This is a genomic window from Microcoleus sp. BR0-C5 (genome assembly GCF_036705045.1).
In the GTDB taxonomy this organism is placed as follows: Bacteria; Cyanobacteriota; Cyanobacteriia; order Cyanobacteriales; family Microcoleaceae; genus Microcoleus.
Genome location: NZ_JAUBTR010000037.1, coordinates 1 through 57,671 on the forward strand (window position 1 = coordinate 1; position 57,671 = coordinate 57,671).

Below are 57,671 nucleotides of genomic sequence, written 5' to 3' on the forward strand. Positions count from 1 at the left end.
AGTAATCTCTTCAGGCTTGAATTTTTAAATTTTATAACCATCAATTCTATTTAAAGACCTGCGGAATGTGGGTTAAAAACTGTGGGCTATCCCGGATGTTTGGGGTAAAAACCAGTGGCTGATATATTTTTTCGGAACAGGCTTTCCGGCCTGTTCCACAAAGAAGAGACCTCTGGGTTTGGGGCGGCTTGTCACCTCTCCAGATGTGGAACATCTTATTATCAAACACGCGCAAAAAAGAAAAACCCGGTTTCTTTAAGAAGCCGAGTTTTTACGTATTCTATTGTTAATTTAAACTACTTAACTTCAGCCGATCGCCGACTGTTAGGTGATTCGTAGTAAACTCCAGAACCTGTATCGGAGACAAAATGACAATCCCAGTAAGAGCGAATAAAGCTCTTCCAAATTGGATCTGTTGACTTGCGATAATAATCGCCCAACACTGGTTTAATTGCTTCCGTTGCTTCCTTCAAGTGATAGTGCGGCATTGTCGAGAAAATGTGGTGGGCTACGTGGGTGCCGATGTCGTGATGGATGGAATTGATGATTCCGTAGTCGCGATCGATCGTAGACAATGCACCTTTCAAGAAAGACCAATCTTTACCGCGATACCAAGGAATATCGGCTTCTGTGTGGTGCAGGAATGTTACCAAATCCAGCCACATCACGAACACTACATAGGGAACCAAGTAGAACTTGAGTAAAAACAGCCAACCAAACTGATAGGTTAGCGCGCCTAAAAAGCCTACCATCAGTACCAAGGATGCGGAACTTGTCAACACATCCCATTTTTCGGACGGACGGAAAATCGGGCTACCGGGCATGAAGTGAGAACCAGTTCGATCGGGCGATCGGCGAAATAGATAAATTGGATAGGCAAATAACATCAAATAAAAGCGTCCCAGCTTTTCGTACCAAGGCATTTGATTGTATTTGCTTTCCGATACCGGATACCAGCTTTCATCGTTATCTAAGCTGCCTGTATTTGCGTGGTGGGTTCTGTGACTAATCCGCCAACCGTGGAAGGGCACAAGAATTGGAGCGTGGGAGAGGTGTCCGATCAGGTTGTTGAGCCATTTGCTCTTAGAAAAGGAACCGTGTCCGCAGTCGTGGCCCACTACAAACAATGCCCAAAACATGGTTCCCTGCATCAACCAAAAGATTGGGTAAAAAAGCCAGGAATCGACGGTGTAGGCGATCGCATACAAACCTGCGATGATGCCAATATCTAAAAAGAAATAAGCCAGAGATTTCCAGGCCGAGGGTTCAAAACAGTGGGCTGGAATGGCTGCCTTGATATCAGCAAGAGTAAAAGGTAACTCTGCTGTACGAGAGGATGAGCCTTGATCGATCGGGTGATTGAGAACAGTATTTGATTGCACGAAGTTTCCGATTTAAGCTGACTTGAGAAACCGCATTCCGCCTTCTTTCAACAGTCAATCGATTTTAGATTTTAGACTTTAGATTTTAGATTCACTCCACAGATGAATCTGGGGGATTAAACTAAGATCTAAATTTTTTGGCTCTCCCGGACAGGAGTCGGGGGGTTGTATCCCTATCCCTATGCAGGTGAGGTAAAATTTAACCTGCAAGGAGCCATATTTTTACTCTGCAAGGGTTCCTAAATTTCTTTAGTTCGCATGAACAGCCCGTCCGCGATTCTCAAGCAAGTTGGCTTGTGGAATACTTGTGTGGGAAAAATTAGTGCGATCGACCCTGTTATCTGAAAAAATCTCATGTGCCCGTTGTTGGTGCGAAATGCGACTTCAATCTGAGAGTGGACATCTGGAGGAACTACCTCCAGTCTGCAGGTAGCATACAGCGTTTCGAGCAGGAATTGTGAACGAGAGTGTAGGGAAAAACCATCGATTTTAGATTGGCGATTTTAGATTCAAGCACAAATCTCCAATCTCCAATCTGCAATTAGACGGTTGGGTTTCACGCAAGTTCTACCCAACCGACTGTTCACTACAGTTCACAAATTCTGCAATTCTTGCTACAGCCAAGTTAATGTAACATTTCTACACACATTCTGGCAATGACTTACCAGAAAAAATAGAAAACCCATAAATTGCGAAAAATGACGGGCGATCGCTTTCTCGCATTTGGATTTTCTAGGCTCCAGCCTTTTCTAATATGAGCTTAGACCGTTTTACCATTTCTGGAACGTCGATCGGATAATCGCCGGTGAAACAGGCCGAACAAAAACTCATCGGGTCTTCGTTAGTCGCCTTCAGCATTCCATCCCAACTCAAGAAAGCCAAAGAATCAACCCCAATTTGGGTGCCGATTTCTGCGACTGACTTAGTAGCAGCAATCAACTGATCTTGATTGTCGGTGTCGATCCCGTAAAAACAAGGATGTGTCACCGGCGGCGAAGAAATTCTCATGTGAACTGCCGTTGCGCCCGCATCCCGCAAGGCTTTGACGATTTTGCGACTTGTAGTACCGCGCACGATCGAATCATCGATAATAATTACCCGCTTTCCTTCCAAGACATCTTTGAGAGGGTTGAGTTTCATGCGGATTCCTGACTCCCGCATTGTCTGAGTCGGTTGAATAAAAGTGCGCCCCACGTAGCGGTTTTTAATCAATCCTTCGGCGTAAGGAATGCCGGAAGCTTGAGAAAAGCCGATCGCCGCCGGGATTCCCGAATCAGGAACGCCGATAACTATATCAGCATCAGCCGGAGATTCTGCTGCCAACAAACGCCCAATCCGCAGCCGATAGCTGTATAAACTTTCACCTTCCATCTGGCTATCGGGCCGAGCAAAATAGATCATTTCAAAGATGCAAAGTTTGCGCTTTTGTTGCTGACTCCAGTGGAAGGAAGCCATACCTTCCTCTGTAATCCAAACTAATTCCCCCGGTTCTACGTCCCGCAAAAATTCAGCACCGATAATATCCAAGCCACAAGTTTCCGATGCTAAAACGTATCGTACCGGAGTTGTGGGGAGGATACCAATTACCAGCGGGCGGACACCGTGGGGGTCGCGGACTCCCATCACGCCTTTGGGGGTGGCGATGGTCAAACTAAAGGCTCCTTGGCACATCGCAAAGGCGCTGATCGCTGCTTCCAGCCAGTCTTTGCCCTTGTCTACCTCGGAACCGATCGCCACTGCGATCGCCTCTGAATCCGTCGTGCTGACAAATTCGCACTTCCGAGACAGCAATTCTTCTCGCAATTGTTTTGTATTGACAAGATTCCCGTTATGTGCTAAAGCCAGACTTCCCAAACGAGTTTCGACAACCACAGGCTGAGCGTTGACCACGCGCGACGAGCCCGTAGTAGAGTAGCGAGTGTGGCCTACGGCTAAGTTACCGGGCAAGTGACCTAAACTCGATTCGTTGAAGACTTGGGAAACCAGTCCCATATCTTTGTGCAGGTGGACTTTTTCACCGTCAAAGGTGGCAATCCCTGCTGATTCCTGACCCCGGTGCTGCAAGGCATACAAACCGAAGTAGGTCAACTTGGCGACATCTTCACCCGGTGCGTAGATACCGAAAACGCCACAAGCTTCCTCGGGCTTGTCGGGTTTGCTAGAATGCTCGTCAGCCGCGAAGGAATGGTTGGGAATCATAGATGGGTGGGTTCCTAATGGGGAAGGTGGGTTAGGGGGAAAGTTTCAGCGGGAAATCTTGTTTGCGAAGGCGTCGCATAACTTAACATTCCCTTAATCTTGCCACGGATCTGTCCTAATTTCCAAATTGTGTAGCATTTCAGACCGAAGCGATGCGACGTTCAATCGCATTGTAGTATCGATCGCCGCCAAATCCTATATTAACCTTGATTAACGGCGGGCGAGGGATTCGGCGATTGAAAAATACTGTTGGCTAATTCGCCGATGGAGTTACCCCTCACATCTGGAATGCAGCATTTGGGTTCGCTATTGGTAGTTAATAGCTATATGGTTAATTAAATATTTAGTCCAGAGCCACTATTTTTACGGGTGAGGGGTGAAACCACTTTTAAATTCGCCCGCAGTCTCTTGAAATCGCTTAAGAGTCAAACTCTCGTCCCAGCAGAGGGGAACGAATAGATAGGCGATCGTGCAATGGCAAATAAATTATAAAATTGCTTCACGGGCTTTTTGAAATATTAGAATTTAAGGGCGATCGATCTTGACTTTTCTGTGAGATTGACATACTATATTATCATGGGAATCTGTGCGGCCATGTAAAGTCAATTTTGGGCGCGATCGAGTATTAAGTAATGTCGTATTGTGTAGGTGCGTCGCTATGAGATTGGCCTCTTACTTGGAGATTGTTTCGGGCGACGCACCCTACAGCTTCAACCCACGCACCATCAGGTTTTCGTTGGTGTAGACGTGGTTTCCACCGCCGATTCCAATTCTTGAAAAATTTTGTAACTACCGCAAACTACTTCGATACAAATATCCCCTTCCAGTCGAAAGTAGAAAAGAGCCGAAGAACCTGTCTCAACCAAACCGGCTTGATTTTGAAAAGGATAGGACAAAGTAGATAAAATTTGACTCTTATCTTCTGTCAATTGTCTTAATTCTGCGTTACCCACCCAGAAGCAAGACTCTTGGGAGTCGGAGTGGACTGGTTGAGAGATTACCTGATGAACGAGTTGATAGAATTCGATGGAAGTGTCATAAATCCCGGTTCCGAATGTAAAGTCTAAGCGCAAGGTTAAAGGTTGGGGGATTAGAGTAATGCCTGCAAGGTCGGCACTTTTCAAGTCTTCTATGCAAAAATGTTTTAAAGGGCGATCGGCTGTAAGAGTCATATAATTATATTTTCTCCGGTACTGTGGGTGTTTGAACCTGGCATGAATTGAATCTGATTGCCAAACTGGTCGTATCGGCGGCGGTAACTTTTACCGCGATCGTTTTTAATTTTAGGCCCGGTTCGGACAATTTCACCAGCGGGTCTAATATGAATTAAACTACCATCAGGATGCTCGAATGTTTCATATCCACCCTCTGTTTTAGTTTTGAATACAAAGCCGCTATCTGCTATAATCACTAGGGCTTCTGACTTGGTTTGGGCCGTTAAATTAGGCAACTGCTGAGATGCTACATTCATCGCTGCTGTGGGTCAAGTTTCTGCACCAACTGAGCGCGTTTTTGCTCCCACCAATCATCAGTAATCTCTATAGAATTGCCACTATCCAAACCAGCCAACAATAACGACTCAACCCGCGCGGGTCTTGCTTGTTCTTGGCGAATTAGGTGCAAGATGTATTCCGCTGCATTACTGTAGCCTCCGATTGCCACTTGTTCGTTAATAAAATTTTGAATTGAATCGGGAAGAGGAAGATTGAGGGTCATATTTTTTATCCTTCCTAATGTGTGACCTTGGCATATTTTAACTATTGTAGGACTTATGCACGGGTGGTCAGAAACCGGGTTTTTTTGCCCAGAAGACGCGCTACAGACCGCACAAACCGCAAAAAACCCGGTTATGAAGGTTTTGATGCGTCAAGGACTATATTTATCAACCAGGTTGAAACCGCCGAGTCTTAAAAGAAAAGTCCTCGCGGGAGACTACAGCAAAGAAGCGAAAACCTGAGACTACGCGGAAACCAAAGCCACGCGAAAACCGATGTCCGAGTAATGATCGCCCGCCAAATTGCTAAGACGATACGCACTGCGACAATTCACAGCAGTGTCCTTCCAGGAACCGCCACACCGCACCCGGCGATCGCTTCGATCGTTGTCGAGATGACACCATTCCCAAACATTTCCGTGCATATCATAAAGTCCAAAAGCATTGGGTGAAAAATTCCCGACATTAGTTGTTTGTTTGCGGTAAACTCCCTTCGATGCCCCAGCGTAGGGATTATTGCCATTATAATTAACTAAATCCGGGGTAATTGTTTCACCAAAATAGAAAGGTGTTTTAGTTCCAGCGCGACAAGCATATTCCCATTCCCCTTGTGAAGGTAAGCGATAAGTCTTGCCGGTTTTTTTAGAAAGCCGCTTGCAGAATTCCACAGCGTCATTCCAGCTTACTTTTTCGACAGGAAGTTTCGCACCTTTGAACTCAGAAGGGTTATTTCCCATCACCGCTTGGTATTGTTCTTGAGTGATCTCATATTTACCCATAAAAAAAGCAGGGATATTCACGGTACGCTGCGGCCCTTCATAGCTACTTCGTCCGGCTTCCGTATCGGGGGAACCCATCACGAAACTGCCGCCAGGAATTGCTACCATGTCTAGAGTAATACCATTCCCAATATTTTCTATAAAAGCCTGTGCTTTTCCTTGACGGCGGTTGGCGATTTGCCCCGTTGAGTTGACTGTCACTGTTTCAAAAGTAAAGCTTTTTAAAGCATTGGAAGATGGCGTAGGTTTTGGAGTTTCTGGTGCGGGTTTTGGAGATGGTTTTGGCGATGGACTTTCTGCTACAGATTGTGGAGATGGTTTTGGCGATGAACTTTTGGCTGTAGTTTTTGGAGATGATTTTTGAGCTGATGATTTAGGAGATGGGGCCGCCTTGTTGGATGAAGGTGGAAGATTTGGTGAAGATGAAGAAGATTTGTTGTTCAACAAACTTTGACCCAGCACAGCTAATGCAAATCCTCCCCCAGCAAAACACGCTAATTGCAAGAAACCTCGCCTTGTTATGTTAGTTGGTAAGGGCAAAGAGTGTTGTGGAATCACAGGAATTGTGGGAATTGGTGTCGGTGCGGGAGTTTGTGTTGACTGACGTTGAAAATCTCTTAAAACTTCCTCTGCTGATTGATAGCGCTGCTGGATATCTTTTGCCAACAACTTAGATAAAATCAATTCCAATCCCTTGTCTATGGGACTTTTCAAATGTTGCTGCCAATTTCCAGTCCAGCTATAACCGTGTTCCGTCCACAAACCATAAGGATGTACCCCCGTCAGTAGATGAAAAGCCGTTGCCCCCAAGCTAAACAAATCGCTTGCTGCATAAGCTTCACCGCCTTGCATTTGTTCAAGCGGTGCATAACCATGCGAACCAATTTGCGTTCCCTGTCTCGAAATCACTGTTCCAGACAACTGTTTGGAAACTCCGAAATCAATCAGCATTAACACACCGTCGCTGCGACGGCGCATAATATTCTCAGGCTTGATATCTCGGTGAACAATTTTTTGTTCGTGAATAAACTTGAGAACAGGTAGAAGTTCGAGTAATAGTTGCTTAATTTGGTTTTCTTGCCAAATTCCCTGATTTTGGAAAAGCGTCAACAAATTATCCCCATCCACAAACTGTTGTACGAGATACAAATATTTGTTGTCTTCAAAATAGGCATCTAGTGATGGAATTTGGGGATGTTGTCCTAGCTGTTGCAGTTGTCTAGCTTCTAGCTGAAATAATTCTACCGCTTTGTTAATCGCCCAAGTTCCCTGGACATCGGGTGCTAATTGTTTAACCACACAGGGTTGATTTAGTCGATCGATATCTTCTGCTAAATAGGTTCTGCCGAAGCCACCTTGACCGAGGAGTTTGATCATGCGGAAACGATTTCGCAGGATGGGTACGAGTTCCACGCCACAACTGATGCAATATGTTTGCCCGTCGGGGTTGTGAGGATTGGGGCAGTCGGGATTGATACAGCAAATCATTTGTTTTAGGAATGATATTGTTTATATTGTATAGATTGACTGGGCGATTGAATCGACGATTGATAGGGCGATTGAAAAAATTAGCCTAATTTGTAGGGTGCGTCGCTGTGAAATTTTCTAGGCAATTTGCAGATTTTTAATGCGACGCACCTTACTATTGTGTGGTGCGTCGCTGTGAAATTGTCGATCTTCCTTACAGATTTTTGATGCGACGCACCCTACCACTACTACGCGGAAACTAGGACGAGGAAGAAACCGAAGCTACCGCCACACGAAAACCGAGGTGCCTGCTGCGATGGATCGCCCAATTCCTGGCACGATAGGCACTACGGCAATAGACCGTATTGCAGTTCCAGGCACCAGCACGCTGCACTCGGTTATTATCTGTTCCAGTTTCCCAAGAACTTCCATCAGTCGGTGCGCCGTTATAATTACCATGCCATTTATCGCTGCACCATTCCCAAACATTCCCGTGCATATCATACAAACCAAACGGATTCGGCGGAAAACTCCCCACATCCGTTGTTTGTTTGCGGTAAAATCCCTTCGGCGCAGCACCGTAGGGATAATTGCCATCATAATTAACTAAATCCGGGGTAATTGTTTCGCCAAAATAGAAAGGCGTTGTAGTTCCGGCGCGAGAAGCATATTCCCATTCGGCTTCCGAAGGTAAGCGATAAATCTTGCCGGTTTTTTGAGAAATTTTCTGACAGAACTCCAGAGCATTATTCCAGCTTACTTGTTCTACAGGACGTTTCAAACCTTTGATCTCAGAAGGGTTATTCCCCATCACTACTTCCCACTGTTCTTGAGTAATGGGATATTTACCCATAAAAAAAGGAGAGATATTAACAGTACGCTGCGGCCCTTCATTGTTACTTCGCCCTGCTTCCGTATTGGGAGAACCCATCACGAAACGACCACCAGGAATTGCTACCATGTCTAAGGTTGCACCGCCACCTAAATTTTCACTAAAAAATTGTGCTTCACGGCGTTGACGGCTACTTATATTACCCCGCACATCAACTGTCACCGTGTCACAGTCAAACCTTTTTAAAGTCTGTATAAAATTTGGTGTTGACTGACCTTGAAAATCTCTTAAAACTTGCTCTGCTGATTGATAGCGCTGCTGGATATCTTTGGCCAACAACTTAGATAAAATCAATTCCAATCCCTTGTCTATGGGACTTTTCAAATGTTGCTGCCAATTTCCAGTCCAGCTATAACCGTGTTCCGTCCACAAACCATCAGGATGTACTCCTGTCAGTAGATGAAAAGCCGTCGCCCCCAAGCTAAACAAATCGCTGGCTGGATAAGCTTCACCTCCTTGCATTTGTTCAAGCGGTACATAACCAGGCGTACCAATTTTTGTTCCCTGTCTCGACATCACTGTTCCCGACAACTGTTTAGAAACTCCGAAGTCAATAAGGACTAACAAACCGTCGCTGCGACGGCGCATAATATTCTCAGGCTTGATATCTCGATGAATGATTTTTGGTTCGTGAATAAACTTGAGAACAGGTAAAAGTTCGAGTAATAGTTGCTTAACTTGGCTTTCTTGCCAAATTCCCTGATTTTGCAAAAGCTTTAACAAATTATCTCCATCGACAAACTGCTGTACGAGATACAAATAGTTTTCTTCTTCAAAACAGGCATCTAGGGAGGGAATTTGGGGATGTTGTCCTAGCTGTTGCAGTTGTCTGGCTTCTTGCTGAAATAATTCTCTCGCTTTGCTACTCTCCCAAGTCCCCTGGAAATTTGGTGCTAATTGTTTAACGACACAGCGTTGATTTAGTCTATCAATATCTTCTGCTAAATAAGTTCTGCCGAAGCCACCTTGACCGAGGAGTTTGATCGTGCGGTAACGCCATCGCAGGATGGGGACGAGTTTAACGCCACAACTGATGCAATATGTTTGTCCGTCGGGGTTGTCAGGCTTTTCGCAGTTGGGATTGATACAGCAAATCATTTATTTTAGGAATGATATTGTTTATATTGTATAGATTGACTGGGCGATTGAATCGACGATTGATAGGGCGATTGAAAAAATTAGCCTAATTTGTAGGGTGCGTCGCTGTGAAATTTTCTAGGCAATTTGCAGATTTTTAATGCGACGCACCTTACTATTGTGTGGTGCGTCGCTGTGAAATTGTCGCTTTTATTTGCAGATTGTCGATGCGACGCACCCTACGGCTAATTAGACAGATGCAATCCGACGCTCGATCGCATTATAGAACCGATCGCCCATCTCACCCATCGCCACCTCAATTAACACTTGATTATCAGCACTCACAACCCGCAAAGGTGATTCAGCAGCGCCAACTAAACCAATTTTCTGCCACATTTTAGTCAAATGTTCTTGCAGGTAAGACTCCCAAATTCCTTGATTTTTCGGTGCGACTGAAACTACAATGCAGTTGCCCATTTCACCAAACAAAATTTCATCCCAGCGGCCGACATTTGCCGAATTGAAACTAAGATGGATTTCTGCACCCATTTTAGCAGAAATACAGGATTCCGCGAGGGCGATCGCAATTCCACCTTCCGCACAATCATGGGCCGAACATACCCAACCTTGCCGAATTCCATCGCGACAAACCGATTGCACTTTTCTTTCTAACTCAAAATCTATCCTTGGCGGTTTCCCAGCTACAATCCCGTGAATTGCCGCTAAATATTCCGAACCTCCGAGAGTAGGAGAAGTTTCGATTTTTGAGCTTTCAGATGAAACTTCTGAGTTTTGGGATGATTCACCAATTCCCAGCACATAAATTAAATCACCTTTCTTTAGCCAAGCTTGGCCAGCAAGCTTGCTCAAATCGGGAATTAACCCCACCATTCCGATTACCGGAGTCGGATAAATTGGTTGAGGATTTCCCTCAGCATCAACCGTTTCATTGTAAAGAGAAACATTGCCGCCAGTCACAGGCGTTCCCAACTCCCGACAAGCATCAGCAATCCCGCGACAAGCTGACGCTAACTGCCAATATCCGATCGGCTTTTCGGGACTGCCAAAATTCAAATTATCAGTAACTGCCAGAGGTTCAGCACCCACACAACTTAAATTTCTCGCTGCTTCCGCTACGACTGCTTTTGCACCTTCATAAGGATCGAGATAAACATAACGAGAATTGCAATCAACCGTTGCAGCAACTCCAGGAATCATCCCCAGGGGCGCTTCCTTCTTGCTAAGGGGGGGAGAAATTTTTGGAGTTTCCCTACCTTGTGCCTTTGTAAATAGAGGAATTACTTCTTCTTCCTGTTTGCTTTCGGAAGCTAGAGAAACAGCATTTTCTCTCAGTAGATCCCCCTTAGCAAGGGGGTGTACTTCTACCCCTTCAGCAAGGGAAGATTGGCAAGGTTCTAGCGGACGCAATCTGACAACCGCAGCATCAGCGCCTCCCGGTAAAACAACAGTATTGTTTTGCACTTGATGGTCGTATTGGCGATAAACCCAGCGTTTAGAAGCGATGGTGGGAGTATCTAAAAGCGTCAGCAAAATCTGATTCCAAGTTTGGAAATTGCCGTTAATTTCGATACCTGTAACTGTGGATTGTGGCAGCGAATCCGCCGTCCATTCCCATGCTTTTTTAGCATATTCTGGCGGTTCTGTCAATAGTTCTCGGTGATAAATTGGCGTGTTATCTGCCAAAGCAGTCGCGGTAATTTCGGCAGCGATTTCGCCTTTAAATAGAATTCGGACGATCGGCTCTTCAATCACTGTCCCCGCTACTACTGCGTGCAATCCCCATCTGTGGAAAATATCGATTAATTCCTGTTCCCGTCCTTTTTGGGCAACAAACAACATCCGTTCTTGGGATTCCGAAAGGAGGTATTCGTAGGGAATCATGCCGCTTTCTCGAACGGGAACTTTGTCTAAATCGAATTCAATGCCGACGCCGCCTTTGGCTGCCATTTCTGATGTCGAACAGGTGATTCCGGCCGCACCCATATCTTGGGCGGCGACGACTGCGCCGGTTTTGAATGCTTCTAAACAAGCTTCAATTAATGATTTTTCTAAAAATGGATCTCCTACTTGGACTGCGGGGCGATCGTCCATTGATTTGTCTGTCAATTCTGCACTGGCAAAACTTGCTCCTCCCATGCCATCTCGCCCGGTAGTTGAACCGACATAAAGCACGGGATTTCCGATGCCGGATGCCCCGGATTTTACGATTTCTTGAGTTTCCATTAAACCCAAGGCCATGACGTTAACTAAGGGGTTGCCGGAATAAGCAGGATCGAAGTAAACTTCGCCGCCAACTGTGGGCACGCCGATGCAATTTCCATAATGGGAAATTCCCGATACTACGCCTTTGAACAATCTCTGAGTTTTAGCATCGTCTAAGTTGCCAAAACGCAGGGAATTCAAAAGTGCGATCGGGCGTGCACCCATTGTGAAGATATCGCGGAGAATCCCGCCGACACCGGTTGCTGCACCTTGGAAAGGTTCGACTGCTGACGGGTGGTTGTGGGATTCAATTTTGAAGGCGAGTTGCAAGCCGTATCCCAAGTCTACGACGCCGGCATTTTCTCCGGGCCCGACGAGAATTCGATCGCCCTCTGTGGGAAACTGTTTTAATAGTGGCCGCGAATTTTTGTAACAGCAGTGTTCGCTCCACATGACGCCGAACATTCCCAATTCAGCTTTATTAGGATGGCGGCCAAGACGCTGAACGATTTCTTCATATTCTTCAGGTGTGAGTCTTTCACCGGCAATTTGTTCGGGGGAAAATGGGGATTCGGAGATGGGAGACATGGAAACTCGTTATAAACCACAGGCTTTATTTTAAATGCCCTGCGGTTGCTTAATCTAAAATCTATAATCTAAAATCTAAAATCCCAGGCATTTGCTTGGTTAATCTAAAATCTAAAATCTAAAATCTAAAATCGAATGACTTTACCTCGAAATCTCAATTTTGCTAACCAAAACTTGCGGAACCGTTCTTTTAAAGGGCTTGACTTGTCAGGGGCGAATTTCAGCGGTTGCGACATTCGAGGCTGCAATTTCACCGGGGCGATTTTGAGGGGGGCAAATTTTCAGGGTGTCAGAACCGGACAAAGCCGCAGGCGGGTGAGAAATTTGATTGCTAGGGCTGGGGTGACAGCGGTGACAGTGACGACGGCTGGGGCTTTGACTGGACTGATTGCCGGGGCGGATGCGGGGGCTGTGGCTGTGGCTGGAACCGCTGCGACGGCGATTGCTGCGACTCGGTGCGAGGCTGGGATTGTGGCGGGGGCTGTGGCTGGGGCTGCTGCTGCGATCGGCGCTAGCGGTATTGTGACATTTTTGGGCGGAGATACTCTTAGGGGAATTGTCTTATTTTTGGTTTCTGGGGTAATTCTGGGGTTAACTGCGATCGGCTTTTTTATCGCTGTTGAAGAAATAGAAAAATTATCGATAACGTCGTTTAGAAAAGCTGATTTAACTGATGCTGTATTCGATCCGGGGGCAGTTCTAGATGCCGATTTTTCCGATGCGCGAGGAGTGCCGTGGTAGACAACCTGCTTCTAAAATCTAAAATCTAAAATCTAAAATCCGATGACTAAGTTTCCCCACGATCAGTTTGCAAAAGAATACCTGCAAGAGTTATTGTCGCCTCTTGGAGAAGTAGAAACGAGCAAAAATGTCACTGCTGAAGTTAGAGAAATTGATGTTTGGTTTCAACCCACTTCTTTTGAGGGCGAATATGTCCAAAGTTTAGGTTTGTTAGGTAAGCTGTTACGCATTTAAATTTAAAATTCGGGACAGGCTAGAAGCCCGTCCCACAAGAGTTTTATGGATTTTTGACACACAGTTTAAATGTAAAACAGCTTAAAATGGCTGCAACGGCGGCGATAATTGAACCGTTTCGCAATCCTGTGACTGCTGAGGGAATTTTTAGCTGTGTCGTTAAGTTATTAAATAGTAGGGCAGAACTGGGGCGGCGCGCTAATCGACAAGATCAACGTTTTGAGGAAAGACAATTACCGATGTTGTGGATTCTCACTCCTACTGCTTCGGAAGCTTTATTAAGCAGTTTTGGTTTTCGGACTCCTGAAGAGTCGGAGGGCTGGGGGAGAGGAGTGTATTTTTTATCGGAGGTTTGGAGAGTTGGCTTAATCGCTATTCACCAGCTAGCGAGGACTCCAGAGACTATGTGGTTGCGGATGCTGGGTAGGGGCCGGGTGCAGCAAGGGGCGATCGCGGAATTAACTGCATTTCCCATTGATGCTTCAATTCGAGCTAATGCGCTACAATTACTTTACATCTTGCAGGAAAATTTGCAAGCGAATACACCAACTAATCCCACAATGGATGATGAAGATCAGGAGTTAGTTATGGCGATCGTACCCCTTTTTCAACAAAAGTTACAAGAAGCACGAGAACAAGGTCTTGTACAAGGTATTGTACAAGGTATTGAGCAAGGAAGAGAACAAGGAATTGAACAAGGAAGAGAACAAGGACAGCGGTTGATTTTAGAGAGTTTCTTGCAGGTCAGATTTGGGGAATTAGACCCGCTAACTGTCACCTTTTTGCGCCCGGTATCGGCTCTCCCTACTGCCGAGTTTACGAGGTTGTTAGTGCAATTGTCTATGCTGCCGATCGCCCAAACCGATCGCCAACCAGTCCAAAATGTACTAGCAGCAAGTGTTTTAAACAACCGCTTCAGCGCTTCAGCACCATCAGCAGAACTCCCGGTTACTCTCATCCCCAATTTGCTCGGATTATCCCCAGAAAACTTATCATTACTGTTGTCAGAATTGCCTCAATTATCCCTGGAAAATCTGATGGCTAGATTGTCAGATCGATCTACTTAAAAACTAACAATGTAGCGATAACTTCTGCTTTTGAAACAAGTCCGGGTTCTGGGTGTATAATCAGAGACTGTGGTAATTTGTCATTTGCCGATGAAATTGCGATCGTTCTTTTCTTTCCTCATTGCTGGCGTCTTGGCACTCTTAGGCTTGAGTGCCGGTGGTTTTTACTGGCTGACAACTCAAACTCCCCTGAATTTGCTCGCTGGCGGGCCGACAACTACTCCTGCTGCGGCTGTGTTTGTCTCGAAACAAGCACCTTTGTTAGCTTCAATGCTGGTAAATCCCGATCGCCTCGAAGCATTGCGACAAGTTTTTGCCACTCCCGAAGAAAGAAGTCGATCGCACGCTGAATTTGAGCAAATAAAAAAAAGCCTCCTCGCCAATACAGGCCTCGATTACAGTCGAGATATCCAACCTTGGATAGGTGACGAAATTACCCTCGCCGTCACAACGCCCGATTTCGATGGCGACAGCAGCAACGGCCAACAAGCCGGGTTTTTGCTGGCCGTTTCTTCCCAAAAGGTCGATCGCAGCCAAAAATTTATCGACTCCTACTGGCGCCAACAATCTCGTGGCGATAAAACAGTGCAGTCGGAAATATATAAAGGCGTGAAAATTAATTATAAACAAGCACCAATATCCCAGAAAAAATCTGCTTCGCTTTCGCCTTTTAACCCGTTTTCTCTGCCGACTTCCAAGTTGCAATCCAGCTTCGCAACAGCAGCCATCGGCGGTAATTTTAATTCTGGGGAGAACCAAAATTTTGTTTTATTTTCCAATAGCCCGATTGTGATTCGAGATGCAATTAATAACGTTGAATCAGCCACTCTAAATCTCAACAATACCCCGGAATATCAAAAAGCTTTGCAGCAGCTAACTCAAGGCAGAATCGCTTTAGCATTTGTCAATCTCCCGCAATCAGCAACCGAGCAAAATCCCCAAGTTTCTCTTAATTCCCTCGCAGTTGCTGTCGGAGTCAACCGACGGGGATTGCTCGCTCAAACTGCTTTAGTGACATCGCGAGAAAACACAGCTTCTCCAACGCTTTCCGAACCAGTGCAAGCCTTGCAATACATTCCCTCAGCGAGTCCTTTCGCGGTCGCCAGCACCGATTTAAGGAATTTTTGGACTGATTTGTCATCTGCGGTTTCTACTAATCCAGAAGTCTCAAAATTAGTCGATCGCACCCTGGGAGATATTCAGCAACTTTGGGGCGTCAACCTGCCGCAGGATATATTTGACTGGGTACAAGGAGAATACGCTTTAGCAGTGCTTCCGAATTCGTCAAATGGTGCCGACTGGATTTTTGCCGCCGAAAACTCTGCCGATTCCCAAAAGGCGATCGACAAACTCGATGAAATTGCCCGCAGCAAAGAATACAGCATCGGCAGCTTCACTCTCAGAAACCAGAAAATTACCGCTTGGACGCAGTTGACAACGAACCCCAATTATGGGAGAGAAAATAATAGAAAAAGTGCGATCGAAACCGAGGCAAAAGGAATCCGAGCCACCGTCGGCAAATACGAAATTTTCACCACTTCAGTAGAAGCAATGGACGCAGCACTAGAAGCAGCAGAAACAGGCTCTTTAGTTGCCAATCAAGACTTTCAAACCAGCATTGAACCGCTACCGCCATCTAACGACGGCTATTTTTATTTAGACTGGCCCTCCAGCAGGGCAATTTGGGAAAAACAAATCCCGCTGTTGAGGTTAATTGAACTTTCGGCAAGACCTTTGTTCGACCACTTGCGATCGCTCACTGTCACAAGTACGGGAGAAATAACAGGAATTCGCAAAGCTACAATATTTATGCGGCTCAATTAGTTAGAAGTCATTAAGTAGGTAGGTGTAAAAAAACCAAAGTATGTTAAGATAAGTAAAAAATCGAATTAAATTTACAAAACCAACAAATATGGGCGCTCGTTTAAGAGTATTTCTCAACCAAGAAGAAGACAGAACACTATTTGAATTGAGAACAGCAACAACAGTCTCTCAGAAAGTAAAAGATCGAGCGCAAATTCTTAGACTAAACTCCCAGGGGTGGTAGATAGAGGAGATTGCAGCTCATTTTAATTGTAGCGAGCCAACAATTAGAGAAGTAATTCATCGGTGGCTAAAAATGGGTTTGGTAGGATTATGGTCAACCAGAGGCAGAGGGGTAAAACAAACATGGAAAGAATCAGATATTGTTCATCTAGAAGAATGTCTCATCAATGAACCACGCAGATACAGCAGATTCCATGTATGTGTGGTACACTAAATTCAGTATATCAGCATAAAAAATGAAAGCTTATTCGATCGAGTTTCGTGAAAAAATAGTTAAAACCTATGAACAAGGTGATACATCAGTCAGGAAAGTAGCCCAACGTTTTGATGTGAGTAAAGCGTTTGTGCAAAAAATTAAAAAAAAAAAAATAACTGGCCACGTTCAACCAAAAAAAACGGGGGGAAGCCTGAAAAGTGTTTTGCACTCGTTCACAACTAAATTGAGCGAGATGGTGGAAAAACATCCTGATAGTACCTTATCAGAATATTGTGAATATTGGCTAGATAGCTATCAGCAATCAGTCAGTTAAGCGTAGGATGTGTCGCGAATTAAAAAAACACAATATGACGCGAAAAAAAAGACTATACGTAGCAGTCAAGCTGCCACCGAGCGAGTGCAAATTTTGAGGTGTGAGTATTGGGAGAAAGTGAAAAATATCGACCCAAACAACCTGGTTTTTTTGGATGAAATGGGCGTTTTATTGGGGTTGACACGAACCCACGCACGTTCAAGACGTGGTAGTAGAGTGTATGATTTAAAACCATTTTATCGGGGTGCAAAAGTAACAGTTATTGGAGCAATTAGTTTAAAAAAAGTAGTAGGATTAATGACGCTGAATGGGTCGATGGATAGTCAGGCATTTAAAGTTTTTATAGAACAGTGCTTAGTGCCAAACTTATGGGAAGGTGCAGTCCTTATCATGGATAATCTACCAGCCCATAAGTTGTCGGTGATTGAACCATTGATTCAAGCGGCTGGTGCCAGTATTCTGAATTTATCACCCTATTCTCCTGACTTTAATCCGATCGAATTATGGTGGTCACAACTCAAATCTTTTTTACGTAAGTTTTCGCCCACTACTACCAAGATGGTTGACATTTTACTAGCTACTGCGCTTGACGCGGGTTAATCCACAGCACTTTAAAAACTGGTTTACAAACTGCTGCTACTGTACTGCATAAACCTGGAATCCGCTGTATAATAGTCGTCAACTTGCCCCAAAATTAGAACAAGAACGCGGGGTCAAATTAAGCCCGGACAGATTAAGACGAATTCTCAAAAAAAAAAGATTATTTGGAAACGAGCGCGAGCCAGTCATAAACAGAAGCAAGACCCATTACGACGCTCGCTCAAGCAGGCAGATCAAGATATGTTGGAATTGGCAGCATCGGCGGGAGAAATCGATCTGAAATACCTGGATGAATCAGGTTTTTGTTTGTGGAGTTCCAATGGATATACATATTACCCAATTGGAGCGCAAAAACGGTTAGAGCAAACAAAACGAAGGGGGCGAAGATTGAGTATTTTAGGATTGCTACAGCCGTGTATCAGTTTCTCGTATGGCTTGGTTATTGTCCGTTTCAGTAGCGAATCATATATCAAAATCATGGAAAATGAAGCTCAACAAGCTGAATTAGAAATGAAATCAACTGGACGGATAAGAGTGATAATTCAAGATAACGGCCCCATACACAAATCCCTAGATGTCCAACAAAAATGGCCCCAGTGGGAAAGCCAGGGCTTGTATATTTTCTTTTTACCAGAATACTGCTCAGAAATGAACAAAATTGAACGGGAATGGCAACAACTTAAAAATCATGAACTGGTAGGAAAAATGTTTGAAGACGAACTAGATCTTGCCTACGCAGTAATTGATGGAATTGAAGCTAGAGGAGAACGAGGAGATTATACAACTAATCGCTTTAAATTTAGTTCCCGTTCCCGCTCTTAACATTTCTTTACTTACTTTTGTTTTTTTATGCCGACATACTTAGTCATTAGTCAGTAGTCATTAGTCAGAATGAAAAACAAGAAACTATGCCCAATTCCCAATTCCCAATTCCCAATTCCCAATTCCCAATAACTAAGGACTACTGACTACTGACTAAGGACTAAGGACTAATAACTACTGACTGCTTCACCTTTTTCTGTTGCCCAAAATAAGCTTGAAACACCTCTTTCGCGATCGGGGCCGCGGCAACAGAACCATAACCGCCATTTTCCACAATCACGGCGATCGCAATTTCCGGCTTGTCAGCGGGCCCGAAGGCGACATACAAAGAGTGATCCTCCTGTCCAATGACCTCCGAAGTCCCTGTTTTGCCCGCCGTCAGCGGAATCGTACCGTCATTCATCCCCTGTCCCGTACCCTGGGCAACCACCGCGATCAGTCCTTCCTTAACCACCTGAATTGTTGAAGGTTTCATCCCCGTATGTACCCGTTGAGTCTCCGCTGTATCGGTCATAGAAGTCAACAGATGAGGCTTCACCCGATAACCCCCATTAGCGATCGAACTCACCATCACCGCCGCCTCCAAAGGAGTCACCAACACCAACCCCTGACCGATCGACATCGTTACCGTATCACCCGCATACCAAGGTTCTTTATAAAGTTTCTCCTTCTCCTCCGGCGTCGGGATTTGACCGTGATCGCCGCCGCCTAGCCCCAAAAGATTCAAATCCGTATCCTTGCCAATTCCCAGGCGGTGTCCCCACTTAGAAATTTGCTCAGGCCCGGTACTAATCCCCACTTGATAAAAAAATGTATTGCTGCTGAAAGCCAAAGCATCCCGAAAGCCGATGTCGCCGTAACCGCCGCTGTGTTCGTTAAAATCAATTCCCCCCACAGTAATGTAAGACGAAGTACCGAGAATTGAGTCCGGCGAAAATTTGCCCGACTCCAGGCCCGCGACGGAAGTCACAATTTTAAAGGTGCTGCCGGGGGGATAGCCTTGCATGGCCCGATTCAAAAATGGATTTTGCGGATCTTGAAGAGTTTTCCACTCATCCTTAGTGATTTTTCGCGTAAACAGATTGGGGTCAAAAGTCGGGTGGCTGGCCATAACTAATACCGCCCCGGTTTTGACATCCAGCGCCACTACTGCTCCCCGGCGCTGCCCCAGGGCTTTTTCGGCTGCTTTTTGCATGGACAAGTCTATGGTTAGCTGCACCGCCTCACCGGGTTTGGGCGGTGTCTCTCCCATCAGCCGCAATTCTTGATTTTGGGCATTTACCTCGATCAGTCGATCGCCCCAAACTCCGGCAATCTTCTGGTTAGAACTCGCTTCTATGCCCATCTGACCGACAATCATCCCCATCGGGTATTCCGGATGAGCTTCCAAGTCTGCTGCCGTAGCTTCGCCAATATATCCGATCACGTGAGCCGCCAAACTGCCTTCGGGATAGTAGCGGTTCGCTTCTGGCCGCACTTCCACTCCCCGCATTTGTCCCACCTCTTCTGCTAGTGGCACAAACACCTCTGGCGGCATTGCTTGCTTGAGCCGCACCGGTCTATAGGATTGAGGATCGACCTCTTTTATTTTTTTTAAAATTTCTTCGACCGGGATTTTAACCAGCGGACTCAACTTTTCTGCTGTCGCTTTCCACTGTTCCGGCGTTTGTTCTTTCGGCCACAAATATACCGATCGAGCTAAATTGTTTGCCGCTAGCAACTTGCCTTGGCGATCGACAATATGTCCGCGATTCGCCGGCATGGGCACTAGGCGAACGCGATTGTTTTCGGCTCTTTCCCGGTTTTGCTTCCCTTGTATCAGTTGCAATTCCACCAGCCGACTAGCGTGCAGGCCTAGCAAACCTGTTGCCACCAGCATTAACACGATCGCCCGATGTATCGGACGATCCTGTTTTTTAGGAGTTTCCCCCAGGCTTTTGTCAGAAGAGTGAAATCCTGAGATCGAATAAACTTGTCGTTGCATCATTCTATAGGTAGATGTCAAATCCTAGATTTTAGATTCTTGAATTGTCAATTGTGAAGTATACATCATCAAACCGGGGCCGATCGGGCCTTGACCCTTGGGGGAAGCGGAATGGATAATTAACTTTTGACTAATCATTAATAACTCATCACTCATGAATGCTGAGTGTTGGCTGCTCACTAATCCCCCAAGCACCAAGAAATAGCCAGAAAAATCAAGGTCAGGCTCAGCCAATTAGGGAGGTGGAGCCAGCCAGATAGACCTATAGGTAACAATACCAAGGCCTGTGTCAATAGGGAACTGATCGCCAACAGCAAGGCTAGGAGTATCAAATTTATCATCTTGACACCGTACAATTTCGGATATGAGTCGATCGCCTGTGGCAGAAATCCGAGTGGCACAAGCGAGCGCGATCGTACAGGGATTGTCCTGATAGACATAAGGAAGAGAAGCCAGGAGGTTTTGAACTAATTTAAAAAAAATTATTCTTCCTCCACAGTTTGGATGCTAGGGGCTGCGATGGGTAAATTCTGAATTGTGATGTTAAGTTGTGACGCCTGGAGTATTGCCATGTTGTTTAATCAGGGAGCCAATTTCAAAAACGGTGCGCTCTTGGGTGTGATCGCGGCGATCGCAGCCCTACCAGTTTTAGCAGAAACAGCCAATTTCGGCACTTTAACTTTATCGCGAGGTTTTGCAGCCCCAACAGCAGTTTTGAGAGGTTCCACAGGCGGATCGTACTCTCTATCTGCCATAGCCAACGCCGATCGCCACAAAAACAAATGTTTGGGTTTTGCCACCCCAACTCCCGACCACATCATAGTTTTGCAGCAAAACTTTTCAAAACTCACACTCCAAATCAACAGCGGAGGAAAGGACACAACCTTACTCGTACAAGGCCCCGGTAATGCGGTGCGCTGCGGAGACGATATAGGTCAGAATAAAGATGCTGGCATACTTGATTCAGACTGGCAAGCAGGATCTTACAGGATTTGGGTAGGTACTCTCGAACCTGGAGTCAAGTCTAACTATACAATCTCAGTACAGGAATAGAACGCAGCGGCGCTGTTGGATGGTGACAATAAAATGTCGTCAAATTCTACCCCCTCTCTCCCCCCTCCCGATCGACCGCTCACTTCCGCCATCCAGTAAAATGTAAAATCGAAAGTGGCGTGTTTAACAAAAATAGGTAACTCCGAAAGTGCTAAAGACTCTTAGAGCTGACTTCAGTATAATTTTCGATCGCGACCCTGCCGCTCGCAACTGGCTGGAAGTTTTGTTTTGCTACCCCGGTCTTCAGGCCCTAGTGCTGCACCGCCTCGCACACTGGCTTTATGTGTTGGGACTTCCCTTCATCCCCCGCTTGATTTCCCACATTGCTCGCTTTTTGACCGGAATTGAAATCCACCCAGGGGCAACCATCGGCAAAAGCGTCTTCATCGACCACGGTATGGGGGTTGTGATCGGCGAAACAGCGATTATCGGCGATTTTGCCCTCATTTACCAAGGTGTCACCCTTGGCGGTACTGGCAAACAAAGCGGGAAGCGTCACCCTACCGTCGGCGAAAATGTAGTTGTAGGTGCCGGCGCCAAGGTACTCGGCAATCTGCAAATTGGCAATAACGTCCGCATCGGCGCCGGTTCCGTCGTGCTCCGCGACGTACCATCTGACTGCACAGTGGTAGGGATTCCCGGCCGCATCGTCTATCGATCGGGAGTGCGCGTCAATCCCCTAGAACACGGCAGTTTGCCGGATTCGGAAGCTGTAGTAATTCGCTCTTTGCTCGATCGTATCGAGTCCCTCGAACAGCAAGTAAAAAGTTTGGTTCCTCAAGCATCTGTCTCCTTAACTTCTGTTGCCAATTCCCACAATTTCCACTCAGTATCAGAAGCTTTAAACCAAGCCAGCAATGTAGCCGTAGCCGAAAAAACACAGCTACTTACAACCCCTAGCTGCAAGTTAAAAGATAAAGCAATTCAAGAATTTTTCGACGGCAGCGGCATCTAAAATTTGAATTGGGCATAGGCCATAGGGCATAGGGCATAGGGAATTGGGCATAAGGCATTGGTGAATGTTAACTGTTAACTAATGACTACTGACTAATGACTACTGACTTCTTTTTCAAGGATTGACCTCGCGCACCGACCAATTTCCCTCCCCGTCGCGCCGATAAAGCGATCGGTTTTGCGGTTCCCCCCGCAACTCCAACAAATCCACCGTTTCCGGTTCCAACAACAGCAAGCAAAAATTAGGCAGCGGCTCGATCGCATTTGGGGAAGCAGAATCAAAAGCACTAGCCTCGGCTTTGTCATCCCCCGGATGCGGCCAAGCGAACTGCGATCTAGCCGCCTCAGAAAGCTCCTGCCAAGTTGTGCACCGCGATAAGCACAACTGGGCTTCTGGATAATCTTCCCCTACCAAAACTAGCTTTCCAGCAATCCGAAATTGTTCGCGAGTTTTCGGGAAATACCAGCAAATTTCCCCCCAAGGATAGAGATTAATCTCCTCTGCCTTTTGACTGCGAATATCTGTAATAAACTTTAACTGATTAGTATCTGCTAAAAAGCCACGAAACACCACAGTGCGGTTAGCCGGTCGCCCGGTAGCCCGAACCGTTGCTAGTTGCAAGTAGCGGGCAAAAGCAAGACTGCGGTTGCGGTGGAGCGCGCGAGCTAAGGGCGATCGCCAAAGTGCTAAAGACATAATTAATAACCTATCATATTAGTCATTAGTCATGAGGCATGGGCCAAACAGGCCAAACAGGGCATGGGCCAAACAGGGCATTGTTAACCGTTGACTGTTGACTGTTGACTGTTAACCGTTAACTAATGACTACTGACTAATGACTACTGACTAATGACTCTTCTTTCTGCTATTGGTAATTCTATGTCAAATTCACTCTCAAAACTCAAAACTATTGAAACTCCCCACAGCGGATACCACTGGGACGGCAGTTCCCGGCGCTTTTTTGAAGGCTGGTACTACCGAATAACATTACCGATTCACGGACAATCCTTTGCATTCATGTATTCCATCGAAGACCCCAGAGGCGGTCAACCTTACAGTGGCGGTGCAGCTCAAATTCTCGGCCCGGAAGATAGCTATTTGTGCCGCACCTTGCCCGATGTAAATAAGTTTTGGGCGCACCGAGAAGGCTTGGCTTTCGGACATTGGGGGCGAACAGATTTACAAATTAAACCCCAATATTTAGAACCGCAAGTATTCGACAGCCGCGTCGAAGAAGGCTATCAAGCTACTGCTACTTGGAATCAAGGTTATCTGCACGATCCGGGAAGTGGCAGCAACTGTTTTTGGCAGTACGAAATTAAACCTATTTATGGCTGGGGAAACTCTGAGGAAATCCAGAAATCCACGGCGGGAATTGTATCTTTTCTACCCATATTTGAGCCTGGATGGCAAATTTTAATGGCTCACGGTTTAGCCACGGGCTGGATCGATTGGAATGACAAACGCTACGAATTTAAAGATGCTCCTGCTTACAGCGAAAAAAACTGGGGCGGTGCTTTTCCGCAAAAGTGGTTTTGGGTTAATTGCAATTGTTTTCAAGGCGAAAGCGATTTAGCTTTAACTGCTGGCGGCGGCAACCGGGGCGTGCTGTGGTGGATGGAATCTGTAGCAATGATTTGTCTGCATTACCGAGGCAAATTTTACGAATTTGTGCCTTGGAATTCACAAGTTAGTTGGACTATTGAACCTTGGGGAAGCTGGAAAATGCAGGCGAGAAACAGTCAGTTTGAAGTTGAGTTAATTGCCACTACAAACAGTCCTGGTACTTATCTGCGAGCTCCTACAGAAAAAGGTCTGGCTTTTTGCTGCCGGGATACGACACACGGCGAATTGCACTTGCAACTGCGAGAGTTGTTGGGGGGAAATGTGGAAAAAAATGGCAAGCAGCGTTCTAGAATTATCTTAGAGGCTCAAAGTTCTTTATCGGGTTTGGAAGTTGGGGGCGGGCCTTGGGATGAAGTTTGGCGATCGAATTAAGTCAGTAGTCAGTAGTCATTAGTCATTAGTCAGTAGTCAGTAAGCTAATACGCATTTAAATTGCATGGTAAAATAATTTTTCCTTCTTGTGGGGAGTAGGGGTTGGGCCGGAAAGCCCGCCCTCAACATAAAACTTAAATGCACAACAGCTTAGTCAGTAGTCAGTCGTTATTAGTCAGTCGTCAGTTAATAGTTAACAGTAGTCAGAACAGCCATGATCTATTTACTCGGTTGGCAATTAGGCAAATTCTACGGCTGCCAGCGGTTACAACACGCTCTAAAAGTTATTTTGGGACTAATTTTATGTTTGAGCATAATCTTGATGCCGGCGGCAATTGCTAGTGCTGCCGGTGATTTGTCTCGCCAACCTGTCACCGAAATTACTGTTAGTTTGGGTAACGAAGCTGGGGAACTTAAATTCTTGCCCAATTTGCTAGAATTTGAATCGGGAAAGCGCTATAAATTAGTGCTAAAGAATCCCAGTTCGCAGAAACATTATTTTACTGCTAAAAACTTTGCTGATGCGAGTTGGACTCAAAAAGTTGAAGCTGGGAAAGTGGAAATTAAAGGAGCGATTCACGAATTGGAACTTAAACCGGGCGCTATGGCAGAATGGGTGTTTGTACCGATGAAATCGGGAACCTACAACCTGCGCTGTACGGTAGCCGGACATACAGAGGCGGGGATGATTGGCAAAATTACGATCGCCTCTTAACTCCCAGTTAAAGCATTAATAGATTGACTAATTTTTGTGTAATCGGAAAACCAGTCTGACGCTCAAAATGTCTGAACATCGGACTAGGATTGGCTTCTAAAAATACATACTCACCGGTTGGCTTGAGACGCCAATCAATAGCAGTCCAATCGAGCATAAATGCCTTTAATATTGCTAAACATTGTTCGTGAACTGCTTCGGGCAAATCTATCGGAATTAGCTCGGACTCTAAATCTTCCCGAAAGTCCAAAGCTTGACTGCGAATTTCCGCCGAATAAACTGATTCACCAATCACATAACTGCGAATGTTTGTCCCAGGAATATACTCTTGTATTGTGATTGGTGAAATACTCAAAGCCAAGCCCAGCCGATTAGGTTCTAAATGCGCCTCTGTCATCAACTTGGTATGAGCGCCACCATAAACTGGCTTAAAAATTACTTTTTTCTGAGATTGAAAAAATTCCCTAACTTGCTCTGGATTGTTACTGATTAAAGTTGCAGGAATTGTCACTCCTATTTGCTTAGCTTTGCTCAGTTGTAGGGGCTTTTCTTTATGAAATTGGTAGGCCTGCCATGAATTAATCCAGCGAGCCGGACAAGCTTGCATTAGCGATCGCACTGTACTCATGGAATCGTTTAATGCAACTTGCTGTTGATTTGCATCTTTTAAAGGTGCAACGCCAACACCGGAAAAATTGCGCCAAAATACACTGTGAATATCTTGAAAATTCAACTGGCGACCTCCGGGTAGCGTCAAACACCCTACCAGGGTATCAGGTTGCCAAGACAGACGTAACTGTCGGGGAAACAGATAGGTATCTAAATAATCTACTTCTGCACCGGCTTGGGTGAGAGCATCTTTTATATGAGCAGCATGAGCATCTGAATCATTACCCAGAATTAAAATGTTCATGGGAAATTGGAAAATTAAAAATGTGCTAAAATCAACTACAAATATTAAAAGTCGCATCACTTTTTTTGAGAGTGTTGCAACTTTTTATATATTGAGAAAAAAGCCTCGAAGGAGGCTGAATCTTTGAAAGTCTTAAGCTGTGTTGCATCTAGATTGCCTATGGTATTAGAGAGGGAGAGGGGGAGAAGAGGAGAGGGGGAGAGGATTTGACGATTTTTGATGGGGACTCGAAATATACAATTTAAATGCACAACAGCTTATTACAGAAAAAATCGGAATAGTTCAGGAATTAGGCAGAATCTCTATCATTGTCGGCACGAATGAGATTACCAATCAAGAGGGCCTCCACCGCCTTCAAACCAAGCTTTTGTGTAATATCCTCCACCCTCTTCACCTAGAGCCAGAGTGGTCATCGGAGGGTCAATGGGAATAGGCTGGGGAGGAAATGCTCCTCCTCCTCCTTCACTTCCCGGACAGGGAGCGGAGATACACTGTATCCCACCACCACCTTCTTCACCTATGGCTAGAGTGGTAGCCATTAATCCACCTCCGATGCGGGTGGCCTGTTCATCAGTTAGCGTCTCTTCAAAATCCAAATCAATTGCTTCGAGATCAGCAATATCTAGATCAAAAGGATGATTCATAAAATTGTCCTACTTGAGTAACAGATTAGGTGTAAGCTGTTAGTCATTTAAATTTATTGCCTCCACCCCTTGCAGTATGGGGTCTGGCCCACAAATATTGCAGTTTGAATGTCGAACAGCTTATTGACACATAATCTAAATCAAGAGGATGAAGTGATGTTGCCATTTTGGCAAGTTTCAAAGTAAGTATTGTAACTGATTATAACTGGCAGTTAAAAAATGTTAAGCTGACTCTAGCGGAGCCATTGTCAGTCCTGCACGGCTTAATTGCATATGATAAAGTTCTGCTTGCTCTTGCGGGCCAACCCAGACGGTGGCCTGGCCTTCGTGGTGGATTTGGTTGGCGAGTTTCCAAGCTTGATCGCTCGTCATCCCTGGAATGTATTTCGTCAAACATTCCACAACGTGCTGAAATGTGTTGAAATCGTCGTTGAGGACTATTACCCGATAGTTGGGATAAGGTTTCCGGGTAACTTGACTCGATCGAACGGGTGCTATGGTTGGTGAAGAGGTCATCGCGCGAACAGCCACTAAAACTACAAAATTCGTAAAATAGTTACCTCTCAAATTATAACACAATTTCAGATTTTTTTAACCCCTACTTGGTATTTTGATCCGCTTCGGGGTTTATTTTCACCACCGGGCTCTGCGTTAAACTTCTCCAGAAACTGTGGGGATTAGGGGTTAGGTACCCTGCTCCCCATTGACAGGCTTTTCTGGAGAAATCTATTGCACCGCGCCGATTACACTAAAGTTAACACTCGATTGAGTTCAGAAGTGTCACCGTCAGAATAGGCTTGCAGCAGAAGTTGCTTTAAATCTTCAATCAGCGGATAGCGGGGGTTCGCTCCGGTACACTGATCGTCAAAAGCGCGATCGGCCATTTCCTCAACGCGAGCAAAAAAGAAATCATCGCTCATTCCCTGACTGGCGATCGCCTCCTGAATCGTGCTAGGAATATCTACCTCACGCTTGAGATTTTCTACCGCTGCGATCAACTTCTCCACTTTTTCCTCTTCTGTATCGCCACCCAAATTCAGATAGTCCGCAATTCGAGCATAACGCCACTTGCTGTTAGGATACTTGTTTTGAGAAAAAATCGCTTGTTTGAACGGAACATCAGTTGCATTGTAGCGAATAACGTGGGAAATCATCAGCGCATTCGCTAAACCGTGAGGGACGTGGCAAGTTGCACCTAATTGGTGAGCCATTGAGTGACAAACCCCCAGAAAAGAGTTGGCAAATGCCATCCCGGCGATCGTAGCAGCATAATGTACTTTCTCCCGCGCTTTCGGATCGTTAGCACCATTTTTGTAAGCGCTGGGCAAGTATTTAAACAGCAAACGAATTGCTTCTAAAGCCAAACCATTTGTATACTCAGAAGCCAACACAGAAACATAAGCTTCTAAAGCGTGGGTTAGCGCATCAATGCCGCCGTAAGCAGTCAGTTTCCGGGGCATATTCAGCGTAAGTTCTGGATCGACGATCGCCATACTCGGAGTCAGAGCATAATCTGCAAGCGGATACTTAATCCCCGATCGTTCATCCGTAACAACCGCAAAAGGCGTGACTTCCGAACCCGTTCCCGAAGTAGTTGGAATTGCCACCATAATTGCCTTTGAACCCAAAGGCGGCAGTTCGTATACCCGCTTGCGAATATCCATAAACCGCATCGCCAATCCTTCAAACTCAATTTCTGGATGCTCGTACATCAGCCACATTACTTTAGCAGCATCCATCGGCGAGCCACCACCAAAGGCAATAATCGCATCTGGATGGAAACTATTGCAGATTTCTAAACCTTTGCGAACAGTAGCAAGCGAAGGATCGGGTTCCACATCGTAAAATGTGTAGTGATCGATGCCGATTTCTTCCAAACTATCTGTGACTTCCTTAATCAATCCCAATTCAAACAAAGGTTTATCCGTCACTATCAAAGCACGTTTCTTACCTGCAAGATCCCTCAAAGCTACAGGAAGACAACCCGACTTAAAGTAAATCTTGGGAGGAATGCGGAACCACAGCATATTCTCGCGCCGTTCTGCTACAGTTTTGATATTGAGCAGGTGATGGGGTGTCACGTTGACAGAAATGGAATTATCCCCCCAGCTACCGCAACCGAGGGTAAGGGAGGGATCGAGGCGGAAATTGTACAAATCGCCGATCGCACCTTGAGAAGAAGGCGTATTAATCAGCACCCGCGAAGTCTCTAGTTTGCTTTCAAAATAACGAATGTGCTTCTGATTGTGCGGAGCGGTGTAGAGTACAGAAGTATGGCCGTGTCCGCCAAAAATTATCAGCGCTTCAGCTTTGTCTACTGCTTCAGTAAAGTCCTTGGCGCGGTACATGGCGAGAATCGGCGAAAGTTTTTCACAAGCAAAGGGTTCTTCTTTACCTATCGTATCCACTTCTCCAATCAAAACCCTGATGTTTGACGGCACTACAAAACCCGCAATCTGCGCCACCTTTTGCACCGATTGTCCGACTATTTCGGCATTCAATCGACCATCAATTAAGATTACCTGCCGCACTTTTTCCCGTTCTTCCGCATTCAGGAAATAAGCACCGCGCTTGATAAATTCCAGTTGCACGGCATCGTACACCTCATCCACAACAACCACCGATTGTTCGGAAGCACAAATCGTGCCGTTGTCGAAAGTTTTGCTGAGCAAAATTGAGCTGACAGCCATTTGGATGTGGGCGGTTTCATCAATGATGGCGGGAGTATTTCCCGCGCCGACACCGAGGGAGGGATGTCCTGAAGAGTAGGCAGCTTTTACCATTCCCGGCCCGCCAGTTGCCAAAATTAGTTTGATATCGTGGTGCTGCATCAAAGCCTGGGAAAGTGGCACAGTTGGCTCATCAATCCACCCAATAATATCCGGTGGTGCTCCTGCTGCTACAGCAGCATCGAGGATGATTTTTGCCGCCGCAGCCGTGCAGGATTTGGCGCGGGGATGGGGCGAAAATATAATGCCATTTCTCGTCTTGAGCACGATTAAAGACTTAAAGATAGTGGTGGAAGTTGGGTTAGTTACAGGAACGATTCCCGCCAGCAGTCCCACGGGTTCGGCAATGCGTTCGTAGCCAAAATGCCGATCGGACTCGATGATACCGCAAGTCTTGTCGTTTTTGTATTTGTTGTAAATCATTTCCGAGGCAAAATGATTTTTGATTGCCTTATCTTCGATGACTCCCATTCCCGATTCTTTGACTGCTGCCTTGGCTAAGGGAATGCGCGCGGCGTTAGCGGCTAAAGCTACTTGCTTGAATATGCGATCGACTTGTTCTTGAGTGTAGGTGGCAAATTCAGCTTGGGCTGCTTTCACTTTTTGAATTAGGACTTCTAATTCCTCTAAATTGGTAACTTTCATGTTATTGTTCCTGATGTTTATTTCTGGGAAATGATTGCCTTAATCTTTGATTGGTAGGGAACCTGCAGATCAACGCCGATAATTTCCAGATTGTTTGTGACTTTTGAACGCGGTCTTTTAATTATTATATACCGCTAGCTCCGATCGCATTTACCCCGCGACTGCGAAAAATATCAACAGTTTGTTGGACGAGTTCCGGTGAAGCTGGAGGTGTATCCTTGAGCTCGTAATCCAGTTTTAATTGTTCCCATTTGTATTCTCCCATTTTATGAAATGGTAATACTTCGACTTTTTCCACATTGTTCAGATTGGCAATAAACTCTGCTAGTTTTTCTACATTTTCGATGTGATCTGTGAGGTGAGGAACTAGAACGAAGCGAATCCACGTCGGTTTGCCAATTTCGCTGAGATATTTGGCCATTGCTAAAGTAGGCTCGATGGAAACGTTGGTGACTTTGTAATACAGTTCGGGAATGTAGGATTTGATATCCAATAAAACCAGATCGGTCATTTCCAGAACCGGTTTAGCAACTTCTAAAACACAGAACCCTGATGTGTCTAGGGCTGTATGCAAGCCCATTTGATGGCAGCGGGCAAAGATTTCTCTGACAAAATCCGGCTGCATCAACGGTTCGCCGCCGCTGACGGTAACGCCTCCTTTCCGCAGGTAGGATTTACATTTTGTAATTTGTTCGATTAAATAATCGACGGTTACTTCTTTACCATCGTGGGAATCGCGACAGTCGGGATTGTGACAGTAAAGACAGCGTAACGGACAGCCTTGGGTGAAGACGATAAACCGGATTCCGGGGCCGTCTACGGTACCAAAGGTTTCGATTGAATGAATGCGACCAATTCCAGACATTTAATTTGCTGTTTGTTGGTGATGTTTCTAGATTAGGGATGAGGGAATCTCGGTGGTAACTTAAGCCTGGAAACTTGCGGATTTTTCGTTTGGTTGCTGAGGCTCGATCCCCCTAAATCCCCCTTAAGAAGGGGGACTTTGAGAAGTGGACGGTTCCCCTTGAATCCCCGGATAGTCGGGGGAATTCAAGAATACTCTTGTTCCCCCCTTATTAAGGGGGGTTAGGGGGGATCTGGCCTCATGGTTCAACAGCGAAACTAGACGAAAAAAGACTTATGCAGAACCAATTATGTAGGCGCTTCTTGAGTCCCCCTCAGCTCGGACTTCGTTTGACAAGGAGCGGTTTAAACCGCCGATTCCAATGGGATTTAGACGCGCTCGTGGAAAGTCCGTTTAATCACATCTAATTGCTGTTCGCGGGTAAGTTTGATGAAATTAACCGCATAACCGGAGACGCGAATTGTTAGCTGGGGATAGTTTTCTGGATGTTCCATCGCATCTAGTAATGTTTGCCGATCGAGCGCGTTAACATTGATGTGATGGCCGCCATCGTGGAAGTAACCGTCTATAAGACTAACTAGGTTGTTAGTCCGATCGCTCTCCATTCTGCCCAAGGCTTGCGGTAGAATCGAAAAAGTATTCGATATGCCATCTTGACAATCACTGTAAGGCAGTTTTGCTACAGAAGATAAGGATGCGATCGCCCCACAGGAATCTCGGCCGTGCATCGGGTTAGCACCGGGGGCAAAGGGTTCGCCTGCTTTACGTCCGTCGGGAGTGCTACCAGTTTTTTTGCCGTAAACTACGTTAGAGGTAATTGTGAGTACCGATTGAGTCGCTACAGCGCCGCGGTAGGTTTTGTGCTGGCGAATTTCGTTCATGAAGCTTTGCACAAGTTCGATGGCTAGACTGTCTACGCGATCGTCATTATTGCCATATTTGGGATATTCTCCTTCGATCGAGTAATCCACTGCCAAACCTTGCTCGTTGCGAATCACCTTAACTTTAGCGTTTTTAATCGCCGACAGGGAGTCCGCCACCACCGACAATCCGGCAATTCCGCAGGCCATTGTCCGGTAAACATCGCGATCGTGCAATGCCATTTCCAGCCGTTCGTAGCAGTATTTGTCGTGCATATAGTGAATGACATTCAACGTATTGATATACGTTTTTGCCAACCACGCCATCATGTCGCGGAACCTGGCTCTTACCTCGTCATAATCGAGATATTCGGTAGTAATCGGTGGGAACTGCGGCGCGATTTGGTCGCCGGACTTCTCATCTTTACCGCCGTTAATCGCATAGAGCAAAGTCTTAGCCAAGTTAACTCGCGCGCCGAAAAACTGCATTTGCTTGCCAATTCGCATGGCGGAGACACAACAGGCGATCGCGTAATCATCGCCGTATTGAGGGCGCATCAAATCGTCGTTTTCGTACTGAATCGAACTCGTATCGCTGGATACCTTGGCACAGAATAGTTTGAAGTTTTCCGGCAAGTTTTCCGACCACAACACGGTGAGATTTGGTTCTGGTGCAGTACCGAGGTTTGAGAGGGTGTGTAAGAATCGGAAACTGTTACGAGTTACCAATGTTCTACCGTCATCGCTGATACCGCCGATCGCCTCTGTTACCCAAGTTGGATCGCCAGAAAACAGATCGTTATAGTCGGGAGTTCGCAAAAACCGCACCATGCGGAGTTTCATTACAAAATGGTCGATTAGTTCTTGCAATTCTTGTTCGGAACTCGCGCCACTTTGCAAATCGCGCTCGAAATAAATGTCTAAAAACGTCGATACGCGGCCGAGAGACATCGCTGCCCCGTTTTGTTCTTTCACTGCTCCCAAGTAGCCAAAATACACCCACTGGACAGCTTCTCGTGCATTTGCCGCCGGACTGCCAATATCAAAGCCGTAGCTAGCAGCCATTTCTTTTAACTCAAACAATGCCCGAATTTGCTCGGATAACTCTTCGCGCAAACGAATTGTTCCCTCGTCCATCGCGTTTAGTTCGAGTGATTCTTGCTGTGTTTTTTTATCGTCAATCAGGCGATCGACACCGTATAAAGCCACGCGCCGATAGTCACCGATGATCCGCCCGCGTCCGTAGGCATCTGGCAAACCTGTGATGATACCAGAACGTCTCGCCAGACGCATCGAGCGCGTGTAAACATCGAATACACCATCGTTGTGAGTTTTGCGATATTTCGTAAATATTTCTTCAGTTTGCCGATCAAGCTGATAGCCGTAAGCTTCTAAACCTGCCTTGACAACGCGAATCCCGCCAAAGGGCATAATCGCGCGTTTCAAAGGTCGATCGGTTTGCAAACCTACTATTTGTTCTAAGTCGCGATCGATGTATCCTGCTGCATGAGCCGTGATCGATGTGGGAACTTTTGTATCAACATCCAATACACCTTTTTCGCGCTCTTGCTTCATTAATTCCAGAACTTTTTGCCAAAGTTGCTGGGTTTTTTCGGTTGGTGCTGTGAGAAATTCTGCATTCCCTTCGTAGGGGGTGTAATTCTTTTGGATGAAGTCTCTGACGTTGACTTCCGTTGTCCAGTTGCCTTCAGTAAAGCCGTGCCATTCTGCAAACATAGCTTGCTTTCACCTCAATTTTTTATTAGCGATCGATCTTTTCTGCTTCGACCACTACATCTACTATATATTTAATCTCAATATTTTTAATACCCTGTTCGCTCTTTGTTACAAAACTTGACTTGCTAATTTGGTGGGAAGAATTAAGATAGATAGTAGGCAGAACCTCCTCGTGAATTGTTGAGGAAGCTCTGACCAAAGGGGTTCCCGAACTAACACTTAGACAACCCAAATGTTGTTTAAGGGCGGGGGTGTCGGAAACGGGCAATGAGATTTTTTTTTCAGGAACCGCGAACACCCGAAGAAGATGAAGAAAAAGCAGAAAAAAAGCAGAAAAAGAGTTCGGATTTGATTCGGTGATAGTTATCGAAAGCAGAGCAATATTAATTGCTGATTAATTGAAGTAGGGTACTATGCAGATAAATTCAATGAATCAAAGCACTGCGAGCGATCGGGCTCACGATATTTGGAAAGAACAGCGTCATCCGCTTGATCGGATTTTTCGGCCTCGCTCCGTGGCTGTAATCGGCGCAACAGAGAGAGAAGGAAGCGTTGGACGAACTCTCCTGTGGAACTTGATTCGGAATCCGTTTGGCGGCACAGTTTTTCCAGTGAATCCGCAGCGCCGCAGCGTCTTGGGGCTCAAGTCTTATCCTGACATTGCTAGCGTCCCGGAAATAGTGGATCTGGCGGTGATTGCTACGCCTGCCGCTGGGGTGCCGCAAGTGATCCGCGAATGTATCGCGGCTGGGGTGAAAGGGGCAATTATTGTGTCTGCTGGCTTTAAAGAGATTGGTGCGGCTGGGGAGGCTTTAGAACAGCAAATTATCGCCCAAGCGCGTCTGGGCGGAATGCGGATTATTGGCCCAAATTGCCTCGGCGTGATGAATCCTGTGCTTGGGCTCAATGCTACTTTTGCAGGTACGATCGCCCGTCCGGGTAATGTCGCCTTCATCAGTCAAAGCGGCGCCCTCTGTACTTCGATTCTCGACTGGAGTTTAGGGGAAAATGTCGGTTTTAGCGCCTTTGTATCGATCGGCTCTATGCTCGATGTCGGTTGGGGCGATCTGATCGAGTATTTCGGGGACGATCCCCATACTCACAGTATCGTTTTGTACATGGAATCTATGGGTGATGCTCGTTCGTTCCTGTCCGCCGCCCGCCCAGTCGCGATCGACAAACCGATCATCATTCTCAAGGTAGGACGTACCGCCGCCGCCGCGCAAGCCGCCGCTTCCCATACGGGAGCTTTGACCGGCAGCGATGACGTGCTTAACGCTGCTTTCCGCCGCTGTGGCGCGTTGCGCGTACATACGATTTCCGATTTGTTCGACATGGCAGAAATTCTCGCCAAGCAACCGCGACCGCAGGGCAACCGCCTATCGATCGTCACCAATGCCGGAGGCCCAGGGGCGATCGCCACTGATGCCTTAATTAGCGACGGCGGTGCCCTGGCAGATCTGGCACCGGAGACGCTGCAGCGGCTTGATGAGTTTTTGCCACCTCAGTGGAGTCATCACAACCCGATCGATATTTTGGGCGATGCTAGTAGCGATCGTTACGCCAAAACTCTAGAAGTGGTCGCTCCCGATCCCAATAGTGACGGATTGCTGGTCATCCTAACGCCACAAGCGATGACCAATCCCACCCAAACTGCAGAAAAACTCAAGTCTTACAGCAAACTCGGAAAGCCCTTACTAGCAAGCTGGATGGGCGGTGTGGAAGTGTCAGCAGGAACGCAAATTCTCAATCAGGCAAATATTCCGACTTTCCCCTATCCCGATACCGCCGTCAGGTTGTTCAACTATATGTGGCGGTACACGTACAACCTGCGCGCTATCTACGAAACGCCTTCTCTGTCGGCTGATTCCGATCTCTGGAGTCCAGATCGATCGGCGGCCGCAAATATTGTGACTTCTGCACGCAAAAGCGATCGCAGTCTCTTAACAGAATACGAATCAAAGCAGTTGCTCGCAGCTTACGGGATTCCCACCATCGCCACATCCATAGCCACCAGTGATCGCGAAGCTGTGGAAATTGCCGATCGCCTCGGTTATCCAGTGGTGCTAAAACTCCATTCTGAGACGATTACTCACAAAACCGATGTGGGGGGCGTAAAACTAAATTTAGGCGATGCTAACGCTGTAATTAGTGCCTTTGAGGCGATCGCCCAGCGGGTACGGGCGATCGATCCGGCAGCGTTTCTCGGCGTGACAGTGCAGCCGATGGTGCATTTGGAAGGCTATGAACTAATTTTGGGTAGCAGTATTGACCCACAATTTGGGCCGGTGATGCTGTTTGGTTCCGGGGGACAATTAGTGGAAGTCTTTCAAGATCGATCGCTGGCTCTTCCGCCTTTAAATACCACCCTAGCGCGGCGGATGATGGAGCAAACGCGCATCTATAAAGCTTTGCAAGGAGTGCGCGGTCGATCGGCAATTGACCTGGTACAACTCGAACAGTTATTAGTTCGTTTCAGTCAACTGATTGTAGAGCAACCTCAAATTGCCGAGATTGATATTAATCCGCTGTTGGTTTCTCCTGAAGGTGCGATCGCTCTTGATGCCCGCGTGGTTCTCCAAACAACGGAAAACCCCATTTCACCCGCGATTCGCCCCTATCCTACGCAATACGTTCAAACCTGGTCAACAGACGGCGATCGTCCCATCACGATCCGTCCGATTCGTCCTGAAGATGAGCCGCTGATGGTGCTGTTCCACCAAGAACTTTCGGAAGAGAGCGTGTATTTGCGCTACGCTCACATGGTAAAGTTAAAGCACCGCATCGCTCACGAACGTTTGACCCGGATTTGTTTTATTGACTACGATCGGGAAATGGTGTTAGTAGCCGATCGTCAAGACCCGGAAACCTCAGAACACCGGATTTTGGGAGTAGCGCGTCTGAGCAAACTCCACGGCACAAACCAAGCCGAATTTGCCCTGATCGTTAGCGATAGCTATCAGCAGCGCGGTTTGGGAACAGAATTATTGAGGCGGATGTTGCAAATTGGTCAGGAAGAGAAATTAGAGGCGATCGTCGGCTACATTCTCAATAGCAACTACAAGATGCAGAGCCTCTGTAAAAAACTAGGATTTGAACTTCAACCAGACCGAGGCGAAGGAATGTTGAAAGCTGTTTTTGTTTACTAATAGCTAGTTGGGTTAAATAATATCAATTCCGCCTGCCCCACAATGATATCAAATCCGCGTTTCACCGTCCCGATCGAGTCGAATCAAGCTGCCAACAAATATTAGAGCAATTTTCAGTTTTTTGATTCACAGTCAACAGTCAACAGTCAACAGTCAACCGTCAACAATCACGGACTGTGCAACCGGAATCAATATAATTTTCGGCGTTGCTGATTCATGGTATGAATCAACTTTTCGCTTGATGTTACAAAACCCACCCTACTTGGCTTATAGCCATTCCGGAAACTTGAATTCATACCTGTATTCAGCAACTCCCGAAAAAGACAATGGCAACCAGTCGTAAAAATCCCGCTAGGGGTTTAGGCGGGAAAATGCTCAATTATTAATTTCCTATTTAACCCTAATCGTGTGTGTCACGCGGTTGGTGTTTTCAATAGTTTGCTGTACATCTCCCTTCATAGTCGAAAGCATCAGGAAAATCCATTCCGACTCTTCCAAACTGTAGATTGTTAACTTTGTTTCTGCTTCAGTCCTGTTTTCTCCGGGTTCATCCTTATCCCATTCCCAAGCGCGCTCGTAACTTTCGCACAATTTCTTTATCTCAATGCTCTCGGGTAAAGCCTCATAGGCAACTGTAAGGATGAACCCTCTACCCCCGTCTCGTTCTATCCCTTCCCTAATTTTTTGCAGAGTAGCCTGTTTTTGTGCCACAGTCCTAACTTCATCTTTATCCTTCATGCTCTATCTCCAATTAATTCTGCCAAAATCCACCTTATAAAGATCTAACACCCCCAACTGCTACAGCTTTATCAAAAGAGCCATATTTTTTGAGCCAGAAACTAGAAACGCTAAGGTTATCAAACAGCTTCAAGCGCGTGACACACTATTTTTGATGTCCTCAGCCGGACGGGCAGGCGGCTATTTTTCCGACGGTCTTCTAAATCTTTTTTAGGCGTTGCTTAATCAGGGTATGAAAAAAATAATTTGAAAATCCCCAAGCTTTGTCGATACAGGTTTCTATGACTGGCATATTTAGCCTTTCATACCGTAAATCAGCAACGCCTAATTTTCATTCATCACAACTTTAGTCCTCACTACAAACTTTATCGGTTTGTAGTGATATCATGTCCGGTCGAGCGACCGTGATTTTTGTAGGGGCGGGTTCACCAACAATACCTGCCAACAATGGACAATCTCAAAAACCCGCCCCGACCGGGATATTATGGTTAATCGATCGGACATGATATGAGGACTTTATTCCTGAAACTCTGATGCTACTAAGCCGCAGCCAAATTTGCTGCTGCAAACTCCCAGTTAGCCAAATTATCCAAGAAATTAGTAATGTAGTCGGGACGGCGGTTTTGGAAATCCAAATAATAAGCGTGTTCCCACACATCCAAAGTCAGCAACGGAGTTTGGCCGTGTGCTACGGGGGTGTCAGCGTTAGCAGTTTTGGTAACTTTCAAAGTACCGTTGTCTAAAACCAGCCAAGCCCAGCCACTACCGAACTGAGTTGTCGCAGCCGTCTTGAATTCTTCTTTGAATTTGTCGAAGCTGCCGAAGTCGGCGTTGATTTTCTCAGCTAAAGCTCCTGTCGGAGTGCCACCGCCGCCCGGTGCGAGGGAATTCCAGAAAAAATTGTGGTTCCAAACTTGACCTGCATTGTTGAAAATGCCGGCTTTGGATGGGTCTTTAGCAGATTCCTTGACAATTTCTTCAAGGGATTTGCTCGCCATTTCAGTTCCTTCAATCAGTTTATTCAGATTGGTCACGTAAGCAGCGTGGTGCTTGTCGTGGTGGAATGAAAAAGTGTTGGCCGACATATGACCTGACTCTAGGGCGTCAGCGGCGAAGGGTAATGGTGCAAGTTCAAATGTCATTGTGTTCAATCCTCTCTGGATTACTTTTGGTTTTTGGGCTAACTTTCCGGCTTTTGTATGATTAAAGCCGAGAGTCGCTAGCTTGAGTTTATCAAGCTGTGGTAAATAATTCTTTACAATTTTCATATTTTATAGCAGTTGCAGCATTTCAGCATTCAAACTTGTATTTTTTAGATATCAAAGCTACTTATTGCATGCTCCATATAGCATAAAGTATCACTAAATGTCAAGCCACCTGGGTGGCAAATAAAAGTGTGTGTGAAATTGTCAACCAATCGAAATTTTATGAGACTGATAAATAGATTAAACCTGTAAATTGTCAAATATTAACCTAAGTTCAATTAAGCTGTAAGAAAGTCAAACAAGTTGCCGGAGCTGTCAATGGAAAAGCGTTTAAACAACTCGTCCAGTAACCCCGCTCAATGGTTGAATCTGCAATTAATCGTCACCGCTCTGGAAACAGTCCAAGACTTAATTGTAATTTCCCTATGTATTGGTTTATTTTGCTTCATGGTGCTAGAACTGCGAGAAATGTTCTTTTCGCTGCTACCTCCTTTGAATTTCCAGGAAGTCACTGCCGACATTCTATTTTTATTGGTTTTAGTGGAATTATTTCGGTTGCTAATTATTTACTTGCAAGAACAAAGAGTTTCGATAGGCGTAGCTGTGGAAGTTTGTATTGTATCAGTTTTGCGAGAAGTCATCGTGCGGGGAGTGCTGGAAACTCCCTGGGTTCAAATATTATCAACAGGCGCATTTTTGCTGGTTTTGGGAGTGTTGTTGGTAGTCCGAGTTTGGTTGCCGCCAACCTTCGAGGGAATTGACCCGGAACGCCGCATGGCTAGCAGAAAGAGAAATCTATCAGAACCCGAATCTTCTTCCGATCCTGTTGCAATCAATAGCCAGTTTAATTCTCACTGAGTATGGCCCGACAGGCGATTTTAGATTTTAGATTTTAGATTTACTCTGATATTGCTTGTCACGTTACCAGCCATCATTTCCAGTAAAACTGAGATGTTGCACCATTGTCAAGAACGGGCTCTGGGGCCCGTTCCACAAAGAGTAGATTTCCTTGTGGGGTGGGCCGAAAAGCCCGCCCAAAAAATGATTATTGAGAATGGTGCAAGACGTGAGGTCAAATCAACCTGATAACATTTGTAGTGAGGACTAAAATCCTCTTTATTTTCAGAGGATTTTAGTCCTCACTACAAACACAAGCTTCCTCACTAATTCCCAATTATTCCCATCTAAAATCTAAAATCTAAAAGGGTATTACCCGTTAGCCTGCAATTCCTGCAACCGGGCAAACACTTCTTTAGAATGAATCGCCGGATTAATTTTCACAAAAGTTTCGCGCAAAATTCCTTCAGGGTCAATAATAAAACTGTGCCGCGCCGAGATAAAACTCATCCAAGAACCGTAAGCTTTACTCACTTTACCATCCGTATCAGCTAACAGCGGAAACTTCAAACCTTCGGAATCGCAAAATTCCGCGTGGGAGTTGATATCATCAGCGCTAATACCGATAATTTGAGTATTCTTTGCCAAGTATTTCGGCAAGTCTTCCTGAAATCGACGCGCTTCGATCGTACATCCCGATGTAAAGTCTTTCGGATAAAAATAGACTACCAGCCACTTACCGCGATAATCGGACAGGGACACTTGTCCGTCGCCGCTGTTTGTCCGCAAACTAAAATCCGGTGCCGCTTCATTCACCGCCGGAAGCTTGCCACCGAGGGCCAATGCAGGTGTAGCAAAATTGAAACTTAGAAAAACTAGACAAATTGCGAATAAAGTGCTAAAAAACTTGCGACGGGACATCATAAATTTTAGAAGTAGAACTGTACTTAAGACAAGTTTACAGTTTTCTGATTAAATGGGTAAGGGCAATTCGCGGATTGCTTCTAAAACCCAAATATCACTCACTCCAATAGCAATTTACCCATGAGCGCTGCACTCCCGTTAACAGGCAAAGCTATAGTAGTCCAGGTAATTAACGGTCAACCCGTTACGATCGAAGTAGACGGCACTAATGCCCCGATTACTGGGGGAAATTTTGTTGACTTAGTGGAACGTGGCATTTACGACGGGGTGATGTTTCACCGAGTTGTGCGCCAGCCCGATCCTTTTGTGGTGCAAGGAGGCGATCCGCGCAGCAGAGATACGACAATTCCAGCCAGTCAATTGGGAACGGGTAGTTTTATTGACCCGGATACCAATCAGGCGCGTTTTATTCCTTTGGAAATTAAGCCACAAGGGGCCGCGCAACCTGTTTACAACCAAGTTGTAACCCAGACGCCGCAGTTACAGCACACTCGCGGGGCTGTGGCAATGGCTCGTTCTAATGCTTTGAATTCGGCTTCTTCGCAGTTTTATTTTGCTTTGGATGATTTGCCATTTTTGGATGGTAATTATGCTGTTTTTGGCAACGTTATTCAAGGTTTTGAAACGGTGAATGCTGTGCAGCAGGGCGATCGCATTTCGACGGCAAAAGTCGTTCAAGGAATCGTTCCCAGTCGGGTTTCTAGCATAGTTAGCGATGTTAATGCGCTTAACGCTTTAATCAATAGTACCAATTTCGTAAATCTATCTTTGCGAGCGCTCAGACTGTCAGACACTACCAATAACTATCAAGTCACTTCCCAAGACTCTCAGCAAAATCCCAGCGGTGTAGTGGGAGGTAGCGGCAACAATGCGATCCTCGGTTCACCGACGGATGATGCAATTAATGGCAGCCAAGGCAACGATACCCTCACGGGCGAAGCGGGTGACGACTTTCTCAGAGGCGGCAAAGGTAACGACTCCATTAGCGGAGGTGTTGGCGACGATATTATCAACGGAAATCTCGGCGACGATACAATCAATGACGGTGCTGGTAACGACTTTTTGCGAGGCGGCAGAGGAAACGATGTTTTAATCGGCGGCGATGGTAACGATTTTTTGATTGGCGATACTGGCAGCGATACTCTCACTGGTGGTGGCGGGGCAGATACGTTTGTTCTGGTTACGGGTGAAAATCTGGAGTTGGATGGGACGAGCGATATAATTCTTGATTTTAGGCCGGGAGATGGCGATCGTATTGGCTTAACCAGCCCTTTATCCAACACCTCATTCACCCAATCAGGCAGCAACACACTCATTCAATTTGGAGGAGTGACTTTGGCTGTCGTTCAAAATGCCACCCCCGCAGCAGTTCAAAATGCTGCTTTTGCAATTAACTTTTCTACTGCTTTCCTTGTCGATAACTTGCCCCCCGGAGACGCCGCCTTGAGAGTTGGCTAACTTTAACAAGACTGACGCCATAATTATAGGTGTAGGGTGCTCTTCGGTGCACCTTACCTGATTCCCAATTCCCAATTCCCAATTCCCAATTCCCAATTGCCAATTCCCAATTCCCAATTCAATTAATACCATAGCTGGCTAATTTTAGAAACCGCATCTTGATAAGAATCCATTCTCCCCTGCAGCTTAAAAAGCCCTGCCGCCTTCTGAAAATCCTCAAATGCTCCATGAACCTCTCTCAATTTATATCTAGTCACTCCTCGGTTAAAGTAAGCTTTAGCAAAATCGCTATCCAGGCGAATTGCTGACTCAAAATCAGCTAGTGCTGCCAGGGAATTCTCCATTTTCAGGCGGATAGCACCTCGGTCAAAGTAATAGTGAGCTACATTAGGGTTGAGCAGCAGTGCCGAGTTATAATCCGCGATCGCCGCAGTATAATCTTTTAAACGAGTCAGCATAAACCCCCGATTGCTGTAATACTTGGCTCGGTAAGGATTGAGTTCGATGGCTGTAGTTAAATCTTCGATCGCCGATTGCTTGTAGCCTAATTTGTAGCGGGCCACACCGCGATCGTTGTAAGCTGACGCGAATAGCGGATTAATGTTAATTGTAGCAGTAAAATTTTTAATAGCGCCGTGCAAGTCTTGTTCTTCGAGATTTTTTAAACCCTGAGTGTAAAACTTTTGGGTACTAACTTTTAAATTTGCCTCTTGTCGGGATTCAGCTTGCTCCCCCGGAAATACTTTGCCTGCAATATTAGTGAATCCCAAAGATTCGATCGAATTGAAAATAGTTGTGACAACTAATTGGCTTGGGAGAAGGGGGATAGGAGGCATGGGAGGAGTGGTGTTCAACTGTATGCTCTTATTTTCCTCCATACTTCAGCTACTGACAGTGATATCCGTAGTCTCAGGAACGTGATAAGTTTGATGAGATTTGGTGATGCTGGGGCTTGACTTGTGTGATGAAAGTTGGGCTTAGTTAGTGATGACGATCGCAATTGTGAAAAAATGCGTCTACAACCCTTTACCTATAAGCTTTTTAGGCTAGCTTGGCGGTTTCTTTCTTGCCATATTGAGCAGTTCCTACCGGGATTGTTTGCAGGTATGCCCCTGGGGGAGCGATCGCAACTGCCCGCAGCAAGTATTACTTTGTAGCGATATTCGATCGGGATTTGTCCATCGAACACGGCCATCTTAAACCCGGTTTTTACTCACGCCCAGAGCAACATTCTCGCTTAACAGGCTTTCCGGCCTGTTCCACAAATTACTAATATTTTTGAGTAATATTGCTGAGGAAAGTTGCCGATTATTTGCTATGCTTTGATTAGACATCAATAATTAATGGCACAAATTAGTGTCAATGAAAAAAGTTATGAGGTTGAAAACTTTCTTCGCTGCAGTGTTGGCGATCGTCCTGTTCACTCTCTACTTAACTCCTCCTGTGATGGCCGCGAATGGGGAGGATTTGAGTCACCTATTAAAAGATAATTGGTGCGTCAGCTTTCTGTGGAAGCAATGCGATTTGAGCGCTGTCGATTTGCGGGGCGCTAATCTCCAAGAAGCCAATTTGTCCGGCGCTAATTTGTCCGGTGCTAATTTGTCCGGTGCTAACTTAAAAAATGCTGACCTTTCTGACGCAGATCTCACCGGCGCTAATTTAGCAAATGCTGAGATTTTAGGCACGGATCTCAGTCGAGCCAATTTGACAGAAGCTAATTTCAACGGCACGAAGTTGTGGGATGCTAATCTGACTTTAGCAAATCTGAGCCGCGCCAATTTACAAGATGCTAATGTCTTAGATTCTCGACTTTGGGGAAGCAATCTTACCCAAGCTAATTTAACGGATGCGACGCTGCACGGTGCTGACTTGCAATATGCTAATTTAGCCGACACTAATTTAACAGGTGCTGACTTGCACAGCTTCTTTTTCCGAGGTTCCAAACAAGTCACAAATTTGAGCAATGCTAATTTAGAAGGCGCTACTTTAACGGGAGCAAATTTCAGAGGTGCGGTGCTGGCTGGGGCAATAATGCCGGACGGGTCTATTAATGAAGAAAGTGGCTTTAATTTAAAGTAGAGTTAAATTAAAGTCTGCTTGAATAATTTCAACAACAGGCTTTCGGGGCGATTTCGCAGTCAATGAATTATCGGGTGTAGCTGCCCCTGTTGCCAACAGCTTGTTGAGGATGCTGTCAAGATATTAATTTAAACCAGGGTGCGATCGACCTTTTAACTCCCAAGCTGCGCCCGTTGCCAACAGCTTGTTGAGGATGCTGTCAATCGATTTTAGATTTTAGATTTTAGATTTTAGATTGAAGCCTTGACCCCACGGATAAATACGTTCGGCAAGTTTCATCGGATACAGGTTTTTATTTCTGGGTACTGAGTCTGCTTTCGGAATGAATCACGTGGCGGGTATCCTGGATGCTTGCGGTCAAGATATCAATTTAAACCAGGGTGCGATCGACTTTTTAACTCCCAACCAGTAAATATCGCTAAAATCTTAAATCTCAAACCGAACCTGCACGCATCTGTTACAATTTTCAACAAAGCCACAACACCCGCGAACCTGAAGTCACCTGCCTAGGGGTACAAGCCCCCGACAGGAGTCGTGAAGAGCAAAAAAATTAGATATTTAGTTTAAACTCCCAGATTCATCTGTAGAGACTCTCTAAAATCTAAAATCGATGGGCTGTGGAGTAAATCTAAAATCTAATAATCTAAAATCTAAAATCTAAAATCGATGGGCTGTGAGTCAATCTAAAATCTAAAATCTAAAATCTAAAATCGACTGATGGAAACCCTGCAAACTCAACTTTACGAACTCGCACAATTTGCTAATAATTTAGTAAATACTCAACTGACCAACCTCAGTTTAGTCAGCGTCGGAGTCATCTTTCTGGCAGGGTTGCTAACGAGCTTAACGCCCTGTATGCTTTCAATGTTGCCGATCACGATCGGCTACATCGGTGGATACGAAGCAAAAAGTCGCCTGCAAGCCGCAGCCCAGTCTGCGTGGTTTTCCCTGGGATTAGCCACTACCCTTGCGGGTTTAGGTATTGTAGCATCATTTGCCGGACAAGTTTACGGCAAAATAGGCCTGGGTTTGCCGATTCTTGTCAGCATTATTGCTATTCTAATGGGGCTGAATTTACTCGAAGCTTTACCCTTACAAATGCCGTCTTTCGACGCTGTGGGGTGGGTTCCGAAAGATTTGCCGGCGGGTGTGCGATCGTACTTATTGGGCTTAACTTTTGGTTTAGTAGCCTCTCCCTGCAGCACTCCTGTTTTAGCTACACTCTTAGCTTGGGTTTCCAAAACGGGAGATACAGTTTTAGGTGGTGTGTTGCTGCTGTTTTACGCTGCTGGCTACGTCGCTCCGCTAATAATAGCAGGTACTTTTACTGCCAGCATTAAAAAGTTGTTAGAATTACGTCGGTGGTCGAGTTGGATTACGCCTGTTAGCGGCGTTTTGCTAGTAGGATTTGGCGTTTTCTCTCTGCTTTCCCGAATCCTTCCCGCTTAAGTTTAGTAGTAAGGGCTTCAGTCTTTATTTAAAGATATAGCAATCTCTACTGAATGCGTGAATTAAGTTGTTTTTAACGAACTGCGAAGACGCGAAGAACACGAAGGAAGAAAGAAAAGAGAAAGAATCCAAAATTGATGGAGACTTTTTCACTAAAAATAATAATATTTTGTTCATCTTTTGTTATTCTATCCTCTTTCTTCCCTCTTCCCTCTTCCTTCTTCCTTCTTCCTTCTTCCCTCTTCCTTCTTCCTTCTTCCTTCATAATTACCAATGACATCAAAAGAAGTATTTCTATCAAAACTCTCAAACTGGGCGACTGCCCCTCAAAGGTTTTTCAAGCGAGAAATCTTGCCGGTGCTAGCAGATTTGCGGCTGGCAATTATCTTGCTGCTGACGATCGCATTTTTCAGCATTTCCGGCACCGTCATCGAACAAGGCCAATCAGTACCCTTTTACCAATCCAACTATCCAGAACACCCTGCTTTGTTCGGCTTCCTAACTTGGAAAGTTGTGCTAATTGCAGGACTAGACCACGTATACCGGACTTGGTGGTTTTTGTCAATCCTAATTTTGTTCGGCAGCAGCTTGACTGCTTGTACATTTACCCGACAATTTCCCGCATTAAAAGCCGCCCGGCGCTGGAAATTTTATGAAGAACCAAAGCAGTTTGAAAAATTAGCTCTCAGTGCGGAATTAGAAACAGTTGGTTTAACTTTGTTAGAACCACTTTTGCAGCAAAAAAACTACCGCATATTTCGAGAAGGGGAAAAAGTTTATGCTCGCAAGGGAATAATTGGTAAAATCGGCCCGATTATTGTTCACGCCAGTATGCTAATTATTTTAGCTGGCTCGATCTTGGGATCGATGACGGGATTTATGGGTCAAGAAATGGTGCCTAGCGGCGAAACTTTTCAGGTGCAGAATATCCTGGATGCAGGGCCTTGGGCGGGGCCGCAAATACCGAAGGATTGGTCGATGCGAGTTAATCGGTTTTGGATCGATTATAGTCCGAGCGGTGCGATCGACCAATTTTACTCTGACCTGTCAGTTTTGGACAAAACAGGCCAAGAGGTCGATCGCAAAACCATTCATGTTAACGAGCCCCTCAGATACCGGGGAGTCACTTTTTATCAAGCAGATTGGGCAATAGCCGCCGTGCGAGTTCGCCTCAACAAAAGCCCGGTTTTACAATTGCCAATGGCTCAGTTAGACACTCAAGGTAAAGGCCGAATTTGGGGTGCTTGGATTCCCACAAAACCAGACTTGAGTGCGGGAGTTTCTCTGCTAGCAAAAGATTTGCAAGGAACGATGTTAGTTTACGGTACGGATGGCAAATTGTTAACTACAGTTCGCGCAGGCACGGCGGTAGAAGTTAACGGAGTCATGCTGACAATTGACGAAGTTGTAGGCAGTACGGGATTGCAAATTAAAGCTGATCCGGGTATTCCGATCGTTTATACTGGCTTCGGGTTGCTGATGCTCAGCGTGCTGATGAGCTATCTGTCTCACTCGCAGATTTGGGCTTTGGAAAAGGACGGTAAACTATACGTCGGCGGGCGCACAAATCGTGCTCAGGTGACTTTTGAAAGAGAAGTTGTGGAGATTTTGGACAAGTTGGCAGAATCGAAACAAGAGGCAGAAAAGAGCGAAATAGCGCCGACTTCTCTAGCTAGTCAAAATTAATTTTATGGTGGGCAATGCCCACCATTGATGTCAACAACCAGGTAAAAGGTAGTATCAGTCTTCTGTCTGAGTCACAATCCCCTCGATCTCTCCTAGCCCCCCTTAAAAAGGGGGAAGAGCATTCAAAGTCACGCCCTACTCCCTTTTTAAGGGCATTTAGGCGGATAGAGACTCGACTACAAGCGACCTTCATTATGGGTTTGATCCTAGTTGGTGACACGAATTCAATAGATTTTATATCGGAAAATAAGTGAATTTACGTAAATTATGGTACTGCTAATCACGTAAATTTTAATAAAATTCAGTGACTATACAATTGTAAATCTTCACAACAAGAGATATCATCTACCAATAGTTATTTAAATTTTAAAAAACTCAATAACTAGGGATCAACTTATCCTTGTATTTTTTTATGCCAATTATCGTTCCTTTTGTCATTCAAACAGTTTTACCTGCACTAAGTGTGCTTTTCGCTCTTTTAATTCCTGTACTGGCTCCTGTTATCAACTTCGCTCTGACTCGCATTGCCAAAATTCCCTCATATATTCGCCTCCTCAAAATTTTGTATTCAGATATTGACTCATCTGCCAAAGAACAAAAAATTATTACGGGTGGACTACTGGTAATTAGTAGCATTGTGACTTTCATGGCTTATTCCTTGATACCTTGGACGGGTGTACCCCTGATCGGTGCTATTACCAGTCCCATTGCTGGCGCTATTGCTCTTGTGGTGGCACTGGCACTTTTAGATATGATTTTTGCCATGAATAAAGGCTATTACTTAGAGCGACTAAGAGGAAAAGGTTTTGCTGGATTAAATGACATAGAAACCGATATTAAAGATTTAAAAGATATTTTTGACCAATCCTGGAAGAAAGTTAAATCTACTATTAACGAGGCCAGCCAGAAAATTTATGAAGAGGGCTGTAAGCGTGGCATCAACTTTAGTGATAAATCTTATCAAAGCTATATCGATCGTGAATTAGAAGGATTTAATTTATATGTTGGTAAAAATTCAGTGGCAGAGTATCAAGGTATAAGTGCCGACTTATTAAAGCAAAATAAGGGGCAAGATTGGACAAAAGATGCTTTTGCACTAGGGACAGGTGCAACTGTAGGGGCTTTGGCGGGCGCTGGCGCTTCAGCAGTTGCGACCTCAGTATTTGTGCCGGCTAGTCTTTTGACAACTCTTCACGGCATCCCTGTTATTGGGGGCATTTTTGGGACAGCAACTGGTGTTGTTGTCAGTGCATCCACTTACTCATTGCTGACGCTTGCTGCTCCTGTTGGACTGGGAGTATTAGCAACTGTCGGGATTTACAGCGGTCTGACGGGCTGGAAAAATCAAGAAGAAGCTGCCAAGATGAGTAAGTTTTTATCAGATATAATTATGGCTGCTTTACCAATAGCTTGGATTGACGGTGAATTAGATGAGAAGGAGAAAGATAGTATAGATAGATTGATGACTACCTCCGGTATGAGAAAGGAAGAGCGAGATTTGGTTCGGAAAGCCATAGAACAACGGCATAGTTTTGATGAAATCATGAAAACGAGTATTCTTTTTGATGAAGAACATCGGGAAAAAAGTTGTAATCAAAGCAATAAAGAGCGACTAAAGCATCGCCTAATATTATGTACAGCTTGGGAGATTGCCGTTGCTGATGGCAAAATTGATTGGTCAGAATTGAATCTTCATAACCGCATGGCAGATAAGCTAGGTATTTGTCGGGAGGAGGTGAAAGAAATCCGGCGGGCTATAAACCTCAAACATCAGCAAGAGCTTTGGCTAACGGAAGCATTAGAACCAAATGGTTCAAAGACTAAGTTATTGAGCGTCCGCGAACAATACCGCCTCCAACCAGCAGCGGATAATCTTTAGTCTTTGATAACAATTTATCTCGTTAAATGAGCAAGGGCTAAAAAAACAGAATACTCCGATACCCGACTTCTTTAAGAAGTCGGGTATCTAACAGCCCTGATAACGCACATTTAAAGGCTGAGCCTTCTACTTCTCGTGTCGCACCTCAATCACGGTGTGGACGTTCCCCCGTGGCGAAAAATCGCCCTTAATCGTCGCTTCCAGCGGCGCGCAAGCTGCGACAAAATCGTCTAAAATTTGATTGATCGATTCTTCGTGAGAAATGTAGCGATCGCGATAACTGTTAACGTACAGTTTCAGCGCCTTTAACTCTACCACCCGCTCGTCTGGCACATAAGTAACGTGAATTGTCGCAAAATCGGGATAGCCAGAAAACGGACACTTGCAAGTAAACTCTGGCAACGTAATGTTAATCGAGTAGCGCCGCCCGACTCGCGGATTCGGAAAAGTAATTAACTCCCCTTCCAAAATCTGGCGTTCGCCGTATTTCATTTCTTCGGTGCTTGACTTTTGCGACATAGTTTGTTCGGGTGCGTGGTTGTTCATAGCGATCAACTAAAAACTTGTAACATTAAATTAATTTTACGTTCAATATCTGTAACAAATATCTTGACGAATTGTGTTGCGATCGATCTAATTGCAAATACTCTCAGGCTAAACTAAAACAAGTTCACCCTCGCCATCTACAATAATTATGCAAAATACTACCTTATCTGACAATACTTCCCCTGAAAACTCAAATAGTTACTCTCCATCAGTACCAATTTCCCTCTATCGAGAAGTCACGGCAGAGCTGCAAGCTGCCCAAGCGATGGTGGACTCCCTCAAAACCCACAATCAGCAATTAGTCCAACAAAATCAACAACTGCGGCGAGAAGTAGAAACAGTAGTTCAAGTATCCCAACAGTTACAGCAAGTAGTCAACTCGGCTCAGAGCATCACCCAGACAGGGATGCCTCAAATGCCGTCAGTCAAATTCAATTTCAGCATTGAACCTCCGCCCCCACCACCTGTAACCTCGCAGAGTAACTCTGCCGTACCTCAACCACCTCAGACAGTCGCTTTCCCCTTCCCACTACCGGAACCGGAGCCAACAGCCGCCTCGATGCCGCAGCCACTTCCCGAAAAATTATTTACAGAGGTGCCGGAAACTCCTTACCGTGTGCGATCACAACTCAAAAAAACCTCAGATTTAAGCGGATTGTGGTTGGCGATCGCGATTTTTCTGATTGTGATTGCAGCTTTCGGTGCAGGTTATTTAGTTGTCCGCCCTTTATTAATGAAAAAGTAAATTCCAACAAGAATCCCACGGCTCCAGCCGTGGGATTTTAAGCAGAACCTAGCATAAAATGTTGAAAGTTACGCTAATTGGCCCTTATACTCTGGCGGCACTCGTTTCTACTGTACGAGGCGCATACTGCTCTTCACAAGCAGATTCTAGGATGCCCACCCCGGGCTCGAAACCGCGCGTGAACTCAGTGAGTTTTACCTGTTTAGCTTCCAAAGCTGTCTGTAGCACCTTCATGGCTCGGTGAGGGTCGCCGGCTCCGCAGAAAAATAAGTCTGCTGCAAAATAACCGTGTTCAGGCCAAGTATGGATTGCTATATGAGACTCTGCCAAAGTAGCAGTAGCTGTCACTCCGTGAGGACTAAACTGGTGTACGCACAAATCGATGAGAGTAGCTCCTCCGGCTTCGATCGCATCGAGAATAGCGCGGCGGATACGTTCAGGATCGTTGAGCAGGTCTCCAGGAGACTGCCAAGCATCAGCGACCAGATGGGTTCCCAATTGTTTCATTCTGCGGGGTTTTACCTCTATTGATTTTTAAGTCTCAAACCTTTTAACCATAGCACGGTGTCAAAAATTTTGCAAGTATGTTTCACAAAGAAAGATGAAGATTAGGAGGATGGAGCCATAAGTCGTAAATTTGGGGGGTTTGGGATTGGGGCTGGCGATCGCGCGTCAACTTGGGGAACTGCACGGCGACAGAATTGCGGTTGAGAGTAGGGTTGATACCGCGAATCCGGTTGAAGAAGTTGGCGTTGGGGCTGAAGCTCGAAAAGTTTTGAGTTTTAAATTAAAGATTATTTAACTTAAAACTCAAAATTATTTTCCCTTAATGAACTTATCAATCCCGGCTGTGAGTAGCTCCATTCGGCAAAATCGCCCCGCCCAAAGCTGCTTCATTCAAATTATCAACATTCAAGCTCGCCCCAATCAAATTAGCCTCCGACAAATTAGTTCCTGTCAAATTCGCCCCGGTCAGAGAACTCAGCAGCAAACCCGCTCCCGACAAATTGGCGTGACTCAAATTCGCCCCCCGCAAATCCGCTTCCAGCAAGCTAGCACCTGCCAAATTCGCACCGCTCAAGTTAGCTCCCCGCAAAGAAGCTTTGTTCAAATTCGCAGCCCTCAAATCAGCATTGTGCAGAATCAAACCATTTAAATTAGCTTTACTCAAATTAGCTCCCTGCAAGTCGGCACCGCTCAAATTAGAGCCATTTAGATTGGCCGATTGCAAGTCAGCACCGCTCAAGTCAGCACCGCTCAAATTAGCAGCGCAAATAGAAGCCTCCCGCAGACTTGCTTCGCTCAAACAAGCCCCAACCAAATTGACGCCGCTGAGATTTCCGCGATTGAGATAAGCCCGCGTTAAAGTTGCTCCGCTCAGGTTCGCCCCGTTCAAATCTACCTCGCTGAGAATCGCTCTCGTCAGATTTGCTCTGCTTAAATCAACCCCGCTCATAATTGCTCGGCTCAGCGTCGCCCCGCTCAAATTAGCCTCCGTTAGTTTTGAGCCGCTTAGCAAACAAGCTCCTACTAAACTCGCTCCCGTCATCACAGCTTTGCTCAAGTCAGCCTGAGACAATATCGCTCCGCTGAGATTTGCTCCGCTAAAATCTGCGGCGATCGCCACAGTTCCAGTTAAACTAGAACTCCCCAGGTTAGCTTCAATTAATTTCGCCTTAGACAAATTAGCCCCGCTCAAGTCGGCGGCGTTTAAATTAGCTCCAATCAGTTTGCTTTTAATTAAGTTGGCGCCTTTCAAATTAGCGCTGCTCAAATTTGTTCGGCTGAGATTAGCTTCACTCAAATGAGCTGCAATGAGGTTAGCCCCTCGAAAATCTCGTTCCCCGTTTCTATGTCTAATTAAAAGTTCATCGGCACTTAAAAGTTCAGTGAAATTCATAAAAAAAGTTGAGTGAGTTTCCTTAATTTCTCGATGTTCTCTGTTGTCTGAAAATTTGTACTATCGTGTTTGACAGTAAGTTTTTTCAACCTATACTGCCACATTAACAATTGTCAAAACTGGTTGATTTCTAGCATCACCCTGCTCACCTAGTTATAACTCACGAAAAACCCGGTTTGTCGTAAATAAATAATCTGGGTGTTTTCAGCGCGGTCGTCATGAAGAAACCTAGTTTCTCGCCGCGTGTAAGCCCTGTAAGTCTTATTTGGCTAGTAATTAGTTGGCGGTTGATGTTAGTTGTTAATTGTTAGTTGTATTTATACTAACTGCTAATCACTAACTATTAACTGCTAACCATTTACCAAAATACCGAGAAGTTGTAGATCGATCTTGTCAAGGTCGATCAAATATTTGGGGTATTGCTGGCGGCATCCGCGCCGCATTCTGACCGGAAAAATTGCTGGTACTGGCGATCGAATTTATTAGTGCAATCAAGAAACAAGATATCGGAGCTTCAACCCCAAATGCCTTCTACATAAGTGCCTTCTATCTTCGATAGCCCATGAAAGCAGAGCCCGGTCAGCTCAGCTAGTGTCACCTCCCCCCACTGTGCTACGCGCCAGTGAAATCCAACAGGAAGGCTGTTTCCCTCGGAGTGCTGAGCGAGTCGCAGGCAAAGCAAACAATACGCTGCGCTGAGCCTGAGATTTCGCGAAAAAAGACGCCGCGAGCCATTGTGCTCCCGCGCTGCTGTGCTTGCTGTCAATCTTTACTCGATCCATGAGCGCTTGCGGTTCTAATTAACAGAACACCCGACACCAGACGCGCTCGGACATAAAAGCTGTTCCTGGGCTTCTCAAATGTTTCGCTGAGGCATTCCCAGAAAAACTGTATTCCTGTAGCAGGTCTTGCCAACGGCAATTCGGCTGCTACAGCCAACTAATGACCAGCCTAAGTCTTGCCCGAAGGCTCCGACAATTATTACTATTCTAATATTTGCCGACCACCGCAGGCATTTCTGGGCGCGCGGGACGGGCTACTTCACCTGTATAAGTTGGTGAAATTACCCACCCCATAATTAAAGATAGTCGCTCTTTGACTAACTGGGCAATATCTGCTGTAATTTATGTCATCAAATTTGATAATACTGCGGGGTTGGCAATCGAGCTGTAGTGAGTGTTACAGAGTAAAAAAACACTGCTGATTTAGGGTATAAAAATTAAGGGAGCCGATCGATCCTCCGGCGCAAAGCCCAGATCACGGACTGGGCCCCTAATCAAAATTAAACTTTTGACAGGTGGCTTTTTTAAGTTTCCAGAACAAAACAAAAGCCGGCTTTCAGAGAAAAAGCCGACTTTTGAGATAATTTTACCGACGAAGCGTAAAACCGCTAGGTAGCCGGTGTTGGTGGGAACACTTTCCACAATCCGATCGCGCGAGTGCGACTACCCTGCAGAAAGTAGAAAAAATACCCAAACAAAGTCTGAATTATTAAACCCGACGGTTGCCGGTAACGCCCTGATTGGGATCATAAATACCGGGCGTAGTATCAACCCCTGGAGTCCCAGGAGCGCCGTAATCAGCGCGAGCACTATCGACGCTGGGATAGTCGTAGGTGTTCCAATGCTGAATGCCTCCGCGGCTCAGAATGGTTTCAGCTCTAGCGACTTCTGCTTCGCTACCGTCAACCAGTACCAAGTAATCTCCTTTCGCCACCCGATCGTTGTATGCTCTAGCTTCCTCTTCGGGAATTCCCATACCGACTAAAGCTCCGATCAAGCCGCCTGCTGCCGCACCCAAAGCCGTACCGGCTAGTGTAGTGGCGATCGCCGTAGCTGAGGCTCCTGCCAGCATAATCGGCCCGATTCCCGGAATTGCCACTAGGCCCAGACCTACCAACAAGCCTGTCAAACCGCCCAAAGTACCACCTGTGAGTGCGCCCTTTGTGGCCCCTTCATCGGATTTGTTGTCCGCGCTGTCGTGCACGTCAATGCCTGCGATGTCGCCTTTAGACTCAGCATCCTTAGCGATGACCGAAACCCGATCCATGTCGAAACCGGCAGTTCTCAGTTCTCCCAGTGCGTGTTCCGTCTCGCGGCGGGTTGAAAACACTCCCACGGCGCGCTTCTGGCGACCCGAAGCTCTGCGGCCGGTGTCTGCAGGCACATCGTAAATGCCCCAATCCTGAATGCCCCGCACAGTCATAATTCCTTCGGCTGTGGCAAGTTCGGCATCTGTTCCTTCTACGAATACCAAATATTCTCCGCGCGAGACGCGATCGTTATAAACTTTAGCTTTTTCTTCGGGAACTCCCAAGCCGACCAAACCGCCGACCAAACCGCCTGCTGCTGCGCCAATCGCGCCTCCAATTACAGTATCTGCCAGCAGAGTTGCGATCGCACCCCCCGCCATCACCGGGCCCACTCCTGGAATCGCTAGCGCTCCAATGCTTCCGAGTAACCCAATCAAACCGCCCGTCACGACTCCCGCTGTCGCGCCTGCTTTTGCGCCGCCGCCCACTTTGTCGTCGGTACCCTTACCAGTACCAGTGCTAGCGCCCGCAATTTCGCTGCGATCAAGATTTTCGCCAACTACCGAAACTTTATTCATCGGAAACCCGGTACTTTGCAGTTCCATCAGGGCTAGTTCCGTATCTCGGTAATTAGAAAATGCTCCTACAGCTCGCTTGTGTTGACCTAAAGCCATTTTTGTTCTCCTGAAAAATATACTACTTTTACACAACCACAGAATTTATGCTCTGCCATCAATCACATTTAGTCATTTTTTCCCAACAATTTTCATCGGTCGCTGGGAATAACTTCCCGCTCTATCTTCAGGTTGGTTTCCCACTAATTCTCCAGGATAAGAAATCGGAAATTGGGAAGGGGAAGTTGCAGGTATTGCGCGAGTTTTGAATGGGTGAATTTACAATTAAATTTAAACTCTTTCACTTAAAACCCCCATCTCTCTAGAGAGTCACCTAAGCCTTGTAATCTGCTCCGCAAGCAATCTTACAATGCCAAACTTTACCCTCTTCCCTCAGACTTCTATCCTAGATAACTACATCTTTCCCTCAGACTTATTCCGGCTAATTTATTGATTGCTGCTAGGCGATGCGGGTGCAGCAGGGGCGACAACAGCCGTAACATTCACATCTTTGACACCCTTGATCTCTTTCGCTAAGGGCTCAATTTTAGCTAAATCAGTTTGATTAGGAACTGTGCCACCTACGGTTACAAGCCCATCTTTTGCGTCAACAGTTAGCGCACCTTGAGTGATGTTTACTTCTAACTTGGAGCGCACTTCACTTTGGATGTCGCCATCGGCTCTTATGGCATCACCGCCCGTCACATTGTTGCGCTGTTCTCTGGCCCTGATATCAGAATTTGCTTGTGCTCTGCGAATATCGCTAGTTGCGTCACCCTGAGTTTTTTGAACTGTCTCCGCTGGGGGCGGGCTGGTCGTATTTTCTGTGGTAGTATTAGGAGCATCAGCGCTAGTTTTAGCCCCCTCGCTGCAAGCAGCAGCTCCAAATAATAGGATGCCGCTGAGGAGAATGGGTGTTAGTTTGTTCATAATATGTTAATACCCTCCGGGTAAGCTTTCGATGAGCCTGACTTCCCTGACTTCGTTGAGCCAGATGGGAGCCAGATGGATCAAGACAGCATCTTTATTTGTGCTTTCTGCGATTTAAAAATCCTTATATCAAATATATAAACTTGAGGAAGTATCTACATCGCTCCACAGGTGTAAAATTTATCTATACCGTTAGATAGAGTACAAAAAACAATATAAGGTATTAAGTCACATTTAACTTAATGAGTTCTGACCGCATTATTGCTCAGAAACTCGGTAGATGGCTTCATTTTTCGTTACCAAAGCCAATATTTTCCTATAAACCAAGTTTAAAAGCGTAAGTTTTATTAATAAATTCGATCGCCACTCCCAACAAATTTTTCCCTCGAACCTCCAACCGGGGACTTCTTCCCTCAACATCCATCCATTAAATCCGTTAAATCTCGCTACACTACTCATCGTAAAACTTCGGGCTTCAAAACAAACGAAAAGAGTCGAGAAATTTTTGAGCATTTTCTGGTTCTGGGGTAGTGGCTACCAGCCCGTAAACGCGCGTTTCCACCAAAAAAACTTGGCCCACACCTATCGGTTCAGTGGGGGAAAGCGGCTGAAACTCAAACTCTTTTCCCGGATAGCCTCCGAGGGAAATATCCCGCACCTGCAACAATTTAGCATTCGCTGCCACGACAAAAAAATCAACGGCATTATTTAAAGTAATTCTGATATTATTGATATTATTGTTCCTCAGCCGAAAATCTAGGTCAAAGTATTGAAGCAAAAAGTTTCTTTGTTTTTTAAGTTCGATCGGTATGTATGAGCAATAATTTGATTTGAAAAAATTTCGGAATTAATTTTGGGATTGGGCGGCATATCTATCGCAAACTGACCCATCGCTGAGCAAAATGGCTGCCACTCTGGCGTCTGAATGGCTGTCCGCAGCGGGGCTAATTGAGATGCAGCGGAACGGGCAAACTTGAGAGGCGAGACAAGTAATGTAGCAGTAACTAGAAGTATATACAGAAATTTCATTTGCTTAATAAATATATTTGCCCGATCGATCTGCGCTAGCCTAGAAATATATCCGCAAAGGGGGGATTTATGCTGAATATTATATTTACTCAACGGCGAGGCAACTCTCAAGGACGCTCTAAAATCACTAAAACCAATAAAACCAATATACTCGCTGCTGTAAATACTTGGCTAGCGGTGTGTCTGCTGGCTGCTGTCACAGGTTGTGCAAACAGCCCCAACAGCAAGGCACTTGAAGAATCATTAGCCGCCGATCCGAAATTAAAACAAAATCCAGTGGTTTTCTCTTCCCCGCCACCAGCGACAGCAATTGAGACAAACTCTACCGCCAAACTTCCTCCCGATTTCCCGACAGAGATTCCACTATATCCTAATGCTGAGTTAATCGAAGTTGGTGAGCAAACCGATCCGTCGCCAAAAAATGTGCGGCTGCGCTGGGAGAGCACTGATCCGGTTAATTCGGTTCAGAACTTTTACTCTACAGAGTTTGGGCGTGGCAACTGGGAAATAGTTAGCCGCCCAACCGCCGAGGGACAAGGTTCTTTAGTAGCAACCCGAGATAATTTGCGGGTAACAGTGTCGCTTTCTCCAACTCAGAAAGTAGGGGGTTCTACAGAATTTGCGATCGACTACAGCAAAGAAAGCCCAGAAATTGCCGCCAGTCCCCAACCTAATAATTCCGAGTCTAGCGCATCTCCAACCGCTTCACCAACTCCCTCTAATTCAGAGGGAACTACTCCAACACCATCCGCCTCACCCAAATCAGCAAACGTTAGCCAACTAGACACCCAAATTCCTCAACAGTTGCGGCAGTTTGTGGCAGATTTAAGTCAGTTGGAAGTGCTGAAAGTGCGAACGACCGAAAGTGCTAATTTAGAAAGTGGCCGCACTTTACCCAAACCCAACAAAATTGTCACTCGCCGCGAATACGCCCGCTGGTTAGTAGCAGCTAACAATCAGATTTATGCTAGCCGTCAAGCCAAACAAATTAGATTAGCAGTAAACTCTAGCG

The 57,671-nt window shown here is 45.8% G+C and carries 53 protein-coding genes (1 of these 53 running past the window's edge); 23 read left to right on the forward strand and 30 right to left on the reverse strand.

Going from position 1 to position 57,671, the window contains the following annotated elements:
• Nucleotides 1–296: 296 nt before the first annotated feature.
• The 8 genes from QUB08_RS18280 to purL form a co-directional block, all read right to left on the reverse strand.
• Entirely contained in the window at nucleotides 297–1,382 is a 1,086-nt protein-coding gene (locus QUB08_RS18280; RefSeq protein WP_333226039.1) for a DUF3474 domain-containing protein, read from the reverse strand.
• A 732-nt stretch (nucleotides 1,383–2,114) separates the two neighbouring features.
• A complete protein-coding gene (purF, locus tag QUB08_RS18285) occupies nucleotides 2,115–3,581 on the reverse strand; it encodes an amidophosphoribosyltransferase (RefSeq protein WP_333226040.1) in 1,467 nt (488 codons plus the stop codon).
• A gap of 725 nt (nucleotides 3,582–4,306) precedes the next feature.
• Nucleotides 4,307–4,753 (reverse strand): hypothetical protein, encoded by a 447-nt coding sequence (locus tag QUB08_RS18290; protein WP_333226041.1) that lies wholly within the window; start codon nucleotides 4,751–4,753, stop codon nucleotides 4,307–4,309.
• Nucleotides 4,750–5,052 (reverse strand): hypothetical protein, encoded by a 303-nt coding sequence (locus QUB08_RS18295; RefSeq protein ID WP_333226042.1) that lies wholly within the window; start codon nucleotides 5,050–5,052, stop codon nucleotides 4,750–4,752. The genes QUB08_RS18290 and QUB08_RS18295 overlap by 4 nt, the downstream gene beginning before the upstream one ends.
• Nucleotides 5,049–5,297 carry a type II toxin-antitoxin system ParD family antitoxin gene (locus tag QUB08_RS18300; RefSeq protein WP_333226043.1) on the reverse strand — a complete coding sequence of 83 codons (249 nt, stop codon included), beginning with the start codon at nucleotides 5,295–5,297 and terminating at the stop codon, nucleotides 5,049–5,051. Before QUB08_RS18300 ends, QUB08_RS18295 begins: the two co-directional genes overlap by 4 nt.
• Nucleotides 5,298–5,540: 243 nt before the next feature.
• Complete coding sequence (locus QUB08_RS18305; protein ID WP_333226044.1) at nucleotides 5,541–7,562, reverse strand: bifunctional serine/threonine-protein kinase/formylglycine-generating enzyme family protein; 2,022 nt, start codon at nucleotides 7,560–7,562, stop codon at nucleotides 5,541–5,543.
• 238 nt (nucleotides 7,563–7,800) lie between these two features.
• On the reverse strand, nucleotides 7,801–9,531 hold the full coding sequence (locus QUB08_RS18310) for a bifunctional serine/threonine-protein kinase/formylglycine-generating enzyme family protein (RefSeq protein ID WP_333226045.1): 1,731 nt from the start codon (nucleotides 9,529–9,531) through the stop codon (nucleotides 7,801–7,803).
• 228 nt (nucleotides 9,532–9,759) lie between these two features.
• Entirely contained in the window at nucleotides 9,760–12,321 is a 2,562-nt protein-coding gene (gene purL / locus QUB08_RS18315) for a phosphoribosylformylglycinamidine synthase subunit PurL (protein ID WP_333226046.1), read from the reverse strand.
• Nucleotides 12,322–12,456: 135 nt separating this feature from the next.
• Between purL and QUB08_RS18320 the strand changes: the two genes are divergently transcribed.
• The 8 genes from QUB08_RS18320 to QUB08_RS18350 all read left to right on the forward strand — a co-directional run bounded on the left by QUB08_RS18320 (nucleotide 12,457) and on the right by QUB08_RS18350 (nucleotide 18,361).
• Complete coding sequence (locus QUB08_RS18320) at nucleotides 12,457–13,062, forward strand: pentapeptide repeat-containing protein (RefSeq protein ID WP_333226047.1); 606 nt, start codon at nucleotides 12,457–12,459, stop codon at nucleotides 13,060–13,062.
• A 42-nt stretch (nucleotides 13,063–13,104) separates the two neighbouring features.
• Complete coding sequence (locus QUB08_RS18325; protein WP_333226048.1) at nucleotides 13,105–13,296, forward strand: hypothetical protein; 192 nt, start codon at nucleotides 13,105–13,107, stop codon at nucleotides 13,294–13,296.
• A 53-nt stretch (nucleotides 13,297–13,349) separates the two neighbouring features.
• On the forward strand, nucleotides 13,350–14,363 hold the full coding sequence (locus QUB08_RS18330) for a flagellar assembly protein H (RefSeq protein WP_333226049.1): 1,014 nt from the start codon (nucleotides 13,350–13,352) through the stop codon (nucleotides 14,361–14,363).
• Nucleotides 14,364–14,432: 69 nt separating this feature from the next.
• On the forward strand, nucleotides 14,433–16,187 hold the full coding sequence (locus QUB08_RS18335; protein WP_333226050.1) for a DUF3352 domain-containing protein: 1,755 nt from the start codon (nucleotides 14,433–14,435) through the stop codon (nucleotides 16,185–16,187).
• Between the two features lie 232 nt (nucleotides 16,188–16,419).
• A complete protein-coding gene (locus QUB08_RS32180) occupies nucleotides 16,420–16,623 on the forward strand; it encodes a helix-turn-helix domain-containing protein (RefSeq protein ID WP_445300935.1) in 204 nt (67 codons plus the stop codon).
• 22 nt (nucleotides 16,624–16,645) lie between these two features.
• A complete protein-coding gene (locus QUB08_RS18340; RefSeq protein ID WP_333226051.1) occupies nucleotides 16,646–16,939 on the forward strand; it encodes a hypothetical protein in 294 nt (97 codons plus the stop codon).
• Nucleotides 16,940–16,948: 9 nt separating this feature from the next.
• Nucleotides 16,949–17,539, forward strand: coding sequence for an IS630 family transposase (locus QUB08_RS18345; RefSeq protein ID WP_333226052.1), 591 nt, complete (start codon nucleotides 16,949–16,951; stop codon nucleotides 17,537–17,539).
• 132 nt (nucleotides 17,540–17,671) lie between these two features.
• Entirely contained in the window at nucleotides 17,672–18,361 is a 690-nt protein-coding gene (locus tag QUB08_RS18350; protein WP_333226091.1) for a transposase, read from the forward strand.
• Nucleotides 18,362–18,521: 160 nt separating this feature from the next.
• Here QUB08_RS18350 and mrdA read toward each other — a convergent pair whose 3' ends face one another.
• Nucleotides 18,522–20,348, reverse strand: a complete 1,827-nt coding sequence (gene mrdA / locus QUB08_RS18355; RefSeq protein WP_333226092.1) for a penicillin-binding protein 2 — start codon at nucleotides 20,346–20,348, stop codon at nucleotides 18,522–18,524.
• A 21-nt stretch (nucleotides 20,349–20,369) separates the two neighbouring features.
• Nucleotides 20,370–20,525: a hypothetical protein gene (locus tag QUB08_RS18360; RefSeq protein ID WP_333226053.1), complete on the reverse strand. Its 156-nt coding sequence runs from the start codon at nucleotides 20,523–20,525 to the stop codon at nucleotides 20,370–20,372.
• 390 nt (nucleotides 20,526–20,915) lie between these two features.
• On the opposite strand from QUB08_RS18360, the gene QUB08_RS18365 reads away from it, so the two are divergent.
• Both QUB08_RS18365 and cysE read left to right on the forward strand, forming a co-directional pair.
• The gene (locus tag QUB08_RS18365; RefSeq protein ID WP_333156446.1) at nucleotides 20,916–21,398 is read left to right on the forward strand and encodes a hypothetical protein; all 483 of its coding nucleotides are present in this window, start codon (nucleotides 20,916–20,918) and stop codon (nucleotides 21,396–21,398) included.
• Between the two features lie 148 nt (nucleotides 21,399–21,546).
• Nucleotides 21,547–22,353, forward strand: coding sequence for a serine O-acetyltransferase (gene cysE, locus QUB08_RS18370; RefSeq protein ID WP_333226054.1), 807 nt, complete (start codon nucleotides 21,547–21,549; stop codon nucleotides 22,351–22,353).
• A 114-nt stretch (nucleotides 22,354–22,467) separates the two neighbouring features.
• Here cysE and QUB08_RS18375 read toward each other — a convergent pair whose 3' ends face one another.
• On the reverse strand, nucleotides 22,468–23,049 hold the full coding sequence (locus QUB08_RS18375) for an Npun_F5749 family FMN-dependent PPOX-type flavoprotein (RefSeq protein ID WP_333226055.1): 582 nt from the start codon (nucleotides 23,047–23,049) through the stop codon (nucleotides 22,468–22,470).
• A gap of 183 nt (nucleotides 23,050–23,232) precedes the next feature.
• On the opposite strand from QUB08_RS18375, the gene QUB08_RS18380 reads away from it, so the two are divergent.
• Both QUB08_RS18380 and QUB08_RS18385 read left to right on the forward strand, forming a co-directional pair.
• Nucleotides 23,233–24,351 carry a tocopherol cyclase family protein gene (locus QUB08_RS18380; protein WP_333226056.1) on the forward strand — a complete coding sequence of 373 codons (1,119 nt, stop codon included), beginning with the start codon at nucleotides 23,233–23,235 and terminating at the stop codon, nucleotides 24,349–24,351.
• A gap of 214 nt (nucleotides 24,352–24,565) precedes the next feature.
• Complete coding sequence (locus QUB08_RS18385) at nucleotides 24,566–25,066, forward strand: plastocyanin/azurin family copper-binding protein (protein ID WP_333226057.1); 501 nt, start codon at nucleotides 24,566–24,568, stop codon at nucleotides 25,064–25,066.
• A 7-nt stretch (nucleotides 25,067–25,073) separates the two neighbouring features.
• Here QUB08_RS18385 and QUB08_RS18390 read toward each other — a convergent pair whose 3' ends face one another.
• From QUB08_RS18390 to pflB, 6 genes are all read right to left on the reverse strand, one after another.
• Nucleotides 25,074–25,979: a hypothetical protein gene (locus QUB08_RS18390; protein ID WP_333226058.1), complete on the reverse strand. Its 906-nt coding sequence runs from the start codon at nucleotides 25,977–25,979 to the stop codon at nucleotides 25,074–25,076.
• Between the two features lie 326 nt (nucleotides 25,980–26,305).
• Nucleotides 26,306–26,623 (reverse strand): hypothetical protein, encoded by a 318-nt coding sequence (locus QUB08_RS18395; RefSeq protein WP_333226059.1) that lies wholly within the window; start codon nucleotides 26,621–26,623, stop codon nucleotides 26,306–26,308.
• Between the two features lie 222 nt (nucleotides 26,624–26,845).
• Complete coding sequence (clpS, locus tag QUB08_RS18400; protein ID WP_190743461.1) at nucleotides 26,846–27,139, reverse strand: ATP-dependent Clp protease adapter ClpS; 294 nt, start codon at nucleotides 27,137–27,139, stop codon at nucleotides 26,846–26,848.
• Nucleotides 27,140–27,366: 227 nt separating this feature from the next.
• The gene (gene adhE, locus QUB08_RS18405; protein ID WP_333226060.1) at nucleotides 27,367–29,997 is read right to left on the reverse strand and encodes a bifunctional acetaldehyde-CoA/alcohol dehydrogenase; all 2,631 of its coding nucleotides are present in this window, start codon (nucleotides 29,995–29,997) and stop codon (nucleotides 27,367–27,369) included.
• A 124-nt stretch (nucleotides 29,998–30,121) separates the two neighbouring features.
• Complete coding sequence (gene pflA, locus QUB08_RS18410; RefSeq protein ID WP_333226061.1) at nucleotides 30,122–30,862, reverse strand: pyruvate formate-lyase-activating protein; 741 nt, start codon at nucleotides 30,860–30,862, stop codon at nucleotides 30,122–30,124.
• Nucleotides 30,863–31,230: 368 nt separating this feature from the next.
• The gene (gene pflB / locus QUB08_RS18415; RefSeq protein ID WP_333226062.1) at nucleotides 31,231–33,459 is read right to left on the reverse strand and encodes a formate C-acetyltransferase; all 2,229 of its coding nucleotides are present in this window, start codon (nucleotides 33,457–33,459) and stop codon (nucleotides 31,231–31,233) included.
• Between the two features lie 428 nt (nucleotides 33,460–33,887).
• Here pflB and QUB08_RS18420 point away from each other — a divergent pair, with 428 nt between their 5' ends.
• Nucleotides 33,888–36,608 carry a bifunctional acetate--CoA ligase family protein/GNAT family N-acetyltransferase gene (locus QUB08_RS18420; protein ID WP_333226063.1) on the forward strand — a complete coding sequence of 907 codons (2,721 nt, stop codon included), beginning with the start codon at nucleotides 33,888–33,890 and terminating at the stop codon, nucleotides 36,606–36,608.
• Between the two features lie 390 nt (nucleotides 36,609–36,998).
• Here QUB08_RS18420 and QUB08_RS18425 read toward each other — a convergent pair whose 3' ends face one another.
• Both QUB08_RS18425 and QUB08_RS18430 read right to left on the reverse strand, forming a co-directional pair.
• Nucleotides 36,999–37,346: a hypothetical protein gene (locus QUB08_RS18425; RefSeq protein WP_333226064.1), complete on the reverse strand. Its 348-nt coding sequence runs from the start codon at nucleotides 37,344–37,346 to the stop codon at nucleotides 36,999–37,001.
• Between the two features lie 539 nt (nucleotides 37,347–37,885).
• The gene (locus tag QUB08_RS18430; protein ID WP_333155012.1) at nucleotides 37,886–38,488 is read right to left on the reverse strand and encodes a superoxide dismutase; all 603 of its coding nucleotides are present in this window, start codon (nucleotides 38,486–38,488) and stop codon (nucleotides 37,886–37,888) included.
• Between the two features lie 381 nt (nucleotides 38,489–38,869).
• Here QUB08_RS18430 and QUB08_RS18435 point away from each other — a divergent pair, with 381 nt between their 5' ends.
• Nucleotides 38,870–39,409 (forward strand): phosphate-starvation-inducible PsiE family protein, encoded by a 540-nt coding sequence (locus QUB08_RS18435; RefSeq protein WP_333226065.1) that lies wholly within the window; start codon nucleotides 38,870–38,872, stop codon nucleotides 39,407–39,409.
• A 351-nt stretch (nucleotides 39,410–39,760) separates the two neighbouring features.
• Here the strand turns inward: QUB08_RS18435 and QUB08_RS18440 are convergent, their stop codons facing one another.
• Nucleotides 39,761–40,312 (reverse strand): peroxiredoxin, encoded by a 552-nt coding sequence (locus QUB08_RS18440; protein ID WP_333226066.1) that lies wholly within the window; start codon nucleotides 40,310–40,312, stop codon nucleotides 39,761–39,763.
• Nucleotides 40,313–40,432: 120 nt separating this feature from the next.
• On the opposite strand from QUB08_RS18440, the gene QUB08_RS18445 reads away from it, so the two are divergent.
• The gene (locus QUB08_RS18445) at nucleotides 40,433–41,770 is read left to right on the forward strand and encodes a peptidylprolyl isomerase (protein WP_333226067.1); all 1,338 of its coding nucleotides are present in this window, start codon (nucleotides 40,433–40,435) and stop codon (nucleotides 41,768–41,770) included.
• Nucleotides 41,771–41,892: 122 nt separating this feature from the next.
• Here QUB08_RS18445 and QUB08_RS18450 read toward each other — a convergent pair whose 3' ends face one another.
• Nucleotides 41,893–42,648 (reverse strand): tetratricopeptide repeat protein, encoded by a 756-nt coding sequence (locus QUB08_RS18450; protein ID WP_333154940.1) that lies wholly within the window; start codon nucleotides 42,646–42,648, stop codon nucleotides 41,893–41,895.
• Between the two features lie 132 nt (nucleotides 42,649–42,780).
• On the opposite strand from QUB08_RS18450, the gene QUB08_RS18455 reads away from it, so the two are divergent.
• From QUB08_RS18455 to QUB08_RS18465, 3 genes are all read left to right on the forward strand, one after another.
• Entirely contained in the window at nucleotides 42,781–42,927 is a 147-nt protein-coding gene (locus QUB08_RS18455) for a hypothetical protein (protein WP_333226068.1), read from the forward strand.
• Between the two features lie 205 nt (nucleotides 42,928–43,132).
• Nucleotides 43,133–43,849, forward strand: coding sequence for a pentapeptide repeat-containing protein (locus QUB08_RS18460; RefSeq protein ID WP_333226069.1), 717 nt, complete (start codon nucleotides 43,133–43,135; stop codon nucleotides 43,847–43,849).
• Between the two features lie 717 nt (nucleotides 43,850–44,566).
• A complete protein-coding gene (locus QUB08_RS18465) occupies nucleotides 44,567–45,298 on the forward strand; it encodes a cytochrome c biogenesis protein CcdA (RefSeq protein WP_333233091.1) in 732 nt (243 codons plus the stop codon).
• A gap of 73 nt (nucleotides 45,299–45,371) precedes the next feature.
• Here the strand turns inward: QUB08_RS18465 and QUB08_RS18470 are convergent, their stop codons facing one another.
• Nucleotides 45,372–45,563, reverse strand: coding sequence for a hypothetical protein (locus tag QUB08_RS18470; RefSeq protein WP_333226070.1), 192 nt, complete (start codon nucleotides 45,561–45,563; stop codon nucleotides 45,372–45,374).
• A gap of 8 nt (nucleotides 45,564–45,571) precedes the next feature.
• On the opposite strand from QUB08_RS18470, the gene QUB08_RS18475 reads away from it, so the two are divergent.
• Together QUB08_RS18475 and QUB08_RS18480 are read left to right on the forward strand one after the other, a co-directional pair.
• On the forward strand, nucleotides 45,572–46,984 hold the full coding sequence (locus QUB08_RS18475) for a cytochrome c biogenesis protein (protein WP_333226071.1): 1,413 nt from the start codon (nucleotides 45,572–45,574) through the stop codon (nucleotides 46,982–46,984).
• 412 nt (nucleotides 46,985–47,396) lie between these two features.
• Nucleotides 47,397–48,863, forward strand: coding sequence for a TerB family tellurite resistance protein (locus tag QUB08_RS18480; protein ID WP_333226072.1), 1,467 nt, complete (start codon nucleotides 47,397–47,399; stop codon nucleotides 48,861–48,863).
• A 126-nt stretch (nucleotides 48,864–48,989) separates the two neighbouring features.
• On the opposite strand, the gene queF is transcribed toward QUB08_RS18480, so the two are convergent.
• Complete coding sequence (gene queF, locus QUB08_RS18485; protein WP_333226073.1) at nucleotides 48,990–49,409, reverse strand: preQ(1) synthase; 420 nt, start codon at nucleotides 49,407–49,409, stop codon at nucleotides 48,990–48,992.
• 148 nt (nucleotides 49,410–49,557) lie between these two features.
• Here queF and QUB08_RS18490 point away from each other — a divergent pair, with 148 nt between their 5' ends.
• Nucleotides 49,558–50,154: a hypothetical protein gene (locus QUB08_RS18490; protein WP_333226074.1), complete on the forward strand. Its 597-nt coding sequence runs from the start codon at nucleotides 49,558–49,560 to the stop codon at nucleotides 50,152–50,154.
• An 84-nt stretch (nucleotides 50,155–50,238) separates the two neighbouring features.
• Here the strand turns inward: QUB08_RS18490 and speD are convergent, their stop codons facing one another.
• A complete protein-coding gene (speD, locus tag QUB08_RS18495; RefSeq protein WP_333154953.1) occupies nucleotides 50,239–50,661 on the reverse strand; it encodes an adenosylmethionine decarboxylase in 423 nt (140 codons plus the stop codon).
• A gap of 130 nt (nucleotides 50,662–50,791) precedes the next feature.
• On the opposite strand from speD, the gene QUB08_RS18500 reads away from it, so the two are divergent.
• Complete coding sequence (locus tag QUB08_RS18500) at nucleotides 50,792–50,956, forward strand: hypothetical protein (RefSeq protein ID WP_333226075.1); 165 nt, start codon at nucleotides 50,792–50,794, stop codon at nucleotides 50,954–50,956.
• 36 nt (nucleotides 50,957–50,992) lie between these two features.
• Here QUB08_RS18500 and QUB08_RS18505 read toward each other — a convergent pair whose 3' ends face one another.
• The 6 genes from QUB08_RS18505 to QUB08_RS18530 all read right to left on the reverse strand — a co-directional run bounded on the left by QUB08_RS18505 (nucleotide 50,993) and on the right by QUB08_RS18530 (nucleotide 56,659).
• Nucleotides 50,993–52,054: a pentapeptide repeat-containing protein gene (locus tag QUB08_RS18505; protein WP_333226076.1), complete on the reverse strand. Its 1,062-nt coding sequence runs from the start codon at nucleotides 52,052–52,054 to the stop codon at nucleotides 50,993–50,995.
• A gap of 1,491 nt (nucleotides 52,055–53,545) precedes the next feature.
• Nucleotides 53,546–54,760, reverse strand: coding sequence for a histidine kinase (locus tag QUB08_RS18510; RefSeq protein ID WP_333226077.1), 1,215 nt, complete (start codon nucleotides 54,758–54,760; stop codon nucleotides 53,546–53,548).
• Between the two features lie 387 nt (nucleotides 54,761–55,147).
• Nucleotides 55,148–55,630, reverse strand: coding sequence for a BON domain-containing protein (locus QUB08_RS18515; RefSeq protein WP_333226078.1), 483 nt, complete (start codon nucleotides 55,628–55,630; stop codon nucleotides 55,148–55,150).
• 258 nt (nucleotides 55,631–55,888) lie between these two features.
• Nucleotides 55,889–56,089, reverse strand: coding sequence for a hypothetical protein (locus QUB08_RS18520; protein WP_333226079.1), 201 nt, complete (start codon nucleotides 56,087–56,089; stop codon nucleotides 55,889–55,891).
• A 16-nt stretch (nucleotides 56,090–56,105) separates the two neighbouring features.
• The gene (locus tag QUB08_RS18525; RefSeq protein WP_333226080.1) at nucleotides 56,106–56,408 is read right to left on the reverse strand and encodes a hypothetical protein; all 303 of its coding nucleotides are present in this window, start codon (nucleotides 56,406–56,408) and stop codon (nucleotides 56,106–56,108) included.
• The gene (locus QUB08_RS18530; RefSeq protein ID WP_333226081.1) at nucleotides 56,387–56,659 is read right to left on the reverse strand and encodes a hypothetical protein; all 273 of its coding nucleotides are present in this window, start codon (nucleotides 56,657–56,659) and stop codon (nucleotides 56,387–56,389) included. Before QUB08_RS18530 ends, QUB08_RS18525 begins: the two co-directional genes overlap by 22 nt.
• Before the next feature lie 69 nt (nucleotides 56,660–56,728).
• On the opposite strand from QUB08_RS18530, the gene QUB08_RS18535 reads away from it, so the two are divergent.
• A protein-coding gene (locus QUB08_RS18535; RefSeq protein WP_333226082.1) for an S-layer homology domain-containing protein crosses the window boundary here: on the forward strand, nucleotides 56,729–57,671 show its 5' portion. Its footprint extends 458 nt past the window's final position; only the first 943 of its 1,401 coding nucleotides appear in the window; it begins with the start codon at nucleotides 56,729–56,731; the stop codon falls past the right edge of the window.

Excerpts from the sequence above, each read along its gene's own strand:
- QUB08_RS18515 (WP_333226078.1), bottom strand. The coding sequence starts at position 55,630 with ATGAACAAACTAACACCCATTCTCCTCAGCGGCATCCTATTATTTGGA.
- QUB08_RS18395 (WP_333226059.1), bottom strand. The coding sequence starts at position 26,623 with ATGAATCATCCTTTTGATCTAGATATTGCTGATCTCGAAGCAATTGAT.
- QUB08_RS18505 (WP_333226076.1), bottom strand. The coding sequence starts at position 52,054 with ATGAATTTCACTGAACTTTTAAGTGCCGATGAACTTTTAATTAGACAT.
- QUB08_RS18450 (WP_333154940.1), bottom strand. The coding sequence starts at position 42,648 with ATGGAGGAAAATAAGAGCATACAGTTGAACACCACTCCTCCCATGCCT.
- purF (WP_333226040.1), bottom strand. The coding sequence starts at position 3,581 with ATGATTCCCAACCATTCCTTCGCGGCTGACGAGCATTCTAGCAAACCC.
- QUB08_RS18290 (WP_333226041.1), bottom strand. The coding sequence starts at position 4,753 with ATGACTCTTACAGCCGATCGCCCTTTAAAACATTTTTGCATAGAAGAC.
- QUB08_RS18365 (WP_333156446.1), top strand. The coding sequence starts at position 20,916 with ATGTTGTTTAATCAGGGAGCCAATTTCAAAAACGGTGCGCTCTTGGGT.
- QUB08_RS18440 (WP_333226066.1), bottom strand. The coding sequence starts at position 40,312 with ATGATGTCCCGTCGCAAGTTTTTTAGCACTTTATTCGCAATTTGTCTA.
- QUB08_RS18435 (WP_333226065.1), top strand. The coding sequence starts at position 38,870 with ATGGAAAAGCGTTTAAACAACTCGTCCAGTAACCCCGCTCAATGGTTG.
- QUB08_RS18470 (WP_333226070.1), bottom strand. The coding sequence starts at position 45,563 with ATGAAGGAAGAAGGAAGAAGGAAGAGGGAAGAAGGAAGAAGGAAGAAG.
- pflB (WP_333226062.1), bottom strand. The coding sequence starts at position 33,459 with ATGTTTGCAGAATGGCACGGCTTTACTGAAGGCAACTGGACAACGGAA.
- QUB08_RS18455 (WP_333226068.1), top strand. The coding sequence starts at position 42,781 with ATGCGTCTACAACCCTTTACCTATAAGCTTTTTAGGCTAGCTTGGCGG.
- QUB08_RS18490 (WP_333226074.1), top strand. The coding sequence starts at position 49,558 with ATGCAAAATACTACCTTATCTGACAATACTTCCCCTGAAAACTCAAAT.
- QUB08_RS18475 (WP_333226071.1), top strand. The coding sequence starts at position 45,572 with ATGACATCAAAAGAAGTATTTCTATCAAAACTCTCAAACTGGGCGACT.
- QUB08_RS18430 (WP_333155012.1), bottom strand. The coding sequence starts at position 38,488 with ATGACATTTGAACTTGCACCATTACCCTTCGCCGCTGACGCCCTAGAG.
- QUB08_RS18340 (WP_333226051.1), top strand. The coding sequence starts at position 16,646 with ATGAAAGCTTATTCGATCGAGTTTCGTGAAAAAATAGTTAAAACCTAT.
- QUB08_RS18480 (WP_333226072.1), top strand. The coding sequence starts at position 47,397 with ATGCCAATTATCGTTCCTTTTGTCATTCAAACAGTTTTACCTGCACTA.
- QUB08_RS18325 (WP_333226048.1), top strand. The coding sequence starts at position 13,105 with ATGACTAAGTTTCCCCACGATCAGTTTGCAAAAGAATACCTGCAAGAG.
- QUB08_RS18460 (WP_333226069.1), top strand. The coding sequence starts at position 43,133 with ATGAAAAAAGTTATGAGGTTGAAAACTTTCTTCGCTGCAGTGTTGGCG.
- QUB08_RS18445 (WP_333226067.1), top strand. The coding sequence starts at position 40,433 with ATGAGCGCTGCACTCCCGTTAACAGGCAAAGCTATAGTAGTCCAGGTA.
- QUB08_RS18530 (WP_333226081.1), bottom strand. The coding sequence starts at position 56,659 with ATGAAATTTCTGTATATACTTCTAGTTACTGCTACATTACTTGTCTCG.
- QUB08_RS18310 (WP_333226045.1), bottom strand. The coding sequence starts at position 9,531 with ATGATTTGCTGTATCAATCCCAACTGCGAAAAGCCTGACAACCCCGAC.
- mrdA (WP_333226092.1), bottom strand. The coding sequence starts at position 20,348 with ATGATGCAACGACAAGTTTATTCGATCTCAGGATTTCACTCTTCTGAC.
- QUB08_RS18465 (WP_333233091.1), top strand. The coding sequence starts at position 44,567 with ATGGAAACCCTGCAAACTCAACTTTACGAACTCGCACAATTTGCTAAT.
- QUB08_RS18510 (WP_333226077.1), bottom strand. The coding sequence starts at position 54,760 with ATGGCTTTAGGTCAACACAAGCGAGCTGTAGGAGCATTTTCTAATTAC.
- queF (WP_333226073.1), bottom strand. The coding sequence starts at position 49,409 with ATGAACAACCACGCACCCGAACAAACTATGTCGCAAAAGTCAAGCACC.
- QUB08_RS18305 (WP_333226044.1), bottom strand. The coding sequence starts at position 7,562 with ATGATTTGCTGTATCAATCCCGACTGCCCCAATCCTCACAACCCCGAC.
- purL (WP_333226046.1), bottom strand. The coding sequence starts at position 12,321 with ATGTCTCCCATCTCCGAATCCCCATTTTCCCCCGAACAAATTGCCGGT.
- adhE (WP_333226060.1), bottom strand. The coding sequence starts at position 29,997 with ATGAAAGTTACCAATTTAGAGGAATTAGAAGTCCTAATTCAAAAAGTG.
- QUB08_RS18520 (WP_333226079.1), bottom strand. The coding sequence starts at position 56,089 with ATGAGTAGTGTAGCGAGATTTAACGGATTTAATGGATGGATGTTGAGG.
- QUB08_RS18375 (WP_333226055.1), bottom strand. The coding sequence starts at position 23,049 with ATGTCTTTAGCACTTTGGCGATCGCCCTTAGCTCGCGCGCTCCACCGC.
- clpS (WP_190743461.1), bottom strand. The coding sequence starts at position 27,139 with ATGACCTCTTCACCAACCATAGCACCCGTTCGATCGAGTCAAGTTACC.
- QUB08_RS18300 (WP_333226043.1), bottom strand. The coding sequence starts at position 5,297 with ATGACCCTCAATCTTCCTCTTCCCGATTCAATTCAAAATTTTATTAAC.
- QUB08_RS18295 (WP_333226042.1), bottom strand. The coding sequence starts at position 5,052 with ATGAATGTAGCATCTCAGCAGTTGCCTAATTTAACGGCCCAAACCAAG.
- pflA (WP_333226061.1), bottom strand. The coding sequence starts at position 30,862 with ATGTCTGGAATTGGTCGCATTCATTCAATCGAAACCTTTGGTACCGTA.
- QUB08_RS18390 (WP_333226058.1), bottom strand. The coding sequence starts at position 25,979 with ATGAACATTTTAATTCTGGGTAATGATTCAGATGCTCATGCTGCTCAT.
- QUB08_RS18425 (WP_333226064.1), bottom strand. The coding sequence starts at position 37,346 with ATGAAGGATAAAGATGAAGTTAGGACTGTGGCACAAAAACAGGCTACT.
- speD (WP_333154953.1), bottom strand. The coding sequence starts at position 50,661 with ATGAAACAATTGGGAACCCATCTGGTCGCTGATGCTTGGCAGTCTCCT.
- QUB08_RS18380 (WP_333226056.1), top strand. The coding sequence starts at position 23,233 with ATGTCAAATTCACTCTCAAAACTCAAAACTATTGAAACTCCCCACAGC.
- QUB08_RS18320 (WP_333226047.1), top strand. The coding sequence starts at position 12,457 with ATGACTTTACCTCGAAATCTCAATTTTGCTAACCAAAACTTGCGGAAC.
- QUB08_RS18385 (WP_333226057.1), top strand. The coding sequence starts at position 24,566 with ATGATCTATTTACTCGGTTGGCAATTAGGCAAATTCTACGGCTGCCAG.
- QUB08_RS18420 (WP_333226063.1), top strand. The coding sequence starts at position 33,888 with ATGAATCAAAGCACTGCGAGCGATCGGGCTCACGATATTTGGAAAGAA.